Here is a 53335-nt window from a genome sequence, read left to right on the forward strand (position 1 = left end):
AGCGTAGCGAAGCAATCCAGGGCAGTTCGGCGCCGCTCTGGATTGCTTCGCTGCGCTCGCAATGACGCTTCAAGGTTTAGCTATCGTCAAAGCGTCCGGTCGAGGGTCGGGCTTTGCGCGGCCAGCGGCCCCAGCCTTCGCTGGGATGATGAGGTTTGTTTTGTGATGCTGGCCCTAATTCTTCCTGCGCATGAAAAAGGGCACGCGGGTCGCCCCGCGTGCCCTCTCAATCATGGCCTAGCCCGCCAGCAGGCTTGTCAGCCGTCGCCGGTGACGCCGTCGTCCTCATCCTCGACGCTGCTGACGAGGAGCTTGTCGATCTTGAGCCCGTCCATGTCGATGACTTCGAAACGCCAGCCCTGATCGGTGAAGTGCTCGCCCTCGCGTGGGACCTTGCGCAGTACGTGGAGCACCAGCCCTGCGAGGGTCGCGAAATCACGGTCCTCGGGCAGCGTGATGCCGAGGCGATCGGCCAGCGAATCGGCAGGCATGGCGCCGGAAACCAGCAGCGATCCGTCCTCGCGCTCGGTCACCATGGGCTCGTCGCCCTCGTCCTGGTGCGAGACGAAGTTGCCCGCCAGCGCCGCGAGAACGTCGGAGGGGGTCACCACGCCTTCGAGGTGGCCGTATTCGTCGTGGACCACAGCCATCGACACTTCGGCGGTCTGCAGCTTGCGCAGGGCATCCATGGCGTCGAGCTGGTCGGGGATGACCTCGGCCTTGCGCATCATCGCGCGGACCTCGACCGTCCGGCCCTCGACCAGCGCGGCGAGCACTTCCTTGACCTTGAGGATGCCGACCACGTTGTCTGGTGCGCCTTCGCCCGCCACCACCGGCAGCAGCGAGTGCGGCGAGGCGGCGATCTTGGCGCGCAGCTGGGTCTCGTCGGCGTCGGCGTCGATCCAGTCGATCTGGTTGCGCGGGGTCATCAGTTCGCGCACGGGACGCTCGGCGAGACGCATCACCCCGGTCATCATCGCGCGCTCCTCCTCCTCGATAACGCCGGTGCGGGTGGCCTCGGCGAAGATCATGTGGAGTTCCTCGGCGGTGAGACGCTCGGTATCGCCGCTGCGGATCGAGAACAGGCGCAGGATCAGGCCCGAGGACTTGTCGAGCAGCCAGACGAACGGGCCCATCGCCGTCGCCAGGATGCTCATCGGGCGGGCCATGACCAGCGCAACCGGCTCGGCCATGCGCAGGGCCAGTTGCTTGGGCACCAGTTCGCCGACGACGACGCTGGCGTATGTCGTGGCAATGATCACCAGCGCGAAACCCAGCTCGCCTGCGAAACGGACCGGCACGCCGAGCGTGGCGAGGCGATCGCCGACCGGCTGGCCGAGACTCGCGCCCGAATAAGCGCCCGCGATGATGCCTATGAGGGTGATGCCGATCTGTACCGTCGAGAGGAAGCGGCCCGGGTCGGCTGCCAGTTCCATCGCGGTCAGGGCGGCCCGGCTGCCCTTGTCGGCGGACATCTTGAGGCGCGGCGTGCGCGCGGAGACGATGGCCAGTTCGGACATCGAGAACAGGCCGTTCAGCAGAATCAGCCCGATGATGATGAGGACGTCGGTCCAGGGAAAGGGTGTCACAGTGCTTTCACCGCTAGCAGAGATTGTGCGCCGCGCGAAGAACCCGTGTTGGCCAAACGCCGCATGGCAACGCTTTGCAATGCGTCAGGCAACCTGTCGCGGGCCCGGGAACCGTAGGTAATGCTGTGTGTTGAAGGGCGCACAAGCCATTCGCCGTTCATGTTCACTACCGCACAGATGTCCGGTATAAGGGCACATCAAGAGGAAGGGACACCCAAGAGATGAAAAAATCGCGCCTGATCACTTCGGCCGCCGCGGTCTTCGCGCTGGTTTCGGTTTCCGCCTGCGTCACCGACCCGAACACCGGTGAGCGCAAGGTTTCGCGCACGGCGATCGGCGGTGCCGGCGGCGCGGGCCTCGGTTACCTGCTGGGCAGCGTCATCGGCGGCAAGACCGCGCGCATCGTCGGTGCCGGCATCGGCGGCGTCGCGGGCGGCGTCGTCGGCTACCAGATGGACAAGCAGATCAAGGAACTGAAGGAACAGACCGCCGGTTCGGGCATCGACGTCACCCAGCAGGGCGACGGCATTCTGGTGAACCTGCCGGACGTGACGTTCGCGGTGAATTCCACCGTCGTCAGCCCTTCGTTCCAGACCTCGCTCGACAAGGTCGCGCAGTCGATGGTGCAGTATCCGAACAGCCTCGTCGACGTCTACGGCCACACCGATTCGACCGGCTCGGCCGCCTACAACATGGACCTGTCGAAGCGCCGTGCCGATTCGGTGGCGCGCTACCTGATCAGCCGAGGCGTCTCGTCCTCGCGCATTCAGACGCAGGGCATGGGCATGAACTACCCGGTCGCCGACAACAACACGCCGGAGGGCCGCGCGCTCAACCGCCGTGTCGAGATCAAGATCACGCCGGTCACCACCGACGACGCCAGCTCGGCGAAGTAAGACCTTCCGCAGGAAGCGGGATCGGGGAAGGGGCCGGCGCGGAAAACCGCACCGGCCCCTTCTTCGTAACCACGTGATTTCCATAGAGTAACTTGAAACGCCGCAATATCGGCGTAGTCTGGCCGCGAACAGGGTTCGGGGGGACTTGATGCGTTTCAGGATTGTGGCGGCGGCGCTGGCGGCGTGGCTCTCGGTTACGCCCGCGCAGGCGGCCTGGACCGAGGCGTCGAGCGAACACTTCGTCATCTACGCCAACGATTCCGACAAGGACATCACCCGCTTTGCGCAGCAGCTTGAGCGGTATCACGCGGGGATGGCCTATGTGCTGGGCTCCAAAGTCGCCAAGCCCAGCCCGTCGAACCGGGTCACCGTCTATGTCGTGAAGAACACCCGCGAAGTGCGTGAGCTTCACGGCGGCGACAACAAGTTCGTCGGCGGTTTCTACGTGCCGAGGGCAGGGGGCTCGCTGGCGATCGTGCCCGCCGTGCAGAGCGGCAGCGGGCAAGTGACCTGGTCGATGATCGTGTTGCTGCACGAATATGCCCACCACTTCCTGATTTCCAGCAACGTCTCGGCCATGCCACGCTGGCTGAGCGAAGGGTCGGCGGAGTTTTTCGCCTCGGCCAAGTTCGAGGCGGACGGCGGGCTCTGGCTCGGCCGCCCCGCCAGTCACCGCGCGGGGGAACTGCTTTATGCGCAGGACGTCAAGGCGGCGGACCTGCTCGACCCAACCGATTACGACAAGCGCAAGCACACCAGCTACGACGCCTTCTACGGCAAGAGCTGGCTGCTCTATCATTACCTGACCTTTGGCGGCGATCGCAAAGGCCAGTTCACCCGCTACACCGAGCTGCTTGCCAATGGACGCGGCCAGCGCGCCGCAGCGCTGGAAGCTTTCGGCGACTTCGACAAGCTGGAAAAGGATCTCGATCATTACTTGCGGCAGCGGCGGATGACGGCGCTGACGCTCAAGCCGGAACTGCTGACGATCGGCCCGGTGTCGCTGCGCACGCTCTCGGCGGGGGAGGCGGAGATCATGCCGGTGCGCATCCGCTCGCGGCGCGGCGTGTCGAGCGAGGAAGCCGCGACGCTGCTGGTCGAGGCGCGGGCGATCGCGGCGAAGTATCCCGATGATGCAGCGGTGCTCGCCGCGCTGGCTGAGTGCGAATATGACGCCGGGCACGACAAGGAGGCCGTCGCCGCCGCCGATACCGCGATCAAGCGTGATCCCTCGCAAGTCAACGCCTACGTCCAGAAGGGCTATGCGCTGTTCCGCGAGGCTGAGGACAACAAGGGCGACGACAAGGAGCGCGCTGCCGCGTACAAGACGGCGCGGGCTCCCTTCATCGCGCTCAACCGGCTGGAGAACGACCACCCGCTGCCGCTGATCTACTTCTACCGCAGCTTCGTCGAGCAGGGAGAGCAACCTCCGAAACTCGCGGTCGACGGGCTGATCCGGGCAGTGGAACTGGCGCCCTTCGATCTGGGCCTGCGCATGACGCTCGGTACGACGCTGCTGCGGCTGGGTCGTTCCCCGGAAGCCCGCATCGTGCTGGGGCCGGTGGCGAACAACCCGCACGGCGGTGGCATGAGCACCTTCGCGCACAACCTGATCGAGCGGATGGCGAACGATCCCGCCTGGAAGGGTGAGGATATGGGCGAGGAAATGCCCAAGGACTCCGAGGGTGAGGGCGCCGAAGGGTCCTGAGAGGGTGCCGCAGCCGTTCGGTCAGACCGAATAGCGCCGCGCGCGATCTGCGAGTCGCTCGACCGCGGCAGCATGGATGCCATTCGAGGAAACCAGAACGCCGAATGCGCGGGGATCGCGTTTGTTGTAGTTGAGCGGCTGGCCGAAGGCGTCGGTCACCGAGGCGCCCGCCTCGCGTGCGATCAGTGCGGCAGCGGCGATGTCCCACTCGTAGCCCCAGCGCAGGGTCGCCAGAAGATCGGCGTCTCCGGCTGCGATCATGGCCATGCGCAGGGCGATCGAATTGGGCTGCTCGACAAGGGTGAGGTCGGCGTCCTCGGGAGCCAGCTTGAGGGCGGGTACGCGCGATCCGCCCAGCACCTCGCGTTCGCTTGCGGTGAGCCGGGCGCCGTTCAGCCATGCGCCCTTGCCCGCTTCGGCCGACCAGAACTCGCCGCCGTTGTCGCGGTTACGCACGGGGGCGAAGAGGTAGCCCAGCAATGGCCGCCGCGTGTTCACCAGCGCCACCGAAATCGCCCAGCCCTTGCGACCATGAATGTAGTCTCGGGTGCCGTCGATCGGATCGACCAGCCAGACCAGTTCATGGTCCTGCCGATCCTGCGTGTCGGCCGTCTCTTCCGAAAGCCATCCTGCCGCAGGCAGCAATGCGCGCAGTTCGCGCTTGAGGTAGGCATCGACCGCGAGATCGGCGGTGCAGACCGGGCTTCCCGGCGTCTTTTCCCACGATTCGAGCGCGTGCCCATCGCCCGGCCATCCGGCAAGGGCGATGCGTCCGGCCTCCCGGACGATGGCTTCGAGTCGCTTTCTGTCGATCATCGGGCGCGCTCCCGCATCAATTGCTATTGAGAACTGATATCAAATAAGGTCGATGAAATTCGACGTGGCTATGCATTTGCGCAGGCGCCGGGCCTTTTCAAGGGCGCCGGGATGTGCTTAGGCGGACGCCGAACATATGGCTACGGCGCCTTCCCCGGGAACCTCCAGCAGAAAGCGATTTGAGCGATGAACATTCACGAATATCAGGGCAAGGAACTCCTCGCGAAGTATGGCGTGGGCATTCCCGCCGGCATCGCCGCCCTCACCGTCGAAGAGGCAGTCGCCGCTGCCAAGCAGCTTCCCGGACCGCTCTACGTCGTCAAGGCGCAGATCCACGCAGGCGGCCGCGGCAAGGGCAAGTTCAAGGAACTCCCCGCCGACGCCAAGGGCGGCGTGCGTCTTGCCAAGTCGATCGAGGAAGTCGAGGCTTTCGCCAAGGAAATGCTCGGCAACACCCTCGTCACCATCCAGACCGGTGAAGCAGGCAAGCAGGTCAACCGTCTCTACGTGACCGACGGCGTCGACATCGACAAGGAATACTACCTGTCGATGCTCGTGGACCGCAAGACCGGCCGCGTCGCCATGATCGTGTCGACCGAAGGCGGCATGGACATCGAGGAAGTCGCCCACAACACGCCCGAGAAGATCACCACGATCACCATCGATCCGGCCGAAGGCTTCCAGGCGCACCATGGCCGCGCCGTCGCTTTCGCGCTGAAGCTGTCGGGTGACCTCAACAAGCAGGCCCAGAAGCTCGCCAAGCAGCTCTACACCGCGTTCATCGCGATGGACTGCGACATGGTCGAGATCAACCCGCTGGTCGAATCGAAGGGCGGCGAACTGCTCGTCCTCGACACCAAGATGAGCTTCGATTCGAACGCTCTCGCCCGTCACCCCGACATCTTCGCCCTGCGCGACGAGACCGAGGAAGACCCGGCCGAGATCGAAGCCTCGAAGTACGACTTGGCTTACATCAAGCTCGACGGCGACATCGGCTGCATGGTCAACGGCGCCGGCCTCGCCATGGCGACGATGGACATCATCAAGCTGAACGGCATGTTCCCGGCCAACTTCCTCGACGTCGGCGGCGGCGCCAACAAGGAGAAGGTGACCGCGGCGTTCAAGATCATTCTCGCGGACCCCGCCGTGAAGGGTATCCTCGTGAACATCTTCGGCGGCATCATGAAGTGCGACATCATCGCCGAGGGCATCGTTGCCGCGGCGAAGGAAGTGAACCTGCAGGTTCCGCTCGTCGTCCGCCTCGAAGGCACCAACGTCCAGCAGGGCAAGGACATCCTGGCCAACTCGGGCCTCGCGATCGTCCCCGCCAACGACCTGGGCGATGCCGCCAAGAAGATCGTCGCCGAAGTCCAGGCCGTCGCCTGATCCTTTCGGTGATGCGCATCATGCGCACGATCATATAGCGAATATTGAGACGGCGGGGGTTTCGCGACCCCCGCCGTTTCTGCATGTATGCGTTGCGCGAAGTTTCTCTTTTCCCGTCGCAAGCTCTTAGCGCTTTAGCGAGGCTTGACGTCGAGGCAGAGGAACGCGATAGCTCGCACTAGAATTTAATCGTGCGGTTAAATTTGCCGTCCCAGCAGTGAGAGGACAGATCGCAATGAAGATCATCGTGCCCGTTAAGCGGGTCATCGATTACAACGTGAAGCCGCGGGTCAAGGCCGACGGCACGGGCGTTGACCTTGCCAACGTCAAGATGAGCATGAACCCCTTCGACGAGATCGCCGTCGAGGAAGCCATCCGCCTCAAGGAAGCGGGCAAGGCCGAAGAGATCATCGCCGTCTCGGTCGGACCGGCGAAGGCGCAGGAAACCCTGCGTACCGCGCTCGCCATGGGCGCCGACCGCGCGATCCTGATCGAGACCGACGCCGAAGTCGAACCGCTGGCCGTGGCCAAGATCCTCAAGGCCATCGTGGCCGAAGAGAACCCCGGCCTCGTGATCCTCGGCAAGCAGGCGATCGACGACGATTCGAACCAGACCGGCCAGATGCTCGCCGCGCTGACCGGCCGTCCGCAGGGCACCTTCGCCTCGAAGGTCGATGTTGCCGGCGACTCGGTCTCCGTGACCCGCGAAGTCGATGGCGGGCTCGAGACGGTGAAGCTTGCGCTTCCCGCCATCGTCACCACCGACCTGCGCCTCAACGAGCCGCGCTACGCTTCGCTGCCCAACATCATGAAGGCGAAGAAGAAGCAGCTCGATGTGAAGTCGCCTGCCGACTACGGCGTCGACATCGCGCCGCGTCTCAAGACCCTCAAGGTCTCAGAGCCGCCCGTGCGTTCGGCCGGCATCAAGGTTGCCGACGTCGACGGCCTCGTCGCCAAGCTCAAGGAACTGGGAGTCGCATAATGAAGACGCTCGTTTGGGTCGAACACGACAACGCCTCCGTCAAGGACGCTACCCTCTCCGCCGTCACCGCTGCTGCCAAGCTGGGTGAAGTCCACCTCCTCGTCGCCGGTTCCGGCGCGCGCGCCGTGGCTGACGCCGCCGCGCAGATCGCCGGCGTGGGCAAGGTCCACTTCGCCGACGACGCGGCCTACGAGCACGCGCTGGCCGAGAACATCGCGCCGCTGATCGTGGACCTGATGGGTCACCACGACGCCTTCGTCGCGCCGGCCACCACCACCGGCAAGAACGTCGCCCCGCGCGTTGCCGCGCTGCTCGACGTTGCGCAGATCTCGGACATCCTCTCGGTCGAGGGCGAGAAGACCTTCACCCGTCCGATCTACGCGGGCAACGCCATCGCCACCGTCGAATCGAGCGATCCGAAGCTCGTCATCACCGTGCGCGGCACCGCCTTCGCCAAGGCCGAGGCCACTGGCGGCTCGGGCGTGGTCGAGGACGTGACGGGCGCCGGTGATGCGGGCCTCTCCAGCTTCGTGGGCGCGGAAATCGCCAAGTCGGAGCGTCCGGAGCTGACCAGCGCCAAGATCATTGTCTCGGGTGGCCGCGCGCTGAAGGACTCGGAGACCTTCGAGGCCACGATCATGCCGCTCGCCGACAAGCTGGGCGCCGCCGTCGGCGCTTCGCGCGCTGCGGTCGATGCGGGCTATGTGCCCAACGACTACCAGGTCGGCCAGACTGGCAAGATCGTGGCACCGGAAGTCTACATCGCGGTCGGTATCTCGGGCGCGATCCAGCACCTTGCGGGCATGAAGGACTCCAAGACCATCATCGCCATCAACAAGGACGAGGATGCCCCGATCTTCCAGGTGGCCGACGTGGGCCTCGTGGCGGACCTGTTCAGCGCGGTGCCGGAGCTTACCGGCAAGCTTTGAAATCTGAAAATTCCCGTCTGTCACAAATGCTTAACCCCCGGATGCAAATCCGGGGGTTATTTGCTGGGTATCGTGTGGATGTCAGTGCCTACACGATGTGCATGGTCGGGGGACGTTGCAATCATGAGGCATCGGAATTTTTGGGCTCTTCTTGCGATGCTCTGCGGGTTGACCGTCGGAACCTGCTGCCACGCCAAACCCAAAATCACGATGTTGCCCGCGATTTCGCAATGGTTGGTAGATTACCAGAAGACGAGTTGCGTCATGGTTCGACGCTTCGGTACCAGTAAAAGACCGGTTTTGCTGAGCATGAGGACATACGGCCCCGGTCGCGATTTCGAAGTTACCGTTGCAGGCGAGATCGCTGCACGGCTGCAGCAGGCGCCGCAATTCGGAATCGCCTATGGCCTCCACGAGCTTTCGTTTCCCAGTCTGCATCACAACGCACGCGCGGGCGCATACGGTCCCGCGGTTCTGTTTTCGAGTGCATTGGCTACCAAGAAGCACCGGCAGGTGGGGGGCTTCGCAGCCGAGCCGATGCCGGATTCTGATTTCGAGGCCACGGTCGATCGGATCAGTCTGGCGACGTCGCATCAGACATTCGTTCTCGACACCGGCAGTGTTCTTCCGGTGCTTTCCGCGCTGCGGACTTGCACCGACGCGCTGGTGCGGAGTTGGGGCCTTGACCCAGCCGAGCAGGCCGAGCTTACGTGTCGCCCTAAAGTGGCGGACAAAAAAATGGATATCCGAGATACTCAAGGATTTCCCGTCTGAACTCGAATATCAGGGCAAGGATGGACGCCTGAACTTGCGCGTCATGGTGGACAAGGCCGGACAACCGACGCAGTGCGAAACGGTAAACGCCTTCAGGAACGCCAAATTCAATACTAAAGTTTGCGAAATAGTAATCGGCAAGGCCAGATTCGAGCCCGCGCTTGATAGCAACGGTCAGCCTGTCGCCTCGTTCTTTTCAGGCAGTATCGTATACGTTAACTGACGCCGTACTCAGCGGCCGCCAGGCAAGCGCTCGAACAGCATGAGCATCGTATCGTCGCTGACATCCGCGCCGTAGCGCGCGAAGCCGAGGGCCGCCGCGACGCGTTCCGACGCCGCATTGCCCTCCTCGATCATGCAGGCGATGCGTTTTGGACCATGCGCCCGGTCGAACCAGCCGAGCACGGCCTCCATCACTTCACCCGCCACGCGCTTGCCCCACCAGTCGCGGCGGACGATCCAGCCCGCCTCGGGAACGTCGTCCATGCCGACATCGTGGCCGAAGCCACGCCACGAATGGAAGACACCGCATGCAGCGATGATGCTGTCTGCGCCATGCGGACGCACCATGAAGGTGCCGTAGCCATAGAGCATCCACGACCCCGCATTCCGCATCAGGCGGTCGAACTGCGGCTGCCGTTCGGCTGAAGCAGGGCCGAGGTAGCGGCGGGTTTCCTCGTCGTCGATCAGGGCGCAGAGCTGGGGCAGATCGCTCGCCACCGGGCGCCACAAGTCGAAACGGTCGGTTGTCAGCAGTGGTCCATCGGTCATAGCAGCCGATCGATCGCATGGATGCATAGGCCGAACAAGCCACCCACCAGCGTGCCGTTGATGCGGATGAACTGCAGGTCGCGGCCGACTGCGCCTTCGAGGCGGTTGCTGATCGTGCGGGCGTCCCAGCGCTTCACGGTGCCCGAGACGAGGCCGACGATCTCCTCGCCATAGCGCGCGGTGACGCCCACCAGCGTGCGGCGCGCGAAGCGGTTGATCTGGGCCTGCAGGCGCGGATCGCCCTGCAGTGCGGTGCCCAGTTCGCCGAGCATGGTCGTCAGTTGCCCCGCCAGCGCCGCGTCGGGATTGCGGGCGGCGTCGATCAGCTTGCGGCGCAGGCGTTCCCAGACCGACTGCCACCACTGGCCGACGGCAGGATTGGCGATCAGTTCACGCTTGGCGTTCTCTACCCGCTCTCGCGTTTCCGGATCGTTGACGAGGCGGTCGGCGAGGCTTTCCAGCATCTGCTCGACCTTGAGCTTCAGCGGATGGTCCGGCTGGACGATCATCTCGGCGAGCAGCTTGTAGAGGCCGTCGAGCACCGAATTGGCGATGCGGGTGTCGAGGCCGGTCAGGCGCAGCAGGCTGTGGGCGCGCTCGCGGATCATGGCGCGTACCATCTCCTCGTTCGCCTCCAGAGCCTCGCCCACCCAGCGCACCGAGCCTTCGACGAGCGGCAGGTGGCGGCGGTCGGCGATCATCGCGCTCAGCATCTGGCCGAGCAGGGGGGCGACTTCCACCCGCTCCAACTGGCGTGCGAGCCCGGACCGGACCTGGTTGCCGAGCCGTTCGGGATCGAGCGATTCGAGCACGTCGGCGATCAGGTTCGCCGCGCCCGCGCGGATGCGCGATTGGCCGCCGCGTCCCGGGTCAGCAAGGAAAGTGCCGGCGGCGGCCGCGAAGTTGAAGGCGTTCACGCGCCGCGCGACGACTTGCGGGGTGAGGAAGTTGTTGCGCAGGAACGTCGCCATCGAATCGGCGATGCGGTCCTTGTTCTCCGGAATGATCGCCGTGTGCGGGATCGGCAGGCCGAGTGGACGGCGGAACAGCGCGGTTACCGCGAACCAGTCCGCGAGGCCGCCGACCATCGCCGCCTCGGTGAAGGCGATGGCGTACCCCCATGCCGGGTGCGTGCCTGCAACCTTGTGGAGCACGACGAAGGCGACACCCATCGCCAGCAGCAGCCCGGTCGCGAACAGGCGCATCCGGCGGCCTCGATCAATGCCGATGCCCGTCAGCGGTATACCGGCATTCCGGCGGCCCAATGGCAGCAAGCTGGCCCCTTCCTTACTCGGCCGGGTGCGCGTGAGTGGGCGTCCCGGCGTGGTGCTGATCGGGGTCGTAGGTCAGCAGCGACTTGCGCAGCTTCGGCCCGACCCGCTTCTCGAAACCATCGGCGAGGCTGAAGGCTGCAGGCACGATCACCAGCGTGAGCAGGGTGGAGAGCAGGAGCCCGCCGATCACCGTCACGCCCATCGGCGCACGGAATGCGCCGTCGCCCGAGATCGACAGCGCGGTCGGCACCATGCCCGCGGTCATCGCCACGGTGGTCATGACGATCGGCTGCGCGCGCTTGTGCCCGGCGTCCATGATGGCGGTGAGCTTGTCGACGCCCTTGCTCATCTCCTCGATCGCGAAGTCGATCAGCAGGATGGAGTTCTTGGCGACGATGCCCAGCAGCATCAGGATGCCGATGTAGACCGGCATCGAGATGGGCTGCCCGGCGACGGTCAGCGCCAGCATGCCGCCCAGCGGCGCCAGCAGTAGCGAGGCCATGTTCACCAGCGGCGAGACGAAGCGCTTGTAGAGCAGCACCAGCACCGCGAAGACCAGGAAGATGCCCGAGATGACGGCGGTGACGAAGTTGGTGATCATCTCCGCCTGCCACTTGTCCTCGCCGACGGGGGCGTTGGAGACGCCCATCGGCAGGTTCTTCATGATCGGCAGGTTCTGGATCTGCGTCATGATCGGCCCCTTGACCTGCCCTTCGCCGAGGTCGGCGCCGACGAAGATACGGCGCGACTGGTTGTAGCGCTGGATCTGCGTGGGGCCGGCGCCGAAGCGGATTTCCGCGACGCGCTTCAGGGGCACGGTGCCACCGCTGACGGTGGAGACCGGCAGGTTCTCGATCGTCGAGAAATCGCGGCGCGAGGTGCGGTCGAGGATCACGCGGATTGGCACCTGGCGGTCGCTCAGCGAGAACTTAGCGGCATTCTGGTCGATCTCGCCCAGCGTTGCGATGCGGATCGTCTGGCTGAGAGCGGACGTCGTAACGCCAAGCTGCGCGGCAAGGTCGGGGCGCGGCACGATCAGCAGTTCGGGGCGCTGCAGGTCGGCGGCGATGCGCGGGGCAACGACGCCGGGGATCGCGCGCATCTGCTCCACGAGGGTCTGCGCGGTCTTGTTGAGCAGTTCGGAATCGCTGCCCGACAGCATGATCGACAAGTCGCGGCCCGAACCGAACCCGCCCGACTGCGAGGCGAAGCTGACGCGCGCATCGGCGACGTCCTGCAGTTGCGGGGCCATGCGGCGCTCGAATTCGATGCTGGTCGCCTCGCGCTCCTTGGCGGGCTTGAGGGCGATGTAGAGCGTGCCGGAACCTTCGCCCGCGAACTGCAGCACGCGCTCGACCTCGGGCTGCTTTTCAAGCAGGCGCGAGACGCGGCCGCCGATTAACTCGGACTGTTCGAGCGTAGTGCCGGGCACCAGTTCGATCTTGACCTCGCTGGTGTCGTTGTTGGTGCTGGGCTGGAACTGCTGCGGCAGGCCCGCGAGCAGCGCGAACGTGACGACGAGGGCGTAGACCGATGCGCAGAAGGCATAGAAGCGGTGGTCGTGCATGCGCGCGATCACGCGGTCGGTGTAATAGCGATACCAGCGCCCAAGCGCCCCCATCGCGCTCGCCAGCAGCCGGAACAGTTTGCCCAGCAGCCAGATCGCCACGGGAATGGCGAGCGGGGAGAGGATTGCGGCGATCACGAAGGCGGCGCCCTTGAGGCCGATCTTGGTGATGCCGGTCTGCAGGGTCGTGAACAGCAGTCCGGATGCGGCGAGCCCGGCGGCGATCAGCAGGATGAACGCGATCGTGGCAACTACGGCGTAGGCGGGGTGGAAGGGCTGGCGCACCAGCGCGGCCTTGCGGCGATGCGCCTCGGTGCTGTCGAGCGTCCACGCGAGGATCTTCATGTAGACGTCCATCGCCTTGCCGCCGCCGTGCTCGGCATGGCCGTGCGCCTTGAGGAAGTAGGCCGCGACCATCGGCGTGATCACGCGCGCAACCGCAAGGCTCATCAGCACCGCGACCACGACGGTCAGGCCGAACGCCTTGAAGAACTGCCCCGGAATGCCCGGCATCAGGCCTACCGGCAGGAACACCGCGACGATCGAGAAGGTGGTCGCGACGACCGCGAGGCCGATCTCGTCGGCGGCGTCGATCGAGGCCTGGTAGGCGCTCTTGCCCATGCGCATGTGGCGCACGATGTTCTCGATCTCGACGATGGCGTCGTCGACCAGCACACCCGCGACAAGGCTGAGCGCGAGGAGCGAGAGGAAGTTCAGCGTGAAGCCCAGCAGGTCCATGAACCAGAAGGTCGGGATCGCCGAAAGCGGGATCGCCAGCGCCGAGATCATCGTCGCGCGCCAGTCGCGCAGGAACAGGAAGACGATGACGATGGCCAGCACCGCGCCTTCGACCAGCGCCTCCATCGAGGAGGTGTACTGGCCGCGCGTGTAGTCCACCTGCGAGAACAGGCGGGTCAGGTGGATGTCGGGGTGGGACTTCTGGATTTCCTTCAGCTTCTCCATCGCCGCGTCGTAGACGGCGACGTCGGAGGCGCCGCGCGCGCGCTCGAACCCGAAAGTGACGACTTCGCGGCCGTTGACGCGGGCGATGTCGGTCTGCTCGGAGAAGCCGTCATGGACGCTGGCGACGTCGGTGAGCTTCACCGAACGACCGTTGCCGAGGTTGATGCGCTTCTGCGAGAGGTCGTAGGCGGTCTGGGCATTGCCCAGCACGCGCACGGACTGGCGCGATCCGGCGATCTCCGCCTGACCGCCCGCGGCATCGACGTTGACCTGCCGCAGCACGTTGTTGAGCGCCTCGGCGCTGACGCCCAGCGCCTGCATGCGCTGGGGATCGACGACGACGCGGATCTCGCGGTTGACGCCGCCGTCGCGGCTGACGGTCGCCATGCCCTCTACCCCGAGCAGAGTCTTGGCGATGGTGTCGTCGACGAACCAGCTGAGTTGCTCGATCGTCATGTCGTCGGCGCGCACCGCGAAGTAGGCGAGCGAGCCGCCGCCGCCGGACTCGATCTTTTGGACCTGCGGTTCGAGAATGCCGTCGGGCAACTGGCCGCGTACCTGGTCGACCGCGTTCTTCACCTGCTGGGTCGCGACATCGACGTTGGTGCCGACGGAGAAGAACACCAGTGTGGTCGAGCGGCCTTCCGAGGCGGTTGACTGGATTTCCTCGACACCAGGGATCGAACGGACCGAGCCTTCGACGATCTGGGTGATCTGCGTCTCGATCTCGGTCGGGGCGGCGCCGGGCTGCGAGACGCCGATGTGGACGCCCGGAAACTCGACGTCCGGCATGTTGTTCACGTCCATTCGGTTGAACGAGACGATGCCGGCGATCATCAGGCCGATGAAGAAGACGATCGGGATGATCGGATTGCGGATCGACCAGGCCGAGATGTTGCGCATGGGTTCGGCTCGCCCGTTACTTGCCGGAAACTGGGGTCGCAGCGGCGGGGCGCGGCTTGACCTTGTCCCCGTCGTTGAGGAAGCCGCCCGCGCGCATCACGATCTTCTCGTCGCCATTGAGGCCCGAGGTGACGGTGATGCCCGTCGCGGTGACGAGGCCGGTCTTCACCGCCTGCCGGTGGACGCGATCGTCCTTGCCGACGACATAGACGAACGCGCCCTTGGCATCGTTCTGGATCGCGGATTCGGGCAGCATCGGTGCGACGACCGTGCCGCTTTCGATCACGGCGGTGGCGAAGCCGCCCGGACGCAGCGCCGGGTCGTACTTGAGCGCGATGCGCGCGGTGCCCTGGCGGGTGGTGTTGTCGATGGTGGGCGCGAGCTGCCAGACCTGCCCGGTGAAGCTCCTGCCCGAGCCGACCGGCGTGACGTTGGCGGTGACGCCGACGTGCAGCTTGGCAAGGTCGTCCTCCGAGAGCAGCGCCAGCAGTTCCATCTCGCCGTCGCGGGCAAGGTTGAACAGCACGCCGCTGCCGCCGCTCACCACCTGGCCGACCTCGACGTTGCGTGCGAGCACGAGGCCCGAGGCGGGGGCGACGATGTTGAGCCGCGCATTCTGCGCCTGCAACTGGCCGAGCGTGGCGCGGGCCACGCCGACGCGGGCAGCCGCGGCATCGCGGGTCGCGGTCAGCTGGTCGATGTCGGCCTTGGAGATGAAGCCGCGATCGACGAGCTTGAGGCCGCGATCGAGGTTGGCCTGTGCGAGCCGGGCATCGGCCTCTGCCACGCGGACCTGCGCGGACTGGCTGGCGGCGGACTGGACCTGCACCGAACGGTCGATCACCGCGAGGACCTGGCCCTTTTCGACCCAGTCGCCCGCATCGACGCGCACTTCGCGCACTTCGCCGCCTTCGCCGACCGAACCCACCGGCATCGCGCGGCGTGCAGCGAGCGATCCGGTGCCGGTGATTTCCCCGGCAACGCTGGAGCGGCCCGGCACGACGACCGAGACGACGGGAACCTGCGTGGTATCTGCACCGGCGGCATCGGCCGCGTCGCCCTTGTGGAGCACGAACCACAGCGCGGCCGCCAGCAGCACGACGGTGACGATGACGAGCACGATCACCCGGCGCGAGCGACGGTCCAGGGCATCGTCCCTGTCGAGCGAGGTGCCCGTCGCGTCGAAGACGTGAGGTTCGTCTGCCTGCCCGCCGACCTGAGAGGGGCCGGCTTCAATCTTGCCATCGTAGTTCATCTGTTCACCGCACGCATGCACGCGCCCCCGGGCGGCGTGCTCTCCCGCCGCATCGTCCGCCCTTGTGCCTGTATTCAGGCGGGGCTGCCGATATGGCTTAAACCGCTGGATTCATATACTCGCGGGAACAGGGTGGCAACGCGAACCGGGTTTCACGTCGACAGGCATCGACGAACGACTTCATTGCGCCAGTCTGGCCAGGTAAATGCGTTTTATTGCGTCGGAACGTGAAAAGGCGACCGTGAAGATGCTCCACGGCCGCCTTTGGACTTGGTTGACGAAGTTAGAGAGTGCTCAGAACTTCTGCTGGCGCTCGTAGAGATCGCGATAGTGTTGGATTCGTGTCACACGCAGGCCCTGCATGCCCGAACGATCGACGGCGCGCTGCCACGAGGCGAATTCCTCGAGCGTGAGGCAATAGCGCTCGCAGACTTCGTCGATCGTCAGCAGGCCGCCGTTGACGGCGGCGACGACTTCGGCCTTGCGGCGCACGACCCAGCGCGTGGTGTTTGGGGGGGGGAGGTCGGCAACCGTCAGCGGCTCGCCGAGCGGGCCGATCACCTGTGCCGGACGGATTTTCTGGTTCTCGATCATCTTTACCCTCGTTCGCCGCTATCGTTCACATCGGCGACTGGAGAATCCTTGCCTCCAACGGGCTTGCCATTGCTTGAAGCATCAAGGTTAACGTTTCTTGAGCATTCTTCGTAAGCATTAAGAGCCGAGGCGGCGCACCCGTCGAAGCTGCCGCGCAGCCGAAGCCGCGTGGCTGCCGCGTCCTCTCCCAGCACACCGAGCCGGTCGTGCGTGGCGAAGAGGCGGGAGCGCAGCGCCTGCCAGTCGATCATTGCGGGATCGGCGGGGAGGTGCCCTTCGGAAAGCCCGTCGCAGCCCGGAACCGCAGGTATCCCTGCGGTGCGACCCGGAGCGTCCCCTGTATCGGGGGTCATGTGATGTGGTGCGACGTTCATGATGCAGGCCCTATAACCCGCAGGTGGTCAAGGGATCGTAAAAGCCGTTTTTACCCTTTCTTCACGATGGGAAAGGGGGCGAAAAAGGCGGAGGATAGGAATCCGGCGCGCTTGGCTGTATGTGCGCCCCCACCATGACCGCGTTTTCCGATCTTCTTTCCGGGCTCGACCCCGCCGAACTGTTCCAACTTGCCGAGCCTGTGTCCGCCCGCCGCATCGTCGTGGCCATGTCAGGGGGCGTGGACAGTTCGGTCGTCGCCGCTCTTGCCGCCGCGAGCGGGGCGGAAGTCATCGGCGTAACCCTTCAACTCTACGACTACGGCGCCGCGACCGGCCGCAAGGGCGCGTGCTGCGCCGGCGACGACATCCGCGACGCGCGCGCGGTCGCCGACCGCCTAGGCATCGCCCACTACGTCTTCGATCACGAGAGCGCCTTCCGCGAGGAAGTGGTCGAGCGCTTCGCCGACGACTACCTCGCCGGGCGCACGCCGATCCCCTGCATTCGCTGCAACATGGGACCGAAGTTCACCGACCTGCTGACGATGGCGCGCGAACTGGGGGCGGACTGCCTCGCCACCGGCCACTACGTGCGCCGGGTGATGGGCGCGGCGGGTTCGGAACTGCACCGCGCCCTCGATCCGGCGCGCGACCAGAGCTACTTCCTTTACGGCACCACCGAGAAGCAGCTGGATTTCCTGCGCTTTCCTCTCGGCGGCCTGCCCAAGACCGAGACGCGCCGTCTGGCCGAAGCGGCGGGCCTGCGCGTCGCCGCCAAGCCCGACAGCCAGGACATCTGCTTCGTGCCCGATGGCGACTACGCCAAGATCGTCCGCGCGGTCCGTCCCGAGGGCGAGGCACCGGGCGAGATCGTCCATGCCGAGACCGGCGCGGTGCTCGGCAGCCATCGCGGCGTCATCCACTACACCGTGGGCCAGCGCCGGGGCCTCGAGATCGGCGGCCAGCCCGAGCCGCTCTACGTCACCGGCATAGAGGCGGAAACCCGGCAGGTCCGCGTCGGCCCGCGCCGCCTGCTGGCGACCGCCTCGGCACGGCTGGTGGAGACCAATCGCATCGGCCCGATTCCCGATGCACCGCTGACCGCCAAGGTCCGCTCGCTGGCCAAGCCGGTGCCGATCGTGCTCGACGGCCCGCTGGGCGAGGGCGCGGACACGACGATCCGCTTCGCTGCGCCCGAATACGGCGTAGCGCCGGGTCAGGCGGCGGTTATCTATGCCGGGGAGCGGGTGATCGGCGGCGGCTGGATCGATTCTACCGAGAGTGCGGCGTAAAGGCCCCCCGCTGCGAGTAGGCGATAAATCGCCAACTCTCGCGGCCTCCCTCCTTCGACAAGCTCAGGATGAGCGGGAGCGTGAAACGCTGCGCTCTCATTCCCCTCCCGCTTGCGGGAGGGGGCAGGGGTGGGCAAACCCCCTCAGTCCTGCCACGGCTCCAACCGGCACCCGCGCGCGGGATCGAAATCCGCGCTCTGCTTCGCCAGCAGCGGCACCGAGGCCCTGACCGTGCGCGTATCGGCGTCCTCCGACAGCGATACCCAGCGCCCGGCGCCCGCGAGTCCCGCCACCTTGAGATCGCCCTCGCACAAGTCCATCGGCCGCTGCGATACGAACCGGCAGACGCAGCCGATCCGTGCGCCATAGGCGGCGCCGACCAGCGCTTCCTCACGCAAGCCGCGCCACATCCAGCCGAGCCCCAGTACGGCGGCCAGCAGCACGAGCAGGATCACGTTGCGCTTCCACCGCGAGGGCTGCCGCGTCGGGTAGGCCCCGCCTGCGGCCTTGTCCCCCGGTCCGGGTTGCCCGGATGTTGCCATTCTCAAACGCCTCGCACATGACCGGCGCGCCATGTCGGTGCGCCGTCCCCCCCTTATCGCCGCGATGCTGATGCTGCCAGCCCTGTGGGGCTGCGGCTCCGGCGCGCCCGAAGGACCGCCGCCGCCGAGCACCGAATCGCTCGCCGCGATCAAGGATGCTGGCGGCGCCCCGCGCGAATCGCTGGGGCGGACCATCGACCGCCTGTTCGACGACGAGGCGGTGGGCAAAACCGACGCCCTCGTCATTCTCAAGCGCGGCTCGGTCGTGGTCGAGCGCTACGGCGAGGGCGTTAAGCCCGATTCGCGCCTTCCCGGCTGGTCGGCTGGCCAGTGCGTGACCGCGCTGATGATCGGCCAACTGGTCAGCGACGGCCGCCTGCGCCTCAACGAATCGGCGCCTGTGCCTGAATGGCAGCGCCCGGGTGACCCACGCGGCGTCATCACCTTGCGCCAGCTCCTGCAGATGCGCTCGGGCCTGCGCCACGTTGAGACGACCAGCGCCGGAACCGGCCGAATCGAGGACGAATCGGACCGCATGCGCATGCTGTTCCTCGATGGCCGCGACGACATGGCCTCCTATGCCGAGGCGCAGCCGCTCGAGGCCCCGGCGGGCAAGATCTTCGTGCATTCCTCGGCCAGCGCGGTGATCCTTTCGGACCTCGCCGCACGCGTACTCTCGCCCGATCACGATGCGCTGCGGCGGCGGGCGGCGGTGAGCGACTACTTACGCAACCGCGTGCTGCAGCCGATCGGGCTGGGCTCGGCGATCGTCGGGTACGACCGGGCGGGTACGATGATCGGCTCGGGCATGATCGCCATGACCGCGCGCGACTGGGGCAATCTGGGCGAGTTCATCCGCCACACCGGCTCGGTCGGCGGCGCGCAGATCCTGCCGCGCCGCTGGATGCAGTTCATGCTGGAACCAAGCCCGCGCGAGCCGGGCTATGGTGCCGGCGTGTGGCTCAATCGCGGGGAGGCGAGCGACGGCGCCCGCCTTTGGCCCGGTGCGGCGGAGAAGGACGTCTTCGCGTGCCTGGGGGACTATGGGCAGTTCGTGATCGGCTCGCCCGGGCAATTGCTGACGGTCGTGCGCATCGGCCACAGCGACCCGGCGCAAGCGCGCGAGGTGCATGACCGGCTGGGCGCGTTGCTGGCACTGTTTCCGAAGAATTGAGGTGCGGGCGGGGTGCCCACCCCGCTGCGACTAAGGCCTGCGGCCTAAATCTCGCTGGCCCTCCCGCTTGCGGGAGGGGAAAGAGCGTCAGCCCTCCCGTTTGCGGGAGGGCCGGGAGGCTTGAGAGCGAAGCGAACTAGCCGGACGGGGTGGGGCCTGAAGGCCTCAGACCGTGAAACTCTCGCCGCAGCCGCACGCGCCCTTGGCATTCGGATTGTTGAACACGAACCCGGCGGTGAAATCGTCCTCCACCCAGTCCATCGTGCTACCCACGAGGTACAGCACCGAGGCGCCGTCGATGTAGAACAGGCCGCCGGGGGTCTCGATCTTCTCGTCGAACTTAGCTTCCTCGGTCACGTAGTCGACCGAGTAGGCGAGGCCCGAGCAGCCCCGGCGCGGGGTGGACAGCTTCACGCCGATCGCGCCTTCAGGGGCCTCGCCCATCAGCTTGGCGATGCGGGTTTCCGCGTTCGGCGTCAGGATGACGGCGGCGGGGCGGGCAGGGCGGGTCTTGGTGGTGGTGTCGGTCATGAGAGCCTCTTCTGCCAGAACAGCGCGTGTCCGGTTTCGGGGTCGAGCTGGTAGTCGCCGTAGCCCAGCGATGCGTAGAGTTCCTTGGCGCGCTGGTTCCCGCTCAGCACTTCGAGCGTGATCTTGCAGGCGCCGCGCGTACGGGCCTCGACCTCGATCGCGGCGAACAGGGCGCGGGCGATGCCCTTGCCGCGATGGCCGGGGGCGACGGCGATGTCGTGGATGTTGACCAAAGGGCGCGCCGCGAAGGTCGAGAAGCCGGTGAAGCAGTTGGCGATGCCCACGGCCTCACCGTCTAGCCGCGCGAGCAGCACGAAGGCGCCGGGCACTTGCGCCAGAGCCGGCACCAGCCGTTCGCGCACGTCGTCGGAAAGCGGTTCGCCACCACCCATCGGATCGCGCGCATAGACGTCGAGCATCGCCACGATCGCCGCCGCGTCGGCAGGATCGGCGAAGTCGGCGCGCGTGATCACAAGGTCAGGGGCGAGGGTATCGCTCACAGCATTCCCAGTTCCAGCTTGGCCTCGTCGGTCATCTTGGCCATGTCCCACGGCGGATCCCAGACGAGGTTCACTTCGCAGTCGCGCACGCCGGGTACGGCGGAAACGCGCAGTTCCACTTCGCCCGGCATCGATTCGGCAACCGGGCAGTGCGGGGTGGTGAGCGTCATGATGACCTGCACCGAGGCTTCAGGCGAAACCTCGACGCCGTAGATCAGTCCGAGGTCGTAGATGTTCACCGGGATCTCGGGGTCGAAGATCTCCTTCAGCGCATCGATCACGCCGTCGTAGATCGCACCGCCCGGGTCGGCCGGATCGATGGCCTGTGGCTTTTCGGCGAGGAACCCGTCGAGATAGTCGCGCTTGCGTTCCTCGGGCGGGGGCACGGCATCGTCCACGCGCGCACGCGGGGCGGGGGGAGCCGCATCGACTTCCTCTACGCTGAATGCAGGCTTCTGGTCACTCATCCGAAAATTCTCCTGGTGCGCTCGATCCCTTTCAGGAGCGCCTCGATATCGCTTTCATCGCTGTAGAGACCGAAGCTGGCCCGCGCCGTCGCGGGGACGCCAAGGTGTTCCATCAGCGGCTGGGCACAGTGGTGCCCGGCGCGGATCGCCACGCCTTCTTCGTCCAATATGGTGCCGAGGTCGTGCGGATGCACCCCGTCGAGCGCAAAACTGACGATGCCGAGCGAATCGTCCGGCCCGAACAGCGTCACATCGTTACGCTTGCGCAGTTCGCTGCGCAGCAGGACAGCAAGATCGCGCTCGTGCTTTTCGGCGCGGTTCAGGCCGATGGCGGCAAGCCAGTCCATCGCGGCGGCCATGCCGATGGCCTCGACGATGTTGGGTGTGCCCGCCTCGAACCGCTGCGGCGCGGGGGCGTAAGTGGTCTTCTCGAAGGTGACCTTGTCGATCATCGAGCCGCCGCCCTGCCAGGGCTGCATGCCGTCGAGAATCTCCTTGCGCGCCCAGAGCACGCCGATCCCGGTCGGGCCATAGAGCTTGTGCGCAGAGAAGGCGTAGAAGTCGCAGTCGAACGCCTTGACGTCGAGCGCGAGGCGAGGCGCGGCCTGGCAGCCGTCGATCAGCAGCTTCGCGCCGACCGCATGCGCCAGCTTCGCGGCGTGTTCCACGTGGAGCACCGAGCCCAGCACGTTCGACACGTGGGCGCAGGCGACCAGCTTGTGCGCGGGCGTCAGGATGCGCTCGGCGGCTTCGAGATCGATCCGTCCTTCGGCGTCGAGCGGGCAGACGTCGATCTCCACGCCGTTGCGCAGCAGCTGCCAGGGCACGATGTTGGAGTGGTGCTCCAGCATCGAGAGCAGGATGCGGTCGCCCGCCTTGAGATTGGCGGCGGCCCAGCTCTGCGCGACGAGGTTGATCGATTCGGTCGCGCCGCGCGTGAAGACGATCTCGTCTTCCTCGGCGTTCAGGAACGCGGCGGTGCGGCGGCGGGCCGCCTCGAACGCCAGCGTCATGTCGGCCGAGCGTGCGTAGACGCCGCGATGCACGGTCGCATAGTCGCGGCCCATCGCGGCGACGGTGGCGTCGATCACCGCTTGCGGCTTCTGCGCGGTGGCGGCGGTGTCGAGGTAGTGCCAGTCACCCGCCAGACCCGGGAACTGGCTCTTGAGCGCGAGTTCTGCGGTGTCGAGCCTCACAGGATCGCCTCCAGACGGGCGATCGCCGCTGCGCTCAGTTCCTCTTCGCCCGCCGCGCCGGTGAAGGCTTCAGCGATGAAGGCCTGCAGCATCAGGCGCTTGGCCTGCGGCGGGGTGAGGCCACGGCTCATCAGGTAGAACAGGCCCTGCGCGTCGAGTTCGCCCACCGCGCAGCCATGCGCGGCCTTGACGTCGTCGGCGTAGATTTCCAGTTCCGGGCGCGCATTGGCGGTCGCCGTACGCTCCAGCAGCATGGCGCGCACCGACTGCTCGGCATCGGTGCCGTCGGCGCCGCGCTCCACCGCGATGCGGCCGAGGTAGGTGCCGACCGACTTGCCTGCCAGCACCGTCCGCACGATCTGCTCGGAGGTGGCGTTGAGGCCCGCGTGGGTCACTTCGGTGACGATTTCCAGCGTCTCCTCAGCCGTAGCCAGCTGCGCCGCGCCCAGCGTGAAGTCGGCGCCTTCGGCCAGCCGTACGTCCACCGCGATGCGGCCATAGGCCGGCCCGGCGGTCAGCACGCGAAGATCGAACTTCGCGCCCTTGCCGAGCGTGATGGCGATGTGGCGGGCGACGGCTCCGGCACCGGTCTCGACGATCTGAAGCGTCTGCTCCGCGCCTTCGGCGACCACGATCTCCTCGGTCACGATCGGCCAGACAGTGCCCAGCGCCGCGATGTCGGAGTAGCGGAAGTCCTCGTGCCTGCGGGTGGGGAGGGCCAGTTCGACGTTCATGCCGCCTCCTGCACCACCGCCTCGTAGCCCTCTTCCTCAAGGCGCAGGGCGAGGTCGGGGCCGCCCGACTTGACGATGCGCCCGGCGGCGAGGACGTGGACGAAGTCCGGCTTCACGTAGTCCAGCAGGCGCTGGTAGTGGGTGATCAGCAGCACGGCCTTGTCGGGCGCGCGCATGATCGCATTGATGCCTTCGCCGCAGATGCGCAGCGCGTCGATGTCGAGGCCGGAGTCGGTCTCGTCGAGGATCGCCAGCTTCGGGTTCAGGATGCCCATCTGCACCATCTCGGCGCGCTTCTTCTCACCGCCTGAGAAGCCGACGTTCACAGGGCGCTTGAGCATGTCCATGTCCATGCGCAGCAGGCCCGCCTTTTCCTTGGCGAGCTTGAGGAATTCGCCGCCCGAAAGCGGTTCTTCGCCGCGCCCCTTGCGCTGGGCGTTGGCCGCCTCGCGCAGGAACTGGACGAAGGAGACGCCGGGAATCTCGACCGGGTACTGGAAGCCCAGGAACAGGCCGGCGGCAGCGCGCTCGTGCGGTTCGAGTTCGAGCAGGTCCTGGCCTGCGAAATCCACCGAACCACCGGTCACTTCATAGCCCGGACGGCCGCCCAGCGTGTAGCCCAGCGTCGACTTGCCCGCGCCGTTGGGGCCCATGATCGCGTGGATCTCGCCGGGATTGATGGTGAGCGACAGACCCTTGAGGATCGGCTTGTCGGCGACGTTTGCTGTCAGGTTATCGATCTTGAGCATGGCTTATCCTTCGTCGCTCACGAACGTCCCTGCCGGACGCGAGCCAGCCTTCTTGCGCGCGGAGCGCTTGTCGAAGGGCACGTTGAGTTCGGTGTTGATTTCGCGGACCACGGTATCGACCTGGCCGAGCACTTCCTCTTCCGAGAAGCGCAGCACGCGGATGCCGACTTCGGTGAGCTTGCGGTCCTGCAGTTCGTTGACGTCGGGATTGGAATCCTCGGCGCTCAGCTGGATCACGATCCAGCGCGAGGGGCAGGCGAAATCGACGATCGCCGAGCCGACGATCGACTGCCGCGTGAACTTCACCCCGCCCAGCTGCGAGCCGGACAGCTTCGCCCACAGCGCCTTCTGCGCCTCGCTGGGGTTGCGGCGCTGGTCCTTGGCGCGCTCCTTCAGCGTTTCGAGGCGCGTGCCGGTGACGGCGAAGCTGGCCTTGGCGTCTGCCTTCGGCCCGTTGGAGGCGAGGCTGATGCCCAAAGTCTTGCGGGCGGCGGTCATGGTTTCTGGTCCTTCGTTATTCATGTCGGGGGAGGGGGGTCAGCCCACGCTCCCCTCAAGGCTGATGCCCAGCAGCTTCTGCGCTTCCACCGCGAATTCCATCGGCAGCTGCTGCAGCACTTCCTTGGCGAAGCCGTTGACGATCAGTGCCACCGCCTGTTCGGTGTCGAGGCCGCGCTGCATGGCGTAGAACAGCTGGTCGTCGCTGATCTTGCTGGTGGTCGCCTCGTGCTCGATCTGGGCGCTGGGGTTGCGCACTTCGATATAGGGCACCGTATGCGCGCCGCACTCCTTGCCGAGCAGCAGCGAATCGCACTGGGTGAAGTTGCGCACATTGTCGGCGTTCGCACCTACGCGCACGAGGCCGCGATAAGTGTTGTTGCTCTTGCCTGCCGAGATGCCCTTGGAGATGATCGTCGAGCGGCTGCCTTTGCCGTTGTGGATCATCTTGGTGCCGGTATCGGCCTGCTGGTAGTTATTGGTGACGGCCACCGAGTAGAACTCGCCCACCGAATCCTCGCCGTTGAGGACGCAGCTGGGGTACTTCCACGTCACGGCAGAGCCGGTTTCCACCTGGGTCCAGCTGATCTTCGAACGCGCGCCCTGGCAAAGCCCGCGCTTGGTGACGAAGTTGTAGATGCCGCCCTTGCCGTTGGCATCACCCGGATACCAGTTCTGGACGGTGGAGTACTTGATCTCCGCATCCTCCATGGCGACCAGCTCGACCACGGCGGCGTGAAGCTGGTTTTCGTCGCGCATCGGGGCGGTGCAGCCTTCGAGGTACGAGACGTAGCTGCCCTTTTCGGCCACGATCAGGGTGCGCTCGAACTGGCCGGTGTTCTCCGCGTTGATGCGGAAATAGGTGCTCAGCTCCATTGGGCAGCGCACGCCCTCGGGGATGTAGACGAAGGTGCCGTCCGAAAAGACCGCGCAGTTCAGCGCCGCGAAGTAGTTGTCATGGACGGGCACGACGCGGCCCAGCCACTTCTTCACGAGTTCCGGGAATTCGCGGATCGCCTCGGAGATCGAGCGGAAGATGACACCCGCCTGTTCCAGCTCCTTGCGGAAGGTGGTGGCGACCGAGACCGAATCGAACACCGCGTCCACCGCGACCTTGCGTGCGCCTTCGACGCCGGCGAGCACTTTCTGCTCCTCCAGCGGAATGCCCAGCTTTTCGTAGACGCGCAGGATCTCGGGATCGACCTCGTCGAGGCTGGCCAGCGCATCTTTCTTCTTGGGCGCGGCCCAATAGTAAGATTCCTGGTAGTCGATCGGCGGAATATCGAGCTTCGCCCAGTCCGGCGGCGTCATTTCCAGCCACTTTGCGTAAGCCTTCAGGCGCCAGTCGAGCATCCACTCCGGCTCGTCCTTCTTGGCCGAGATGAAGCGGATGGTGTCTTCCGACAGTCCCTTGGGACCGTATTCCTGCTCGATGTCCGAGGACCAGCCATGCTCGTACTCGGCGACGCGGGCGGCGGCTTCGCGCGCGGCCTGATCGCGTTCTGGCGCGATGGGGAGGGTTTCTTCGGTCATCTCAAACTTCCTCGACGAGCTGGGTCAGCGCCACCTGGGCGAGCGCCCCGCGCACGGCCGCATTAACCTGCGGCCAGTGGCCTTTTACGTTGCAACAGGATTCCAGCGTGCAATCGCTTTTCGCGCGATCGATGCAGGCGGTGAGGGCGATCGGCCCTTCCACTGCCTCGACGATGTCCGCCAGCGAGATCGTGGCGGGAGGCCGTGCGAGTCGCAGACCCCCACCGACACCGCGCGACGAACGCATCAGTCCGGCTGCGGAGAGCTTGCTCACCAGCTTCTGGACGGTAGGAGCAGGCAGACCGGTTTCCTCCGCCAGCTGGGCGGCGGAAATGCGCGCACGCTTGCCGCCCGCCTGCTCGATGAGCGAACAGGTGCCGCAATGCCGCGCCGCAGCGGACATTATGACGACGGCATAGTCTGTCATACTCGACAGGCGCATGAACGGGCTTTCTGGTTCCTGTGTTTAAATCGGATCAATTCTTTCCGATTTGCACCTAGTGCAGCGCGCGGCGGGTTTCAATGGCCGTTTCGCACCTGCGAGCGGTTCGCACGGTTGATCGCTGCCGCGCCATAGCTCGTCGCAAAAGATACGCAAGCCATGGAAAAAGGCTTGCTTAACGGTCGATCTATGGGAGCTTGCCGTCAAGAAGCGCGAAAAAAGGCGGTTCCCGATCGAAATCGGAAACCGCCTTAAGTTATAAAGAACTCGAGCGCATCCCGCTACGAGCCCTTCGGGTCGCAGGACTCGTGTATGCTCCGGATGGGTCGATTTATTGTATAAACGCGACACGTTCGCAGGTCTGGATGGCTCGGGATGACCCCTAACGGGCTTTTTCATCTCGCACCGCAGCAGAAGAAGCGTTTGAGCAACACTCCCGGGGGCGTTATGCGCACGCTCGTGCTCTATTCCCTCATCCGACCCGCCCTTTTCCGAATCGAGGCCGAGAAGGCCCATGGTCTTGCGCTCAAGGCCCTGAAGCTGTCCGGACCCGGCAGTGCGCCGCGCACCGATCCGGCTTTGGCCAGCACCGTGGCGGGAATCGCCTTCCCCGGCCCGGTCGGCATGGCCGCCGGGTTCGACAAGGATGGCGAAGTGCCGGACGCGCTGCTCGGCCTGGGCTTCGGGTTTGCGGAAGTCGGTTCGATCACCCCGCTACCGCAGGCGGGCAACCCGCAGCCGCGTCTGTTCCGGCTGGTCGAGGACCGCGCGGTCATCAACCGGATGGGCTTCAACAATGGCGGCGCGCAGGACGCGGTCTACCGGCTGGAGGCGCGTGTGCGGCGTCCGGGCGTCGTCGGCATCAACATCGGCGCGAACAAGGATTCGACCGACCGCGTCAACGATTACGCGATCATGGCGCGGCTGATGGCGCCGCTGGCGGGCTATCTTGCGGTCAATATCTCCAGTCCGAACACGCCGGGTCTGCGTGCCCTGCAGGACGAATCGGCGCTGACCGGGCTGCTCGATGCGGTGATCGAGTCGCGCGACGAGGCTTGCGGCGCAGGGCACCGGCCTCCGGTCTTCCTCAAGGTCGCACCCGATCTCGAGCCCGCCGACATCGACGCCATCGCGCGAATCGCCATCGACAAGCAGTTGGGCGCGCTGATCGTGTCCAACACCACGATCTCACGGCCGCCGCTGGCCTCGCAGCACAAGGGAGAAACCGGCGGCCTCTCCGGCGCGCCGCTGCGTGATCTGGCGCAGCAGCGCCTGCGCGATTTCCGCAAGGCGACCGGCGGCGCGGTGTCGCTGGTCGGCGTGGGCGGCATCGCCAATGCGGCGGACGCCTGGGCGCGCATCCGGGCGGGGGCGAGCCTCGTCCAGCTTTACAGCGCCATGGTCTACGAAGGGCCGGGCATCGCCAAGGCCATCAACAAGGGCTTGCTCGAACTGATGCGCCGCGATGGCTTCGCATCGATTGCAGAGGCGGTTGGAACCGAATAAGCCTTTCTGCAATGTCCGGAAAGCTGATCCTGGGGCTGACTGCCTCGCTCGCCCTCTCTGGTTGTGCCGCGACGACGGCGACCATCCCTTCGCAACCCACTGCGAGCAGCCCTGCCGTAACCGGACCTGCCGTCTTCGACGCCGGTATGGTCAGCGCTGCCGATCCACGTGCGGCGGAGGCGGGGGCCTCGATTCTCCGCCGCGGCGGCAGCGCCACCGATGCGGCGATCGCGACGATGCTGGCGCTAACCGTGGTCGAGCCGCAAAGTTCGGGCATCGGCGGCGGCGGTTTCCTGATGCTCGGCAACGAGAAGGGCGAGGTCGAATCGTGGGACGGGCGCGAGACTGCGCCGAAGGCTGCGACCCCCGCGCGTTTCCTCGACGCCTCGGGCCAGCCTTTGCCGTTCCGCACCGCCGTGGTCGGCGGGCGCAGCGTCGGCGTGCCGGGCAACATCGCACTCGCGGCGAAGATTCACGCCGAGCATGGGCGCCTGCCATGGGCAGACCTGTTCCAGCCCGCGATCGACCTTGCACGCGAAGGCTTCACGCTGTCCCCGCGCGGTTTCCAGTCACTCTCGCGGCAGCCCGACACCGGCGCCCATGATGCGCAGGCGCGAGGCATCTACTACGGCGCGGATGGCAAGCCGCTTCCCGTCGGCACGACGATCCGCAACCCGGCGCTGGCGAGCACGCTGGAAATGCTCGCAGCCAAGGGGCCGGAAGGGTTCTACAAAGGGGACCTCGCGCGGGAGATCGCCGCCAAGGTCGCGGCCGAAACCCCTGCGGACGGCAGGATGACCGAGGCGGACATCGCCGCTTTCGCGGCGAAGGAGCGGCCGAGCACCTGCGCGAAGTACCGGGTCTACAAGATCTGCAGCATGGGGCCGCCGTCTTCGGGCGCGACCACGGTGCTGGCGACACTGATCCAGCTGGAGGGCTTCGACCTCGGCAAGCTCGGGCCGGACTCGCCGGTCGCCTGGCACCTCATCGCCGAATCCGAGCGGCTGGCTTATGCCGATCGCGACCTGTTCCTTGCCGATCCCGATTTCGTGAAGGTGCCGGTCGCGGCGCTGATCGATCCGGCTTACCTCAAGCGGCGCGGGGCGCTGATCTCCGCCGATCGGACGATGCCGACCGTGAGCGCCGGGCTGCCCGCGCCCAAGCTGGCTGTGGGTCGTCATTACGTCGAGCACGGCACCTCGCACTTCGTCGTCGTCGACAGGCAGGGGGACGTGGCCTCGTGGACATCGACGATCGAGAGCGCCTTCGGTTCGGGCATCATGGTTGGCGGGTTCTATCTGAACAACGAACTGACCGATTTCAGCTTCACGCCTGAAAAGGACGGCGCGGTCGTCGCCAACCGGGTCGAGGGCGGCAAGCGTCCGCGCAGTTCGATGGCGCCCACCATCGTCTATGGCCCCGACGGCAAGCTGCTGTTCGTCGTCGGCGCCGCAGGCGGGGCGACGATCCCGGTACAAGTCATCCGCGCGCTCGTCGGCGTGCTCGACTGGAAGCTGCCGGTGGACAAGGCACTGGCTCTGCCCGTGCTTTTCGCGCCGAGCGACACGATCAACGTCGAGAAGGGCTCGCCGCTGGAGGCGATGATACCGGCGCTACAGGCGCTCGGCCACACATCGGTCCGGGCGATGGAGATGCCGCTCAAGACCAACGGGGTGCTGGTGGTGGACGGCAAGCTGATGGGATCGGGCGATCCGCGTACCGAAGGTGTCGCCGTTTCGCAGTAAGCTTGTGGCAACCCGCCAGCCCACCTAGACGTTCGCCTACAATACAAGTTCGTAAGGATACACCGGGGGCCGCCATGAACATTGCCGATTTCGACAGCAGCGCCAACGTCGTGTCGCTGTTCCTCGCCCGCGCCGACGCGCTGGGCGAGGCGCCGATGCTCTGGGCAAAGCACGATGGTCAGTGGCGCTCGATCAGCTGGGCCGAGGCAGCGCGGCGCGTGTGCCTGATCGCCGCATCGCTGCGCCGGATGGGCCTGCAGGATGGCGAACGCGTGCTGATCGTCTCGGAGAACCGGCCCGAGTGGTGCCTTGCCGACCTTGCGATCATGGCGGCGGGCTGCGTGACAGTGCCGACTTACACCACCAACACGACGCGCGATCACATCCACATCCTGGAGAATTCCGGCGCCCGAGCGGCGATCGTCTCGACCGCGAAGCTGGGCAAGGCGCTGCTGCCGGCCGTGGTGCAGACCGACATGTGCCGCCAGGTCATCGGCCTGGAGCCGCTCGTGCCGATGCAGGGCGGGGCCTATGAAACGCATATCTGGGACGAACTGCTCGAAGGTGATGCCACCTCGGCGCGCGCCGAGGTCGATCGGCGGATCGCTGGCATCGGCCGTACGGACCTCGCCTGCATCATCTACACCAGCGGCACCGGCGGCGCGCCGCGCGGGGTGCGCCAGCATCACGGCATGCTGCTGTCTAACGTGGCGGGCGCCGCGCAGATCATCGAGCAGGACTTCGGCTGGGATCGGGGACCGGACAAGCGCGAGATTTTCCTTTCGTTCCTGCCGCTCAGCCACGCTTACGAGCATACCGGCGGCCAGTGGCTGCCGATCGGGCTGGGCGGGCAGATCTATTATTCGGAAGGCCTCGACAAGCTCGCCGCCAATATCGAGGAAGTGCGCCCGACCGTGATGGTCGTGGTGCCGCGCCTGTTCGAGGTGCTGCGCACCCGTATCATGAAGCAGATCGAGAAGCAGGGTGCGGTTGCCAATCGCCTCATGGACTGGGCGATCGGTGGGGGCATGCGCCGTCTGAACGGCAAGCGCGGGCTGCTCGACTATCCGCTCGACCTGGTGATCGAGCGGACCCTTCGGCCCAAGATCCGCGCCCGCTTCGGTGGGCGGATGAAGGCGCTGGTTTCGGGCGGGGCGCCGCTCAATCCGGAGATCGGCGTATTCTTCGACGCGATGGGGCTGACGCTGCTGCAGGGCTACGGCCAGACCGAGTCGGGGCCGATCATCAGTTGCAACCGTCCTGCTGCCGGCGTGAAGTTCGATACCGTCGGCCCGCCGATGCGCGGAGTCGAGGTGAAGATCGCCGCGGACGGCGAGATTCTCGTGCGCGGGGAACTCGTGATGTCGGGTTACTGGCAGAACGAGGCGGCGACGGCGAACGTGCTCAAGGACGGCTGGCTCCATACCGGCGACATCGGCCATATCGACGATCGCGGGCGCATTGCCATCACCGACCGCAAGAAGGACATGATCGTCAACGACAAGGGCGACAACGTCTCTCCGCAGAAGGTCGAATCGATGCTAACCCTGCAGCCGGAGATCGCGCAGGCGATGGTCTACGGTGACCGCAAGCCCTACATCGTCGGCCTGATCGTCCCGGACGCCGACTGGGCGCTGCAGTGGGCACGGGATAACGGCGAAACTTTCGATTTCCGCAAGTTGCAGGGGCTTCCGGCGTTCCGCACCGCGCTGCGCAATGCGATCGACCGGGTCAACGCCGACCTCTCGGTGATCGAGAAGGTGCGTCAATACGCCTTCGCCGACGAGCCGTTCTCGATCGAGAACGAGGAGATGACGCCGAGTCTCAAGATCCGGCGGCACAAGCTCAAGGAACGGTACGGCACTCGGTTGGACGCGCTTTATCGCGCGTAAGGAAACGGTGGCGCGCTTCCTGCGTTGACGGGGCAAACGTCAATTACAGCGAGTGCGCCATGCGTGCCTTCCCCTGCCCGAACTGCCGCCGCCTGAATCATTTCGAAGTCCGGGTTTGCCCCGGCTGCCAGGCCACCCTTGGCTACGATCCCGAAATCGACGGCTTCCGCTTCCTGGCCGACGGCGCGACCGTCTGGCGCGATGCCGAAGGTGAGGTGGCCGAAGTGGTCGTATGCGCCAACAACAACGATTACCGCATCTGCAACTGGCTGGTGGCGAGCGACGACACGACGCCGATGTGCCGCGCCTGCCGCCACAACCGCACCATTCCCGACTTGTCCGAACCCTCTGTCCCGTCCCGATGGGCCAGGATCGAGGCAGCGAAGCGGCGGCTGTTCCACACGCTGATGAGGCTGGGCCTCCCGCTGGAAACCAAGGCCGAGGAAGGTCCCGGAACACAGGGCCTCGCCTTCGATTTCCTCTACGATGCGGCGGCGGAGCAGGCGGGCAGTCCGCGAATCTTCACCGGTCACGACGGCGGCGTCATCACACTCAACCTGATCGAGGCCGACGATGCCGAGCGTGAGCGGATGCGCCATGCGATGGGCGAGCCCTATCGCACCCTGCTCGGCCATTTTCGGCATGAAGTGGGCCACCACTACTGGTCGCGGCTGGTCGAGACCGATCCGGCCGAACTGGAGGCTTTCCGTACGATATTCGGTGATGAGCGAATCGACTATCAACAGGCGCTGCAGGCGCACTACAATGACGATGGGTCGAAAGTGTGGACCGACGCTTTCGTCAGCTTCTACGCGACCTCCCACCCGTGGGAGGATTTTGCAGAGACCTTCGCGCATTACCTGCACATCGTCGACGTTCTGGCGACGGCGGGCGGTTTCGACCTGTCGCTGGCCCCCCTGCCGGGCGACGAGGTCGGGCTGGAAGTGGAGCTGGATTTCAATCCCTACACGGCTGACACCCGTGCGCTGACTGAAGCGATGGGGCCGCTCTCCTTCGCGATGAACGCGATCAACCGCTCGATGGGACAGCCGGATCTTTACCCCTTCCATCTGTCCGACGCGATCGTCGCCAAGCTGGACTACGTCCATAACCTGGCGGCGAAGGCACGGGCAGGGGGCTCTGTCGTCGAGCCGGTGCCGGCTTAAGCGGCTTCCTTCTCGATGAACTCGGGATAGAAGCTCGGCTCGCGGTCGGACCAGCCGGGCGCGGTGGCGGCGGCTTCGCTGATCGAGTGGAGCAGGGTGCGGCGGCGGTCAGGGCGGATCTGCGGCAGCGCGGCGGCTCCGCAGAAGGCCCCCGGCAGCCACGGCCGCGCCCAGCCGCCGAGCAGGCGCTCGTAGAGGAAGCGGAAGGCGGAGAAGCTCGTCAGGCGTTCCTGCGCGAGATCGAATGCGGCCATCCGGACCAGCTTGCCCATGAAGGCGTCGACGTCGTCGAAGCTGTAGTCGTCCGGCCGCATCGCGCGCAGGGCCTTGAGGTCCTGATAGGCGACGTACTGATTTCGGATCGAGGCCAGTTCCTCCTCGTCGCGCGCCCAGAGCTTGAAGGCATCCTGGCGGCCGAGGCCGATGTCGAGGCTGCGCCGGATGTAGCGCTGCTCGCTGGGGGAGAAGCTGGCGAATTCGCGCAGTTCGTTGATCGTCAGACTAGCCGTACCTGTGTGGGCCATCGTGATTGTCCCTGATGTGTCGGGAAGATCCCCGTCACGAGTCGGATTTAACCACGATCATCCTTTCTGGACGGTTTACGATGCAAAGGTTTGTATGCGCAGTTTGCCGTCGGAAACGGGAAAGGTGGGAAGCCCGTCCCGTTTCGGTACGGAGGCACTCAGATGAGGCCGGCAAGGGGGCTCGACGGATCGGCGTAGCGACGCTGGCCCATGCGGCCGGCGAGATAGGCATGGCGCCCGGCTTCGACCGCCAGCTTCATCGCGCGGGCCATGCGGACAGGCTCCTTCGCCTCGGCGATCGCGGTGTTCATCAGCACGCCGTCGCAGCCCAGTTCCATCGCCACGGCGGCTTCCGAAGCGGTGCCGACGCCTGCATCGACCAGCACCGGCACCTTCGCGCCCTCGACGATGAGGCGCACGGTCACCTTGTTCTGGATGCCGAGGCCCGAGCCGATCGGCGCGCCCAGCGGCATCACCGCGACGGCGCCCGCGTCTTCCAACTGCTTGGCGGCGATCGGATCGTCCACGCAGTAGACCATAGGCAGGAAGCCTTCGTTCGCGAGGATTTCGGTGGCCTTCAGCGTCTCGCGCATGTCGGGGTAAAGCGTGCGTGCCTCGCCCAGCACTTCGAGTTTCACCAGATCCCAGCCGCCCGCCTCGCGCGCCAGGCGCAGGGTGCGGATGGCGTCGTCGGCGGTGAAGCAGCCTGCGGTATTGGGCAGGTAGGTGATTTTTTTCGGGTCGATGAAGTCGGTCAGCATCGGCGCCTTGGGGTCCGACACGTTGACACGGCGCACCGCGACGGTGACGATTTCCGCGCCCGAGGCTTCCACGGCGGCGGCGTTCTGCGCGAAGTCCTTGTACTTGCCCGTGCCCACGATCAGGCGCGAGGTGAAAGTACGACCGGCAACGGTCCAAGTATCAGCGGGGAAATCGGTCACGAAGCGCGTCCTTTCGGGGAAGCGTGAATCAGGAAAAGCGGGGGCAGGGCGGCCCGATCAGCCGCCGCCGACGAAGTGGACGATCTCCAGCACGTCGCCTTCGGAAAGCGTCACGTCGGCGAGCGTCGAGCGCGGCGCGATCTCGGCATTGTGCTCGACCGCGACCTTCTTCGGGTCGAGGCCGATCTGCGCGACAAGGTCGGCGATGCTGGAACCGGCGGCAATGCGGCGCGGTTCGCCATTCACGGTAAGCAGGATTTCGGCAGCCATGGCTGCCGAATAGCGCTCAACAGGCGCCGTGCAAGTTCCGAATGTGCGCGAAGGCGACGAGGCTGACGCCTGCGATCGTCAGCACGGTCTCCTCGATCCCGTGATCGACGAGGAGGGCGATGCCCATCAACGTCAGGCCCGAAGCACCGATCGCTAGCGGCGCGACCCGCCCGTGGCGCAGCACGCCGAAGCCGAGCGAAATGATGCCCACGACCAGAGCCATCGCCAGTCCGATGCGGTGGATACTGGGCGAAAGAAGCGCTTCACCGCCCAGCCCCAGCACGCCGACAAGCACGACGCCCAGGATGCAATGCACCGCGCACAGCCCGCTCAGGATGATTCCGGCACGGTCGAGGCGGTTACGAATCGCAAGAAGGGCAGTACGCATGGGCAGCCATCTATGTAACGTTGTATCATTCCGCAAGGGCCGGACGCAAAATTTTCACGCAGGACTCGTCGAAAACACGTGCCGTCGAACGCCCTCTTGCGCAAATGCCCGCAAAATCGCAGGAATCGCCCGCATGACGGAAGAAGCAGACGCATGAGAGTAAACGACGGTCGCCCGATCATCGGGACAAGTGACGATATCGCCCCGATGGTGCGCTGGCTCCTGAGTGTTGCGGTGCTGGTGGTGCTGATCGTCGCGGTCGGCGGGATCACCCGGCTGACCGAATCGGGCCTTTCCATCACTCAGTGGAAGCCGCTGACCGGCGCAATCCCGCCGCTCACCGACGCCCAGTGGCAGGCCGAGTTCGCCCGCTACAAGCAGATCCCGCAGTATCTCGACGTCAACGGCCCGGCAGGCATGACGCTGGCGCAGTACAAGTTCATCTACTTCTGGGAATGGTTCCACCGTCTTCTGGCGCGCACGATCGGCCTCGTCTTCGCGGTTCCGCTGGCATGGTTCTGGTACAAGCGCACCATTCCCGGCGGCTACAAGCCGCGTTTGCTGGCGCTGTTGGCGCTGGGCGGCCTGCAGGGCGTCGTCGGCTGGTGGATGGTCTCCTCCGGCCTCAGCGCCGAGGCCCTCGACCGGGTGAGTCACTTCCGCCTCGCCGCGCATCTGCTGGTGGCGCTGTTCACGCTGGGTGGCCTCGTCTGGACTGCGCTGGACCTCAAGGCGATGGAGCGGGGAGAGCAGCGCTCGCGGCTGACCCGCTTCGGCGCCCTGGCGCTGGGCATGCTGGCGCTGCAACTGTTCATGGGCGCGATGGTGGCGGGCCTGCGTGCCGGCTATGTCGCCGGCGCCGGCTGGTGGAGCTGGGACGCCTGGCCGCTGATGCAGGGCAGCGTCTTCCCCGAAGGCGTCGATTGGGCGCGCGGGTTCTTCTCCTCGCTGGTCAACGATCCCTACCTCACGCACTTCATTCACCGCTGGTGGGCCTGGGCAATCGTCGCGGTGCTCGTCGTCATGGGCCGCAGGCTCAAGGCGAAGCACGAGCGGCTGGTCTCGGTCGCGGTGCACTGTGCGTTCGGGACGCAGGTGCTGCTGGGCATCTTCACGGTGTGGTCCGGCGTGACCTTGTGGATCGCCGTGGCGCACCAGCTTTGCGGTGCACTGCTGGTCGCCGCGACGGTGTGGGGCGCGCATGCGCTCGGACGTCGGGGGTAGGTTTCGGCCTGTCCATCGGCTACCCACTCCGTCCGGCTAGGCAGCAAGCTGCCAAGCCTCCCGGCCCTCCCTCCTTCGACAAGCTCAGGATGAGCGGGAGGGCGAAGCGGAAACCTCTCATTCCCCTCCCGCTCGCGGGAGGGGGCAGGGGTGGGCAACGTCCGGACACAAACCTCACGGTATTATTTTACCTCTCTGCAATCCCGCGCATTGCTTGACTTACGCAGCCATTTCGACGATTTGGCCGCCTTCCGCGCTATCAGGGGATTCGCTCCCGTGGCTGGCGCTCGAATTATAGGGAATGACCAGCCATGAAGGCGCTCACGAAGGTCACCCGGTCGATCAAGCCGGCCGAGGTGGAGAAGAAGTGGCATCTGATCGATGCCGAGAATCTGGTTGTAGGCCGTCTGGCCGTGATCATCGCCGACCTGCTGCGCGGCAAGCACAAGCCCAGCTTCACCCCTCACGTTGATTGCGGCGACCACGTCGTCATCATCAACGCGGAGAAGGTGCGCTTCACGGGCAACAAGCTCAAGCAGCAGACCTACTACAAGCACACCGGCTATGCCGGCGGCATCAAGGAAGTCACCGCGGACAAGGTCCTCGCCGGTCGCTTCCCCGAGCGCGTGCTTGAAAAGGCTGTCGAGCGCATGATTCCCCGTGGTCCGCTCGGCCGTGACCAGATGCGCGCCCTGCACGTCTACGCCGGCACCGAGCACCCGCACGGTGGCACCCAGCCCGAAGCGCTCGACGTCGCTTCGATGAACCGCAAGAACAAGGTGGGCGCATAATGTCCGACAACGAAACCGTGCAGAGCCTGTCCGACCTCGCGGACATCGCCGGCAACGTCACCGTCAGTGACGAGACCGTTGCAGCCGCTCCTGTCTCGAACGCTCCGCTGCGCGAGCAGCAGATCGACGCGCAGGGCCGCGCTTACGCCACCGGCCGCCGCAAGGACGCCGTTGCCCGCGTGTGGATCAAGCCCGGCTCGGGCAAGATCATCGTCAACGGCCGTGACCAGGAAGTCTACTTCGCACGTCCGACCCTGCGCCTCGTGATCAACCAGACCTTCCAGGTCGCTGGCCGCGAAGAGCAGTACGACGTCATCGCCACCGTCAAGGGTGGCGGTCTGTCGGGCCAGGCCGGCGCTGTGAAGCACGGCATCGCCCAGGCTCTCGCCAAGTACGAGCCGGCCCTGCGCTCGGCCGTCAAGGCAGCCGGCTTCCTCACCCGCGACAGCCGCGTGGTCGAGCGTAAGAAGTACGGCCGCGCCAAGGCACGCCGCAGCTTCCAGTTCTCGAAGCGTTAATCGCTTTCAGAGCTTCGGCTACAAAAAGGGGTCGCGGGAAACCGCGGCCCTTTTTCGTTATGCCCAATGTGGGATGCCGAGCGCAGACAAGGCGCCAAGACTTTGAATTTCCCGACTCGGCGTTGCGTTTTACGGCATCGGTCTGGTACGCGTTTCAGCCTGCTCGGCTGGAGTTGACCTGAGATGGAAACAACGGTTCCCTCGGAACTGCGCGACTTTCTGGCATCGCTGCCGATGGCGCTGGCTCTGGCATCTATCGAGGGGGATCATCCGCTTCTGTTCGTCAATGAGCGTTTCAGCGAACTGACCGGCTATTCCAGCGACGACGTGATCGGTCGCAACTGCCGCTTCCTGCAGGGCGATACACGGGATGGGCAAGCCCATGCGAAGTTCCGCGCTTTCCTGCACAACGACGACACCATGTCGGCCAGGGCGCCGATCATCAATTTCCGGCGAGACGGTTCGGCCTTCGTGAACCTGCTCTACCTGACACGGTTGCGGGCGGAGTCGGGCGAGACACGATATATCCTGGGCTCGCAGTTCGATGTGAGCCGAGTGGAGGTCGAGCGCTTGCAGGCGTACGACAGGGATCTGGCACGGGCGCTGACCGGCCTCGGCCCCCTGAGCGTGGGGTGCGGCATTGCCATCGATGATGCGCTTGCGGTCATCGGAGATTCGGTCAGCCTGATGACGCAGGCGCATTTACGGCTGCTCGACCCTTCGTCCAGCCTGAATTGACTGGGTCAGGTCACAAGGCGCCGGTCGTACTCCACCCGGGCTTTCTCCACGTCTTCCATGTTGGCGATCGTCCAGCCGTACAGCGCCTTGAACGGAGTCTGCAACGAGCGGCCCAGCGGAGTGATCTCATACTCCACCCCGATGGGGGATGCGGCGATGACCCGTCGCTCCAGCAGGCCGTTGCGCTCCAGCCGCCGCAGGCACTGGGTAAGCGCCTTTTGAGTCACGCCTTCCAGATGACGCTTGATGCCGTTGAAGCGCATCGGTCCAGCGTCGAGCACCGTCAGCACCATCATCGACCACTTGTCGGCGATCTGGTCGAACAGCAGGCGGCTGGGGCAATCGACGGAGAAATGCTCGCATTCGGGCATCAAGGTATCCCTGGATATACTTGCGCACCACAAGGTGCCTCATTGACGTCAAGTATCCAATATATACCTAAGTGGCTCCCCCAGCAAACCGGAGTTCCTCCGCAATGACCGCAAGTGCCACCGACGTTCTGTTCAAGCCGTTCCGCATCGGCTCGCTGGACCTTCCCAACCGCATCGTCATGGCGCCGATGACCCGGGCCTTCGCCGCCGAGGGTATCCCCGGCGAAGCGCAGGCCGCATACTACCGCCGCCGGGCCGAAGGCGGCGTCGGCCTGATCCTGTCGGAAGGTACGGTGATCGACCGTCCTGCCTCGCGCAACGATCCGGGCATCCCCTTCTTCCATGGCGAACCCGCGCTGGATGGATGGAAGCAGGTGATCGATGCCGTGCACGGTGCGGGCGGCCGCATGGGGCCGCAATTGTGGCACACCGGCGCAACGAAGAGCTTCATGACCGAGTGGGTGCCCGATGCGCCCGTCGAGAGCCCGTCGGGCTACGATGCGCCCGACGTCCCGCGCGGCGAGGCGATGAGCGAGGAAGCCATCGCCGACAGCGTGGCCGCGTTCGCTCGTGCTGCGGCCGATGCAAAGCGGCTTGGCTTCGACGTGGTCGAACTGCACGGTGCTCATGGCTACCTCATCGACCAGTTCTTCTGGTCGGGCAGCAACCTGCGCACCGACCGCTACGGCGGCGCGACCATTCGTGAGCGTTCGCGCTTTGCGGCCGAAGTCGTGGTGGCGGTGCGCGAGGCGGTGGGGCGGGGCTATCCCCTGATCCTGCGCCTGAGCCAGTGGAAGCAGCAGGACTATGCCGCGCGCCTTGCCGAGACTCCGGACCTCATGGCCGACTGGCTAGAGCCGCTGGTCGAAGCGGGCGTAGATGTCCTGCACTGTTCGCAGCGCCGTTTCTGGGAGCCCGAGTTCCCAGAGATCGACGGCAAGAACGGGTTGAACTTCGCCGGCTGGGCCAAGAAGCTCACCGGTGCCACCACCATCAGCGTCGGGTCAGTGGGACTTTCCGGCGATTTCATGGCTGCGTTCGGTGGCGAGGGCTCGTCGAGCGTTGGCCTCGATCGACTCGTGGAACGCATGGAACGCGATGAGTTCGACCTGATCGCCGTTGGCCGCGCGCTCATCACCGATCCCGACTGGGTCTCCAAGGTGCGTGATGGAAATGCGGGCGAATTGAAGGGCTTCGACGCGGCAGCGCTGGGCGAACTCGTCTGATGCTTGATGAGAACAAATATGGAACATGTAGGATTTTTCCTATAGGGTGATCAGCGGCGGCACTCCTGCCGTCGATCCCTTGGAGGAAAAGCCAGTGTCGTTTGCTGACTTGTGCCTCTTCCTTGGGGCCTTGTTCGCCTTTGCCACCCTCATCCTGAAGGTGGTGGAGGTGAAGGGCCGGAAGTAGGCAACGGGTGGGGGATGCGTTGCAGCGTGTCCCCCAGACGTTCGGTTCAGGGCGTTCTGCCCGAAAACGACTAAGCCCCCGCCGTTGCAGCGGCGAGGGCTTGATCCACATGGCCACAGGCCAGTGTCGTTTGCGGCGTTAACTCTACGCTTTTCGGGCGATGAGTTCAAGTTGCGCCTGTTGTTGCACCGCCGCGTTGCCTGCCACCATCAGTACATATGCTGTCCGCCGTTGATGCTCAGCGTCGATCCGGTGACGAACGCGGCGTTCTCCGAGCACAGGAAGGCGCAGCCGCGCGCAATCTCATAGGCGCTGCCGAGGCGGCCGACGGGGATCTTGGCGACGATCTTCTCCAGCACCGGCGGCGGCACGGCGGCGACCATGTCGGTGTCGATATAGCCCGGCGCGATCGCATTGACGGTCACGCCGTACTTGGCACCTTCCTGCGCCAGCGCCTTGGTGAACCCGTGGATACCGCTCTTGGCAGCGGCATAGTTCACTTGGCCGTACTGGCCGGCCTGTCCGTTGATCGAACCGATGTTGACGATGCGGCCCCAGCCACGCTCGCGCATGCCCGAGAAGGTCGCCTTGGCGGTGTTGAAGCAGCCGCCGAGGTTGACGCGCATGACGTCGTTCCAGTCATCGAAGCTCATCTTGTGGAGCACGCCGTCGCGGGTGATCCCTGCGTTGTTGATCACGATGTCGATCGGACCGATTTCGGACGCGATGCGCGCGCAGCTGTCCTGCGTCGCCTCGAAATCACCCACGTCCCACTTGTAGGAAGGGATACCGGTGCGCTCGGTGAAAGCGGCCGCCTTTTCTTCGTTGCCGGCGTAATTCGCGACGACGGTGTGACCGCGTTCTTTCAGTGCGAGCGACACAGCTTCGCCGATACCCCGGGTCCCGCCGGTTACAATTGCAACGCGCGCCATATGTTTAGCCTTTCGTTGTGAGCATCCACCGACGACAAGGCTATGGAAGGATTATGACGGCGGCAAGGCCGACCATTGACCTAAATGCAGCATTCTTGATTGCGGATTTTGCAATCAATATTGCTTGTATCAGAACTTGAACTGCGTTCCGACATAGACCGCCTGACTATCCTGTTTCCGGTCGGTAAGGGGGACGAGGCGTTCACGATCCTGCGAATAACGCACCCCGGCCGTCACATCGAGATTTTCGGTGACCCGATAGGCGCCGCCGAGATCGACTTCGCTGCCATCGATTGCGAATGTGCGCGGGGCCCGACCTGACGCCTTCTTCTCGTCGAGAGATATCCTCGGGCTGAAGCGCGGCTCGTCCTGCTTTGCCGTTCCCGGTGAAAGGCTGAACTTCTTGAGGTCCGGCAGTTCCGCCATTGGCCGGCTGGGCGCCTGCGGGACGAGGTTCTGCGCGAAGTTCTGGTATCCGCGCGACACGCCGAGATTGAAAGCGGTGGGCGCGATACGCAGTCGCGCGGGATCCTGGCTGATCTGCGCAAGCGGTGACCGGCCATGGACGATGATTGCCTGCGCCGCCTCGGGATCGACGCGGACGGCGACGGTCACTGCACGATCCGGGCGGTTGGGCGTGCCCGCCGGCGTAAATGGAAAAAGATCGCCTTTAGCCAGCGAACGCATTGCGATGGCCTGCGACAGGTTCTCCTGCGTCGTCTCGGGCGCCAGCGGATCGATCTGTCCCGAATTGGACGCGGTGTCGCCCTTGAAGTCGGTGGAGAAGGCGAGCACCGCGCTGGGCAGGGCCAGCAGGGTGACACAACCCGCCAGCAGCAGGCTTCCCTTCATGCCTCCCCGGGTAGCGCCTTCACCCTCGGTACTCATCAAACGCCCCTGTCTGCTTCTCTTTGCCCCGTGGCAGACTCGCCGTGACGGGGTCTGCAAATGATGACGCTTGCAGATTAACACGTCCTGAGCGCGGGGGTAAAGACGCAGCGCCTTCCGTTCAGGACGCGCTCATCCTTGCCCTGCTTGGGACTTGGCATCGGAAAGGCGCTCTTGCCGCTGGCCCACTGGCGGTTATAGAGGCGTTTTGACGACAGGCTCGGCGTGCGCCGCGTCTGCAGCCTCTGACACCGGATTTGGGAACGAACATGAAAGCCAGCACCGACAACGGCCTCTTCACCGTGCGCACGCTGACGACCGTGGGCATTTGCGCCGCGGCGGCGCTGGCACTGGCCGGTTGCGGCGGTGGCAGGAAGAAGGAGCAGGCCAAGCTCGCGCCTTCGCAGGTCACCACCATCGGCGTGAACAGCTACCTGTGGCGCGCCAGCCTCGATTCAGTGTCGTTCATGCCGCTGCTCCAGTCGGACAGCGCCGGCGGCGTGATCATCACCGATTGGTACGTCAATCCCAAGACTCCGACCGAGCGCGTGAAGGTGTCGATCGCGATCCTCGACCAGGACCTGCGCGCCGATGCGCTGCGTGTCACCGCCGTGCGCGAAGTGGCGCAGGGCGGTGGCTGGGTCGCCGCGCCGGTCCAGGCCGCGACGGTGCAGAAGCTCGAGGACATCATCCTCACCCGCGCCCGCGACCTGCGCCGCGATTCGATCGGCGGTTAAGAATTATCGGGCGGTCCTTGCGGCCGCCCCGTTCATTTGGCGGGCCGGTCCCGCAGGAGTTTAGACAAAGATGACCGAGCGGTTCGATCCCGCACAGGCGGACACGCGCTGGCAGGCTGCGTGGGACGAAGCGCAGAGCTTCCGCGCCGACGACACTTCCGCGAAGCCGCGCAGCTACGTGCTGGAGATGTTCCCGTATCCTTCGGGCCGCATCCATATCGGCCACGTCCGCAACTACACGATGGGCGACGTGCTGGCGCGCTACAAGCGGATGAAGGGCTTCGAGGTCCTGCACCCGATGGGCTGGGACGCCTTCGGCATGCCCGCCGAGAACGCGGCGATGGAAAAGGGCGTCCACCCCGGCGGCTGGACCCGCGAGAACATCGCCAACATGAAGGCGCAACTCAAGCGCCTCGGCTTCGCGCTCGACTGGAGCCGAGAGATCGCGACCTGCGAGCCGGAATATTACGGCCAGGAACAGGCGCTGTTCCTCGATCTGTACGAACACGGCCTGGTCTACCGCAAGGAATCCGCGGTGAACTGGGATCCGGTCGACCAGACCGTGCTGGCGAACGAACAGGTGATCGACGGGCGCGGCTGGCGCTCGGGCGCACTGGTCGAGAAGCGCAAGCTCTCCCAGTGGTTCCTCAAGATCACCGACTTCGCCGACGAACTGCTGGACGGCCTCTCCACGCTCGACAAATGGCCCGAAAAGGTCCGCACGATGCAGGAGAACTGGATCGGCAAGTCGCAGGGCCTGCAGTTCAGCTTCGACCTTTCGACCGGTGGAAGGGTGGAGGTCTACTCGACCCGCCCGGACACGATCTTCGGCGCCAGCTTCGTCGCCGTTGCCGCCGATCACCCGATCGCGCAAGGCGCGGCCGAAGGGCGACCCGAAGTTCAGGACTTCATCGCGCTGTGCAAGCAGGGCGGCACCACCGCCGCAGAGCTTGAAACGGCCGAGAAGCTGGGCTTCGATACCGGCATCACCGCGAGGCACCCGTTCACGGGCGCGCCGCTGCCGGTCTACATCGCTAACTTCGTGCTGATGGACTACGGCACCGGTGCGGTCATGGCCGTCCCCGGCCACGACCAGCGCGACTTCGAGTTCGCGACCAAGTACCAGCTTCCGATCGCGCGCGTCGTCGCGGCGAGCGCGGAGGAGGCCGACAAGCCTTTCGACGGCGAGTCCGAGGCCGGCGACGGCGTTCTGGTGAACTCCGACTTCCTCGATGGCCTGAGCGTTGCGGAGGCCAAGGCCGCCGTCATCGCCCGCGCCGAAGCCGAAGGCTGGGGTGAGGGCAAGACGGTTTGGCGCCTGCGCGACTGGGGCGTTTCGCGCCAGCGCTACTGGGGCACGCCGATCCCGTTCATCCATTGCGAGGTTTGCGGCGTGGTGCCGGTGCCCAAGAAGCACCTGCCCGTCGTGCTGCCCGAGGACGTCGATTTCCAGACGCCGGGCAACCCGCTGGTGCGCCACCCGACCTGGAAGCACGTCGACTGCCCGCAGTGCGGCCACCCGGCCCGCCGCGAGACCGACACGCTCGACACTTTCGTCGATTCCTCGTGGTACTTCCTGCGCTTCGCCAGCCAGCCTGACGACCGCCCGTTCGACCCGGCAAAAATTGCCGAGTGGCTTCCGGTGGAACAGTACATCGGCGGCATCGAGCATGCGATCCTGCACTTGCTCTACGCCCGCTTCTGGACCCGCGCGCTGGCCCGCATCGGCAAGATCGAGGTCAAGGAACCGTTCGGCAGCCTGTTCACGCAGGGCATGGTCACGCACGAGACGTATAGCCGCGTGAACGAAGCCAACGGCCAGCCGATCTACTTTGCCCCCAGTGAAGTGGACCGCACCTCCGAAGGCGCGACGCTCAAGGCCGATGGCGCCCCGATCGAGGTCGGCCGCGTCATCAAGATGTCGAAGTCGAAGAAGAACGTCGTCGATCCCGACGAGATCGTCGCGACCTACGGCGCCGACGCGATCCGCTGGTTCATGCTGTCCGACAGCCCGCCCGAGCGCGACCTGCCCTGGTCCGAAGCGGGCATCGAAGGCTGTGGCCGCTTCGTCCAGCGCCTGTGGCGCCTGTTCGCGCAGTATGACGCGGCGGCGACCGGCGAGGACAAGGCCATCGACCGCAAGGTTCACCAGACCGTGGACGCGGCGGCGCGTGACATCGAATCGCTCGGCTTCAACAAGACCGTGGCGCGCATCTACGAACTGACCGGCGCGGTGGAGAAGGCCCAGCCCTCCGCCAGCCGTTCCGCCGCGATCCGCACGCTGCTGCTGCTGGTGTCGCCGATGATGCCGCACCTTGCCGAAGAGGCGTGGTCTTCGATAGGCGAGGGCCTGATCGCCGACGCCGCATGGCCCGAAGTCGATCCGGCGCTGCTGGTGGATGACGAGGTAACCGTGGCGGTGCAGGTCAAGGGCAAGCTGCGCGATACCCTCACCGTCGCCAAGGGCACGTCGAAGGAAGACCTCGAGGCGCTTGCCCTCGCCAGCGAGAAGGTGCAGCGTGCACTCGATGGTGCGGAAATTCGCAAGGTGATCGTGGTGCCCGACCGACTGGTAAATCTCGTCGCGTGAAGGCTTTAATTGCCCTCACTGGAGCCGTGCTGCTCGCCGGGTGCGGGCTGCAGCCGATGTATGCGGGCGGCGGCAATGCCGCCGTCGCGCAGGGCCTTGCCGCTGTCGAAGTGTCCTCGATCCAGGGCAAGGCCGGCTGGCTGGTGCGCAATGCGCTGGTCGACGAGCTTGGCGTATCGGGCGCCAAGGGCGTCGCGCCAAAATACCGGCTCGATGTGCGTCTCGACGACAAGCTGGAGAGCTTCGCGCTACTGTCGGACGATACCGTGGGTCGCGAACGCCGCACCCTGCGCGCGCGCTACCAGTTGGTGGACGTGGGTAGCGGTGAAGTGGTCCTTGACCAGACCGCAGGCTCCGACGCGGGGATCGACGTCGTCTCCTCTGACTACGCGACCATTGCGGCCGAACAGACCGCGTTGGAGAACATGTCCAAGGACATCGCCACGCGCATCGTCACCAACATCGCGCTGCGTCTGCGCGGTGAAACCGCCCAGTAACAGGCCGTGAAGGCCACTCAGAAGGAATTCGCGGGCCTCGCCCAGCGTGCTGCCCGTGATGCCCGTGTCTTCTTCTTCTGCGGCCCCGACGAATCGGGAGCCTCGGATGCGGCGGCGAAGATTCTCTCGTTTCTCCCCGACATTGGCGAGTGTATCGAAATGTCGGGTGCAGAACTGCGCCGCGATCCGGTCCGTCTTGGCGACGAGGCCCGTTCCACTTCGCTGTTCGGCGGTGCGCGCCATATCTGGGTGCGCGCGCAGGGCGATGAGGCGCATGATGCCGTCCAGACCCTGCTGGAGAACGACGTGGAGGGTTGCCCGGTCCTGATCGTTGCCACCGGTGCCACCGACAAGTCGCGCACCGCCAAGTTGCTGGCTGCCCGGCCGGATGGCCTCGTGGCGATGTTCTATCCGCCTGACCTCGCTTCCGTAACCGCGTCGGTGAGGACGATGGCGAATGCTGCAGGGCTCAAACTGGGCAGCGAGATCGCCGAGCGCATTGCGCGAGGTGCTGGGCTCGATACGCGACTGGCGCGCTCGGAAGTCACCAAGCTGGCGCTCTACCTTGATGCTTCGCCCGAGACGCCCCGCCCGGTCGCCTCCGGAGACCTCGACGCGATCGGCGCATCGACCGAAGATGACGATTTTTCGCCGCTCGTGGATGCCGTGCTGGGCGGCAGGCGCGATGCCATCGGTCCCGAACTCAAGCGGATGCGCGATCAGGGCATGAACCCGGTCGGCCTTCTGCTCGCCTTCGAGCGCCGAACGGCACAGCTCGCCGGTCTGAATGCACGGCTGGGCGACAGCCGCGACGTTGGAGGGTTCCTCAAGGCCGAGGCCGGCGCGAGGCGGATATTCTGGAAGGACCAGCCGGCGCTGACTGCCCAGTTGCAACTCTGGCGCGGGTATCGGCTTGAGCGGCTCGTCGCTCGATTGGTAGCGCTGCACCAGATGCTGCTAGCTAACAGTCAGAATGCCGAGCTTTTATTGGCCGACGGTCTTTTGACAATTGCAAGGTCAGCGCGTCCTAATTCGAAACGACCGACAATTACCACGTCCTGACTGAATCCGCTTTTCGGGTTGCCTCGCCAGTACATACGGGCATATACCTATTGCGTCGCAGCATGATGTCCATGCGGCGCGCGCTGAGGTTCTGATGAGGGAGGCATTCAGCGTGAGTTCGCAAGCCCGGGTGCTGCCAGCATGAACGCCCCATTTGCCGCAGGTTCACTCGCCAAGGAGCGGGCCGATCTCGACGATCTTCTCGTTGCACCTTCGCTCGAACGTCGGCGCCTGCAGTGCTACCTCTCCCTCGTCGTCGGCGATATCGTTTCGATTTTCATCGGTTTTGCATCGACAGGTTATATTCTGGCAGGCGCGCAAGGACTTGGCGAGAGCTTGGTCCATGCCCAACTCATCCTCCCTATCTTCCTGACTCTGGCGCTTTACAACGGTGCTTATTCCACCGCCTCGCTGCAAGATGGCTGGAAGGGTGTGTTCAGGGCGCTGCTTGCGGTCGTGATCGCGATGGTTGTCGTGGTCTTCGTGCAGTTCCTGATTCGACCCGATGCCGATGTCTCGCGTTCCGGCTTCAATGGCGGCGCGCTGGCGGCAATGGCGGTGATCGCATGGATGCGGCTGCAACTGCGCAGCTTCGTGCGGTGGCGTTGCGGCGACAACATCATCAATGAACTCATAATCGACGATGGTGGACCGCAAGTGCAGGTGCGCGGCGCAATTCGCATCTCGGCGGCAGGAATGGGCCTGCGGCCCAACCTCAACGACCCTAATGCGTTGGACCGCATCGGGCTCGTCCTGCGCAATATCGACCGCGTAATCGTGAGTTGCCCTGCAGGACGCCGCGCCGAATGGGCGATGATGCTCAAGGGCGCCAACGTCGATGGCGAAGTCCTCGACGACGAGGTCGCGCGCCTCGGCGCGCAAGGTGCGCGTGTGGTTGGCAAGCACGGGTTGCTGATGGTGTCTGCGGGGCCGCTCGGGCTACGTGATCGTGCCGTCAAGCGCCTGTTCGACGTCGCCTTCGCGGGAGGTGCAATTCTCGCCTTGTCCCCGCTTCTGGTCGTGGTTGCGCTGGCGGTGAAGGTGCAGGACGGCGGGCCTGTGTTCTTCACACAGCGCCGCATGGGTCGGGGCAACCGCTTCTTCAACATGTACAAGTTTCGTTCGATGACGCAGGCCCTGTGCGACACGAACGGCAACGTTTCGGCCTCCAAGGACGATCAGCGGATCACCCGCATCGGTCGCTTCATCCGCCGCACCAGCATCGATGAACTGCCGCAGTTGTTCAACGTGCTGCTCGGCGACATGAGCCTGGTCGGCCCGCGTCCGCATGCGACGGGTTCTCTGGCGGGCGACAAGCTCTTCTGGGAAGTCGATCTGAGGTACTGGCAGCGTCACTCGCTCAAGCCGGGCTTGTCGGGACTTGCGCAAGTACGTGGTTTTCGCGGCGCCACGGATCACGAATCCGATCTCGTCAACCGCCTCCAGGCCGACCTTGAGTACCTGGAGGGGTGGACGATCATGCGTGATCTTCAGATCATCTTCCTGACCATGCGGGTGCTGGTGCACGATCGGGCTTTTTAAAGTTCGGTCCGATCCCGACGTTTACGACTGGACCATATTTATGGTCTGAGCTTCGGCGGTGCCGACGATGGGCACGGCATACAACGATAGCGATGGCATGCTGGAATTCACCGTGCATGTGAGCATGACGGTGCCGTTCGTTGCGCTGGTGGCAAACACCGGACTTCCCATGGTCCCTAGTTGTATCGCTGCCACCGGGCTTGAGGATACAACGGACGCGACGACCCCTGTTCCAGCCGTCTCGATCAACGAGATGTCAAGTCGACATGCTTGCGATTGTCGAACCACAGAGGACGCGTCTCGTCCGACAATCTGAATGAACAGGCTGGCTGCGGCTGCGGAATTTGTCGGCAATCCCGACAGTGTCATGAATGGGGTCGAGGCTCCCGGAGTTATGGCGGTCGTGTAATTCTTGTTCGCGATAGGAACCAGTGCCGACTTACCGGGCTGGGCGATCTTGATATATTCGGCTTCAAGCTGGGAGTATCCGGACGTGTTGGCGTAGAAACGTCCCTTGGTAACTCCACGACGCCTTACGGAATATCCAGACCCGCCCGCGCCATCTACGTAAGATGTCATTGCGGCGTTATCGGTATCGTGCTCGACACCCGCCGAAGTGTAATCGTAGGCACTGCCTGTCAAAGGAACGATGGTGTTGGGTGTCGTACCCGTTGCCATCAAATCTCCGAATAGTCGCATCGCTTGAGTTGTCGCTCCGCCGATCGCGGCTTTGCCCCACCTACAATTGTTGGTGCGGAACGGGCCTGTCAGGTTGATGCGCCCGTTCGAAGCCGCGATCAGGCCGTAACCAAGTTGTTCGACCCAACCGCCACCGATGGATACGTTTGAATTGGCAGCGAATATTCCACAGAACTGTGGCAACGGCGGGAATCGATCTCGTGTTTCGGCATAGTACTGACGCACATCTGCCGAGACGATATCTTGGAAATACAGGCCGATGCCGAAATATTCTGACTGGACGACTCCTGCCCAGATTGCCTTGCCGCGACGGATGGATACACCGCGGGTCATTCGGACGACGGCATACTGCCAATTCTCCCCGGCTGTTTTGCTGGCGGAGAATGTGTTGGCTGAAAGGCCGCCGCTCACCCAGTTTGGCGGGACATGCCAGCCGGTTCTGCCGTCGGCGGAACGCATGACGCACCAACCGTAGCGTGGAGGTGCATCGTTATTCCACGCAATGGTATCGTGCGTGGAATCTGGGGTTCCCGGAGTAATGACCACATCGCTGGCAACGATGCCATTCCCGGAAGGGCTTCCGTTGATGTTGATATTGTCCATCGTCCAGGCACTTTCGCCCGACGAGCCGGCACCGCTTGTGCCACCAAGGTTGATCCCGCCAGTTCTAAAGCCGACGCCAACGATTTGATTGTAATAGAGTCCCCAAGGATGATTCCAGGCTGTATCGAAGAATATGCCAATATCCGCATTGGCGACATAGACGCGCTCAATCCGGGCGATTCCCGCCGATGCGGCATCGGGGCTGCCAATCAGATAGCAGCCATCGAGATTGTTGCCATTGAGTTTTACGTCGCGGATATCATAGGACGCCTTTGGTCTCAGCATCCAGCCCTTGAATCCGGGGGCAGCGTTCAGGACGCTTTGCTTGTCTCCCGTGTTGCGATGCCCGCTTATGACAAGGTCCGTGCCGTCAGGAGGCCTGATCTCGGCATTGATCTGGTAGATTGCTCCAGGCCGAAGCAGAACCGGCTTGCCAGAGTTCACTGCTTGTTGAAGCGCAGACGTATCAATCGAGGCATTGGCCACACTGCCGTCGCCGATGGCCCCGAATGATTCAGGTGTGACCCAGTTTATACGGTCTCGGACGGTTCCGCCGCTATCCATTCCGATCAGTGAGGCGCCTTTGCGCGGCGCTTTGGAAGCAAGGTTTTGGCGGTGGGCTGTGTTCGCACCGCGCGCAAGGATATCGATAGGCATGGATCGTCTCTCCTACGGAAAAGTTTGCGTCGGCTATTGCGCGACCCGATAGGTTAACGACCCCGAAGTCAGGGTAATCGCGAGGTAGAGAGCAGCACCGCTTTCGAATTCCTCCCACACCGGCTCACAAACATTTTGCGAGAAAGTGCCCCAGGCATCGCCCCCCAGCGTCAGGGGCTGCTGCGTCACTCCGCCATCGATAGAACGGAGCAGGGTGGCGGAACCTTGCCAGATCCCTGTCAGGGTAATGAATACCGGTCTTCCCGGCGCTGGAAGGAATGGCCCAGTCGATGTGCTGGTCGCCGTGGTGCCAGTCAGAGGTTCGGGGGTGGAAACCGACAGCGTCGTGACCGGCAGGGGGCGGCCGTTTTCCACTAAGGACAGACTGCTGCTTTCTCCATCGGTGAAACCGATAGCGAAGGCGGTCGCATAGCCCGAAGGCATCTGGATAGGGCTGGTGGGCATTGGGGCTCCTCGGTTGGAACGGAACCCTTATCCAGATACGCATCTCAAATTGTGTAGGAAAACGCCATTTAGGTTAAATATTCTTAATTGAGAGTAAGCCTTTGCAGGCTCAGTTCCCCTTCTGCTTCGGCACCGAGAATGTGCCGGATACCCGACCATTCGGTCCGGCCGAGGCAGAGGAGACGCCGCTATTGAGGTCCACCACCAGTCGGCCGCCACGCAGCACGTCGCCGTTGCTGCGCTTGATCGTGGCATTGCCGGTCATGGTGATGATGCGCTGGTTGAAGTCGTAGACGCCGACATCACCCGTCGCGGTTTCGTCGGGGCGAGAGACGACAACGCCACCGCTCGCGGTGATGCGCTGGATCTGCATCGAGCCTTGATTGGTAAAGTTCACCACCGTGCGCGACGCGCGCAGGCGCAGTTCGGCCTGCTTCACGTCGACGTTGCCGGACAGGATTACGCGATCCTGCTTGTCCTGCAGTTCGATGCGGTCGGCGGCATAGTCCACCGGGGCGTTGGAGTTGTGACCGTTGAAGACCTGCGCGCCCAGTTGCTGCGACCCGGCAAGGGCGGCGAGGCCCAGCACCGGCAGGACCAGTGCGGTACGGTAGAGCATGCGGGGGGCGGCGATCATTGCGGTATCCTGAGTTTGCCCGGCGTCATGCGCAGGCGGGCGTTGCCTTCGAGGGTCACGGTGCGGTTCTCGAGGTCGGCTTTCATTGAGTCCGCACGAAAGGTGCCCGTCGGCACGGTGCCATCGACACCCCCTGTACCCACGGCGGTCTGTTGCTTCACATCGATGGCCACATTGCGCGTGGTCATCTTGTACCCGTCGGGAGCGGCGAAGTTGACCGGACCATCGACGGCGATCTGCTCGCTGTCGTAGTTGTAGGCGCCGCGCGGGGCGACGATTTCGGCCGGGCCGTCGTTGAGGTTCATCAGGGCCTTGAGGCCCAGCATCTCGACGATCGGCGTGGTCGCGCTCTTCTGCACGGCGGTTCCGGCATTGACCGTGAAGTCGCGGTTCTTGTTGTCCTTGCCGCGATAGGCGGCATCGTCCGCGCGCAGGCGTTCGCTGGTGATCGCAACCTTGTTGCGGTCGAGCAGGAAGCTGATCTCGCCGCGCGGGGACAGCGGAACGAGAATCATCACGGCGGCGACAAGGCCGATACCCGCCGGGAGCACCTTTGCCAGCAGCCCGACGAGCCGATCATGCGAGCCACCGGGCGCGGCGAAGTGCCGGCGGCGGTTCTGGATCTTGATAGCTTCGACGGACATGGCGTTTCAGGTAACTCCCGTGGACGGGTCAGGCTGCTTCGTGGCTGAAGATGTCGTGGTCCGGCCAGCCTGCAAGGTCCAGCCGGGCGCGCGCCGGAAGGAAATCGAAACAGGCCTGGGCGAGTTCGGTGCGGTTCTCCCGCGCCAGACGCACCACGAGGATTTCGTGCATCGCATGCAGGTAGCGCACGTCGGACGCGGCGTAGTCCTTCTGCGCCTCGGTCAGTTCGGGGGCGCCCCAGTCGCTCGACTGCTGCTGCTTGGACACTTCCTTGCCAAGCAGTTCGCGCACCAGGTCCTTCAGGCCGTGGCGGTCGGTGTAGGTGCGAACCATCTTGCTGGCGATCTTGGTGCAGAACACCGGCGCGGCGGTTACGCCGAGGTAGTGCTCGATCGCGGCGAGGTCGAAGCGGGCAAAGTGGTACAGCTTCAGGCGCGCCGGATCGGCCAGCACGGCCTTCAGGTTCGGGGCGGCGTAATCGCTGCCGGGCTTGAAGCGGACGAGGTGCTCGTCGCCCTTGCCATCCGAAATCTGCACGACGCAGAGCCGGTCACGGGCGGTGATGAGGCCCATGGTCTCGGTGTCGATAGCGACGGGACCCGGCGCGAGCACGCCTTCGGGGAGATCTTCTTCGTGGAGATGGACAGCCATGATCCGAAAATGCTTAGGGACTGGCTGGCGGTTTCGCAATGGCGCGCGCACTGCCGCGCGGGTTTTTCGGGAAGGTTGAGGGCATGTCGGCAACACAGGACGTCCAGGCCGTTCCGGAGAGCTGGGCTCCCGCACTGGGACCGGTGCTGGCGACGCCCGAGGCGCGCAGGCTGGGCGGCTGGCTCAAGGCCGAGGAAGCGGCGGGCAAGGTGATCTATCCGCCGCGCGGCACCCGGTTGCGGGCGCTGGAACTGACGCCGCTCGATCAGGTGCGCGTGGTCATCCTGGGGCAGGACCCCTACCACGGGCCGGGACAGGCGCATGGCCTGTCGTTCTCGGTGCAGGAGGGGGTGAAAGTGCCGCCCTCGCTGGTCAACATCTACAAGGAACTGGCGACCGACTGCGATGTCGCCGCGCCGGGGCACGGTAATCTGGAGCACTGGGCGCGGCAGGGCGTGCTGCTGCTCAACAACGCGCTGACGGTGGAGGCCGGGCAGGCCGGTTCGCACCAGAAGCGCGGCTGGGAAGCGATCACCGACGCGGCCGTTGAGGCAGTGGCGGCGAAGGCGGAGCCCTGCGTGTTCATGCTGTGGGGCAGCCATGCGAAGAAGAAGGCGCTGAGCGTGCCGCGGTTGATGGAAAGCCATCACCTGGTGCTGACGGCGCCGCATCCCAGTCCGCTGTCGGCCTATCAGGGGTTCTTCGGCTGCGGGCATTTCAGCCGGGCCAATGCGTTTCTCGCGGAGCATGGGCGCGGCACGATCGACTGGTGATTCCGGATTCGTGGGGGGGGGGGGGGGGGGGGGG

Annotated in this window: 54 protein-coding genes; 24 read left to right on the top strand and 30 right to left on the bottom strand. The window is 65.0% G+C overall.

All coding sequences use genetic code 11. The features are described from left to right. Window positions 1-257: 257 nt before the first annotated feature. On the bottom strand, window positions 258-1589 hold the full coding sequence (locus tag ACYPYD_RS15815) for a hemolysin family protein (protein ID WP_069708599.1): 1332 nt from the start codon (window positions 1587-1589) through the stop codon (window positions 258-260). A gap of 221 nt (window positions 1590-1810) precedes the next feature. On the opposite strand from ACYPYD_RS15815, the gene ACYPYD_RS15820 reads away from it, so the two are divergent. Together ACYPYD_RS15820 and ACYPYD_RS15825 are read left to right on the top strand one after the other, a co-directional pair. Then, window positions 1811-2485 (top strand): OmpA family protein, encoded by a 675-nt coding sequence (locus ACYPYD_RS15820; protein ID WP_008832505.1) that lies wholly within the window; start codon window positions 1811-1813, stop codon window positions 2483-2485. 148 nt (window positions 2486-2633) lie between these two features. Continuing rightward, complete coding sequence (locus ACYPYD_RS15825; protein WP_459664128.1) at window positions 2634-4193, top strand: DUF1570 domain-containing protein; 1560 nt, start codon at window positions 2634-2636, stop codon at window positions 4191-4193. Window positions 4194-4214: 21 nt separating this feature from the next. Here the strand turns inward: ACYPYD_RS15825 and ACYPYD_RS15830 are convergent, their stop codons facing one another. Then, a complete protein-coding gene (locus tag ACYPYD_RS15830; protein WP_008829362.1) occupies window positions 4215-5009 on the bottom strand; it encodes a 3'(2'),5'-bisphosphate nucleotidase CysQ in 795 nt (264 codons plus the stop codon). Between the two features lie 186 nt (window positions 5010-5195). Between ACYPYD_RS15830 and sucC the strand changes: the two genes are divergently transcribed. The 5 genes from sucC to ACYPYD_RS15855 all read left to right on the top strand — a co-directional run bounded on the left by sucC (window position 5196) and on the right by ACYPYD_RS15855 (window position 9303). Then, complete coding sequence (sucC, locus tag ACYPYD_RS15835; RefSeq protein ID WP_008829363.1) at window positions 5196-6395, top strand: ADP-forming succinate--CoA ligase subunit beta; 1200 nt, start codon at window positions 5196-5198, stop codon at window positions 6393-6395. A 235-nt stretch (window positions 6396-6630) separates the two neighbouring features. Beyond that, complete coding sequence (locus tag ACYPYD_RS15840) at window positions 6631-7377, top strand: electron transfer flavoprotein subunit beta/FixA family protein (protein WP_036525687.1); 747 nt, start codon at window positions 6631-6633, stop codon at window positions 7375-7377. Next, complete coding sequence (locus ACYPYD_RS15845; RefSeq protein ID WP_211150724.1) at window positions 7377-8306, top strand: electron transfer flavoprotein subunit alpha/FixB family protein; 930 nt, start codon at window positions 7377-7379, stop codon at window positions 8304-8306. The genes ACYPYD_RS15840 and ACYPYD_RS15845 overlap by 1 nt, the downstream gene beginning before the upstream one ends. Before the next feature lie 168 nt (window positions 8307-8474). Continuing rightward, complete coding sequence (locus ACYPYD_RS15850; RefSeq protein WP_459664129.1) at window positions 8475-9080, top strand: hypothetical protein; 606 nt, start codon at window positions 8475-8477, stop codon at window positions 9078-9080. A 43-nt stretch (window positions 9081-9123) separates the two neighbouring features. Then, entirely contained in the window at window positions 9124-9303 is a 180-nt protein-coding gene (locus tag ACYPYD_RS15855; protein WP_459664130.1) for a hypothetical protein, read from the top strand. A gap of 8 nt (window positions 9304-9311) precedes the next feature. Here ACYPYD_RS15855 and ACYPYD_RS15860 read toward each other — a convergent pair whose 3' ends face one another. From ACYPYD_RS15860 to ACYPYD_RS15885, 6 genes are all read right to left on the bottom strand, one after another. Beyond that, window positions 9312-9851 carry a GNAT family N-acetyltransferase gene (locus ACYPYD_RS15860; RefSeq protein ID WP_459664132.1) on the bottom strand — a complete coding sequence of 180 codons (540 nt, stop codon included), beginning with the start codon at window positions 9849-9851 and terminating at the stop codon, window positions 9312-9314. Next, window positions 9848-11056: a DUF445 domain-containing protein gene (locus tag ACYPYD_RS15865; protein WP_459664134.1), complete on the bottom strand. Its 1209-nt coding sequence runs from the start codon at window positions 11054-11056 to the stop codon at window positions 9848-9850. Before ACYPYD_RS15865 ends, ACYPYD_RS15860 begins: the two co-directional genes overlap by 4 nt. Window positions 11057-11138: 82 nt before the next feature. Next, window positions 11139-14558 carry an efflux RND transporter permease subunit gene (locus tag ACYPYD_RS15870; RefSeq protein WP_459664136.1) on the bottom strand — a complete coding sequence of 1140 codons (3420 nt, stop codon included), beginning with the start codon at window positions 14556-14558 and terminating at the stop codon, window positions 11139-11141. Between the two features lie 16 nt (window positions 14559-14574). Then, window positions 14575-15813, bottom strand: a complete 1239-nt coding sequence (locus tag ACYPYD_RS15875; RefSeq protein ID WP_211150721.1) for an efflux RND transporter periplasmic adaptor subunit — start codon at window positions 15811-15813, stop codon at window positions 14575-14577. 294 nt (window positions 15814-16107) lie between these two features. Continuing rightward, window positions 16108-16407: a CtrA inhibitor SciP gene (gene sciP, locus ACYPYD_RS15880; RefSeq protein ID WP_008829371.1), complete on the bottom strand. Its 300-nt coding sequence runs from the start codon at window positions 16405-16407 to the stop codon at window positions 16108-16110. Between the two features lie 2 nt (window positions 16408-16409). Then, window positions 16410-16658: a hypothetical protein gene (locus ACYPYD_RS15885; protein WP_008829372.1), complete on the bottom strand. Its 249-nt coding sequence runs from the start codon at window positions 16656-16658 to the stop codon at window positions 16410-16412. A 257-nt stretch (window positions 16659-16915) separates the two neighbouring features. Between ACYPYD_RS15885 and mnmA the strand changes: the two genes are divergently transcribed. Then, window positions 16916-18070, top strand: coding sequence for a tRNA 2-thiouridine(34) synthase MnmA (mnmA, locus tag ACYPYD_RS15890; RefSeq protein ID WP_211150720.1), 1155 nt, complete (start codon window positions 16916-16918; stop codon window positions 18068-18070). A gap of 143 nt (window positions 18071-18213) precedes the next feature. Here the strand turns inward: mnmA and ACYPYD_RS15895 are convergent, their stop codons facing one another. Then, window positions 18214-18612, bottom strand: coding sequence for a hypothetical protein (locus tag ACYPYD_RS15895; protein WP_008829374.1), 399 nt, complete (start codon window positions 18610-18612; stop codon window positions 18214-18216). A 31-nt stretch (window positions 18613-18643) separates the two neighbouring features. Here ACYPYD_RS15895 and ACYPYD_RS15900 point away from each other — a divergent pair, with 31 nt between their 5' ends. Beyond that, window positions 18644-19786: a serine hydrolase domain-containing protein gene (locus ACYPYD_RS15900; protein ID WP_008829375.1), complete on the top strand. Its 1143-nt coding sequence runs from the start codon at window positions 18644-18646 to the stop codon at window positions 19784-19786. A 165-nt stretch (window positions 19787-19951) separates the two neighbouring features. On the opposite strand, the gene ACYPYD_RS15905 is transcribed toward ACYPYD_RS15900, so the two are convergent. From ACYPYD_RS15905 to ACYPYD_RS15945, 9 genes are read right to left on the bottom strand one after another with little or no spacing between them, the layout of a single operon-like run. Further along, window positions 19952-20317 (bottom strand): HesB/IscA family protein, encoded by a 366-nt coding sequence (locus ACYPYD_RS15905; RefSeq protein WP_069708586.1) that lies wholly within the window; start codon window positions 20315-20317, stop codon window positions 19952-19954. Beyond that, the gene (locus ACYPYD_RS15910; protein WP_008829377.1) at window positions 20314-20817 is read right to left on the bottom strand and encodes a GNAT family N-acetyltransferase; all 504 of its coding nucleotides are present in this window, start codon (window positions 20815-20817) and stop codon (window positions 20314-20316) included. The genes ACYPYD_RS15905 and ACYPYD_RS15910 overlap by 4 nt, the downstream gene beginning before the upstream one ends. Then, a complete protein-coding gene (locus ACYPYD_RS15915) occupies window positions 20814-21284 on the bottom strand; it encodes an SUF system Fe-S cluster assembly protein (RefSeq protein ID WP_008829378.1) in 471 nt (156 codons plus the stop codon). The genes ACYPYD_RS15910 and ACYPYD_RS15915 overlap by 4 nt, the downstream gene beginning before the upstream one ends. Next, window positions 21281-22480 carry an aminotransferase class V-fold PLP-dependent enzyme gene (locus tag ACYPYD_RS15920; protein ID WP_459664137.1) on the bottom strand — a complete coding sequence of 400 codons (1200 nt, stop codon included), beginning with the start codon at window positions 22478-22480 and terminating at the stop codon, window positions 21281-21283. The genes ACYPYD_RS15915 and ACYPYD_RS15920 overlap by 4 nt, the downstream gene beginning before the upstream one ends. Further along, window positions 22477-23214: a SufD family Fe-S cluster assembly protein gene (locus ACYPYD_RS15925; RefSeq protein WP_069708583.1), complete on the bottom strand. Its 738-nt coding sequence runs from the start codon at window positions 23212-23214 to the stop codon at window positions 22477-22479. Before ACYPYD_RS15925 ends, ACYPYD_RS15920 begins: the two co-directional genes overlap by 4 nt. Continuing rightward, window positions 23211-23963 carry a Fe-S cluster assembly ATPase SufC gene (gene sufC / locus ACYPYD_RS15930; RefSeq protein ID WP_036525708.1) on the bottom strand — a complete coding sequence of 251 codons (753 nt, stop codon included), beginning with the start codon at window positions 23961-23963 and terminating at the stop codon, window positions 23211-23213. Before sufC ends, ACYPYD_RS15925 begins: the two co-directional genes overlap by 4 nt. Window positions 23964-23966: 3 nt before the next feature. Beyond that, window positions 23967-24461: an endonuclease domain-containing protein gene (locus ACYPYD_RS15935; RefSeq protein WP_069709257.1), complete on the bottom strand. Its 495-nt coding sequence runs from the start codon at window positions 24459-24461 to the stop codon at window positions 23967-23969. A gap of 39 nt (window positions 24462-24500) precedes the next feature. Next, on the bottom strand, window positions 24501-25994 hold the full coding sequence (gene sufB / locus ACYPYD_RS15940) for a Fe-S cluster assembly protein SufB (RefSeq protein WP_459664139.1): 1494 nt from the start codon (window positions 25992-25994) through the stop codon (window positions 24501-24503). 1 nt (window position 25995) lies between these two features. Further along, window positions 25996-26436 (bottom strand): SUF system Fe-S cluster assembly regulator, encoded by a 441-nt coding sequence (locus ACYPYD_RS15945; protein ID WP_008829384.1) that lies wholly within the window; start codon window positions 26434-26436, stop codon window positions 25996-25998. 447 nt (window positions 26437-26883) lie between these two features. Here ACYPYD_RS15945 and ACYPYD_RS15950 point away from each other — a divergent pair, with 447 nt between their 5' ends. From ACYPYD_RS15950 to ACYPYD_RS15965, 4 genes are all read left to right on the top strand, one after another. Beyond that, on the top strand, window positions 26884-27942 hold the full coding sequence (locus ACYPYD_RS15950; RefSeq protein ID WP_459664142.1) for a quinone-dependent dihydroorotate dehydrogenase: 1059 nt from the start codon (window positions 26884-26886) through the stop codon (window positions 27940-27942). A gap of 11 nt (window positions 27943-27953) precedes the next feature. Continuing rightward, window positions 27954-29687, top strand: a complete 1734-nt coding sequence (gene ggt / locus ACYPYD_RS15955) for a gamma-glutamyltransferase (RefSeq protein ID WP_459664144.1) — start codon at window positions 27954-27956, stop codon at window positions 29685-29687. A 74-nt stretch (window positions 29688-29761) separates the two neighbouring features. Next, window positions 29762-31579: an AMP-dependent synthetase/ligase gene (locus ACYPYD_RS15960; RefSeq protein ID WP_036525718.1), complete on the top strand. Its 1818-nt coding sequence runs from the start codon at window positions 29762-29764 to the stop codon at window positions 31577-31579. Window positions 31580-31638: 59 nt separating this feature from the next. Further along, entirely contained in the window at window positions 31639-32745 is a 1107-nt protein-coding gene (locus tag ACYPYD_RS15965) for a zinc-binding metallopeptidase family protein (RefSeq protein WP_036525720.1), read from the top strand. Here the strand turns inward: ACYPYD_RS15965 and ACYPYD_RS15970 are convergent. The 4 genes from ACYPYD_RS15970 to ACYPYD_RS15985 form a co-directional block, all read right to left on the bottom strand. After that, a complete protein-coding gene (locus tag ACYPYD_RS15970; protein WP_211150712.1) occupies window positions 32742-33269 on the bottom strand; it encodes a hypothetical protein in 528 nt (175 codons plus the stop codon). The two genes, ACYPYD_RS15965 and ACYPYD_RS15970, sit on opposite strands and share 4 nt — an antisense overlap. Before the next feature lie 158 nt (window positions 33270-33427). Then, entirely contained in the window at window positions 33428-34210 is a 783-nt protein-coding gene (locus tag ACYPYD_RS15975) for a bifunctional sulfur carrier protein/thiazole synthase protein (RefSeq protein WP_036525722.1), read from the bottom strand. Window positions 34211-34267: 57 nt separating this feature from the next. Beyond that, window positions 34268-34480 carry a sulfur carrier protein ThiS gene (gene thiS, locus ACYPYD_RS15980; RefSeq protein ID WP_008831265.1) on the bottom strand — a complete coding sequence of 71 codons (213 nt, stop codon included), beginning with the start codon at window positions 34478-34480 and terminating at the stop codon, window positions 34268-34270. 16 nt (window positions 34481-34496) lie between these two features. Then, a complete protein-coding gene (locus ACYPYD_RS15985) occupies window positions 34497-34868 on the bottom strand; it encodes a MerC domain-containing protein (protein WP_008831264.1) in 372 nt (123 codons plus the stop codon). A 153-nt stretch (window positions 34869-35021) separates the two neighbouring features. On the opposite strand from ACYPYD_RS15985, the gene ACYPYD_RS15990 reads away from it, so the two are divergent. The 4 genes from ACYPYD_RS15990 to ACYPYD_RS16005 all read left to right on the top strand — a co-directional run bounded on the left by ACYPYD_RS15990 (window position 35022) and on the right by ACYPYD_RS16005 (window position 38139). Continuing rightward, window positions 35022-36092 carry a COX15/CtaA family protein gene (locus ACYPYD_RS15990; protein ID WP_459664146.1) on the top strand — a complete coding sequence of 357 codons (1071 nt, stop codon included), beginning with the start codon at window positions 35022-35024 and terminating at the stop codon, window positions 36090-36092. A gap of 311 nt (window positions 36093-36403) precedes the next feature. Further along, window positions 36404-36883: a 50S ribosomal protein L13 gene (gene rplM, locus ACYPYD_RS15995; protein WP_008831262.1), complete on the top strand. Its 480-nt coding sequence runs from the start codon at window positions 36404-36406 to the stop codon at window positions 36881-36883. Further along, the gene (rpsI, locus tag ACYPYD_RS16000; protein ID WP_459664148.1) at window positions 36883-37401 is read left to right on the top strand and encodes a 30S ribosomal protein S9; all 519 of its coding nucleotides are present in this window, start codon (window positions 36883-36885) and stop codon (window positions 37399-37401) included. Before rplM ends, rpsI begins: the two co-directional genes overlap by 1 nt. 183 nt (window positions 37402-37584) lie before the next feature. Continuing rightward, window positions 37585-38139, top strand: coding sequence for a PAS domain-containing protein (locus ACYPYD_RS16005; protein WP_459664150.1), 555 nt, complete (start codon window positions 37585-37587; stop codon window positions 38137-38139). Between the two features lie 5 nt (window positions 38140-38144). On the opposite strand, the gene ACYPYD_RS16010 is transcribed toward ACYPYD_RS16005, so the two are convergent. After that, window positions 38145-38510, bottom strand: coding sequence for a winged helix-turn-helix transcriptional regulator (locus ACYPYD_RS16010; protein WP_459664152.1), 366 nt, complete (start codon window positions 38508-38510; stop codon window positions 38145-38147). Window positions 38511-38614: 104 nt separating this feature from the next. Between ACYPYD_RS16010 and ACYPYD_RS16015 the strand changes: the two genes are divergently transcribed. After that, a complete protein-coding gene (locus ACYPYD_RS16015; protein ID WP_459664154.1) occupies window positions 38615-39736 on the top strand; it encodes an NADH:flavin oxidoreductase in 1122 nt (373 codons plus the stop codon). A 396-nt stretch (window positions 39737-40132) separates the two neighbouring features. Here the strand turns inward: ACYPYD_RS16015 and phbB are convergent, their stop codons facing one another. Both phbB and ACYPYD_RS16025 read right to left on the bottom strand, forming a co-directional pair. Then, on the bottom strand, window positions 40133-40855 hold the full coding sequence (gene phbB / locus ACYPYD_RS16020) for an acetoacetyl-CoA reductase (RefSeq protein ID WP_008831527.1): 723 nt from the start codon (window positions 40853-40855) through the stop codon (window positions 40133-40135). Window positions 40856-40984: 129 nt separating this feature from the next. After that, window positions 40985-41743, bottom strand: coding sequence for a hypothetical protein (locus tag ACYPYD_RS16025; protein WP_036525727.1), 759 nt, complete (start codon window positions 41741-41743; stop codon window positions 40985-40987). Between the two features lie 269 nt (window positions 41744-42012). Between ACYPYD_RS16025 and ACYPYD_RS16030 the strand changes: the two genes are divergently transcribed. The 5 genes from ACYPYD_RS16030 (at window position 42013) to ACYPYD_RS16050 (ending at window position 48171) form a co-directional block, all read left to right on the top strand. Next, complete coding sequence (locus ACYPYD_RS16030) at window positions 42013-42480, top strand: DUF3576 domain-containing protein (RefSeq protein WP_008831529.1); 468 nt, start codon at window positions 42013-42015, stop codon at window positions 42478-42480. Window positions 42481-42550: 70 nt separating this feature from the next. Then, on the top strand, window positions 42551-45070 hold the full coding sequence (gene leuS, locus ACYPYD_RS16035) for a leucine--tRNA ligase (protein WP_459664157.1): 2520 nt from the start codon (window positions 42551-42553) through the stop codon (window positions 45068-45070). Further along, complete coding sequence (gene lptE, locus ACYPYD_RS16040) at window positions 45067-45567, top strand: LPS assembly lipoprotein LptE (RefSeq protein ID WP_036525729.1); 501 nt, start codon at window positions 45067-45069, stop codon at window positions 45565-45567. Before leuS ends, lptE begins: the two co-directional genes overlap by 4 nt. Window positions 45568-45573: 6 nt before the next feature. Then, on the top strand, window positions 45574-46629 hold the full coding sequence (locus ACYPYD_RS16045; RefSeq protein ID WP_459664159.1) for a DNA polymerase III subunit delta: 1056 nt from the start codon (window positions 45574-45576) through the stop codon (window positions 46627-46629). Window positions 46630-46770: 141 nt separating this feature from the next. Then, a complete protein-coding gene (locus tag ACYPYD_RS16050) occupies window positions 46771-48171 on the top strand; it encodes a sugar transferase (RefSeq protein ID WP_008831533.1) in 1401 nt (466 codons plus the stop codon). A gap of 21 nt (window positions 48172-48192) precedes the next feature. Here the strand turns inward: ACYPYD_RS16050 and ACYPYD_RS16055 are convergent, their stop codons facing one another. The 5 genes from ACYPYD_RS16055 to ACYPYD_RS16075 all read right to left on the bottom strand — a co-directional run bounded on the left by ACYPYD_RS16055 (window position 48193) and on the right by ACYPYD_RS16075 (window position 52528). Continuing rightward, window positions 48193-50130: a hypothetical protein gene (locus ACYPYD_RS16055; RefSeq protein ID WP_459664161.1), complete on the bottom strand. Its 1938-nt coding sequence runs from the start codon at window positions 50128-50130 to the stop codon at window positions 48193-48195. Between the two features lie 33 nt (window positions 50131-50163). Further along, the gene (locus ACYPYD_RS16060) at window positions 50164-50595 is read right to left on the bottom strand and encodes a hypothetical protein (RefSeq protein ID WP_008832484.1); all 432 of its coding nucleotides are present in this window, start codon (window positions 50593-50595) and stop codon (window positions 50164-50166) included. 109 nt (window positions 50596-50704) lie between these two features. Then, the gene (locus ACYPYD_RS16065; RefSeq protein WP_008832483.1) at window positions 50705-51232 is read right to left on the bottom strand and encodes an LptA/OstA family protein; all 528 of its coding nucleotides are present in this window, start codon (window positions 51230-51232) and stop codon (window positions 50705-50707) included. Next, window positions 51229-51876 (bottom strand): LPS export ABC transporter periplasmic protein LptC, encoded by a 648-nt coding sequence (lptC, locus tag ACYPYD_RS16070; RefSeq protein ID WP_069708569.1) that lies wholly within the window; start codon window positions 51874-51876, stop codon window positions 51229-51231. Before lptC ends, ACYPYD_RS16065 begins: the two co-directional genes overlap by 4 nt. Window positions 51877-51904: 28 nt before the next feature. Continuing rightward, window positions 51905-52528 (bottom strand): ribonuclease D, encoded by a 624-nt coding sequence (locus ACYPYD_RS16075; RefSeq protein WP_008832481.1) that lies wholly within the window; start codon window positions 52526-52528, stop codon window positions 51905-51907. An 83-nt stretch (window positions 52529-52611) separates the two neighbouring features. Here ACYPYD_RS16075 and ung point away from each other — a divergent pair, with 83 nt between their 5' ends. Next, a complete protein-coding gene (gene ung / locus ACYPYD_RS16080; protein WP_459664163.1) occupies window positions 52612-53301 on the top strand; it encodes a uracil-DNA glycosylase in 690 nt (229 codons plus the stop codon). The last annotated feature ends 34 nt before the right edge of the window (window positions 53302-53335 follow it).

This window comes from Novosphingobium sp. 11B, from assembly GCF_054589055.1.

What these genes read in the sequence shown, in the direction of transcription:
- ACYPYD_RS15845 (WP_211150724.1), top strand. Translation starts at nt 7,377, where the DNA reads ATGAAGACGCTCGTTTGGGTCGAACACGACAACGCCTCCGTCAAGGAC.
- ACYPYD_RS15945 (WP_008829384.1), bottom strand. Translation starts at nt 26,436, where the DNA reads ATGCGCCTGTCGAGTATGACAGACTATGCCGTCGTCATAATGTCCGCT.
- ACYPYD_RS15830 (WP_008829362.1), bottom strand. Translation starts at nt 5,009, where the DNA reads ATGATCGACAGAAAGCGACTCGAAGCCATCGTCCGGGAGGCCGGACGC.
- sufC (WP_036525708.1), bottom strand. Translation starts at nt 23,963, where the DNA reads ATGCTCAAGATCGATAACCTGACAGCAAACGTCGCCGACAAGCCGATC.
- ACYPYD_RS15900 (WP_008829375.1), top strand. Translation starts at nt 18,644, where the DNA reads ATGTCGGTGCGCCGTCCCCCCCTTATCGCCGCGATGCTGATGCTGCCA.
- ACYPYD_RS15875 (WP_211150721.1), bottom strand. Translation starts at nt 15,813, where the DNA reads ATGAACTACGATGGCAAGATTGAAGCCGGCCCCTCTCAGGTCGGCGGG.
- ACYPYD_RS15820 (WP_008832505.1), top strand. Translation starts at nt 1,811, where the DNA reads ATGAAAAAATCGCGCCTGATCACTTCGGCCGCCGCGGTCTTCGCGCTG.
- rpsI (WP_459664148.1), top strand. Translation starts at nt 36,883, where the DNA reads ATGTCCGACAACGAAACCGTGCAGAGCCTGTCCGACCTCGCGGACATC.
- ACYPYD_RS15925 (WP_069708583.1), bottom strand. Translation starts at nt 23,214, where the DNA reads ATGAACGTCGAACTGGCCCTCCCCACCCGCAGGCACGAGGACTTCCGC.
- ACYPYD_RS15990 (WP_459664146.1), top strand. Translation starts at nt 35,022, where the DNA reads ATGAGAGTAAACGACGGTCGCCCGATCATCGGGACAAGTGACGATATC.
- ACYPYD_RS15905 (WP_069708586.1), bottom strand. Translation starts at nt 20,317, where the DNA reads ATGACCGACACCACCACCAAGACCCGCCCTGCCCGCCCCGCCGCCGTC.
- ACYPYD_RS16065 (WP_008832483.1), bottom strand. Translation starts at nt 51,232, where the DNA reads ATGATCGCCGCCCCCCGCATGCTCTACCGTACCGCACTGGTCCTGCCG.
- ACYPYD_RS16075 (WP_008832481.1), bottom strand. Translation starts at nt 52,528, where the DNA reads ATGGCTGTCCATCTCCACGAAGAAGATCTCCCCGAAGGCGTGCTCGCG.
- ACYPYD_RS15860 (WP_459664132.1), bottom strand. Translation starts at nt 9,851, where the DNA reads ATGACCGATGGACCACTGCTGACAACCGACCGTTTCGACTTGTGGCGC.
- sufB (WP_459664139.1), bottom strand. Translation starts at nt 25,994, where the DNA reads ATGACCGAAGAAACCCTCCCCATCGCGCCAGAACGCGATCAGGCCGCG.
- ACYPYD_RS16005 (WP_459664150.1), top strand. Translation starts at nt 37,585, where the DNA reads ATGGAAACAACGGTTCCCTCGGAACTGCGCGACTTTCTGGCATCGCTG.
- ACYPYD_RS16050 (WP_008831533.1), top strand. Translation starts at nt 46,771, where the DNA reads ATGAACGCCCCATTTGCCGCAGGTTCACTCGCCAAGGAGCGGGCCGAT.
- ACYPYD_RS15970 (WP_211150712.1), bottom strand. Translation starts at nt 33,269, where the DNA reads ATGGCCCACACAGGTACGGCTAGTCTGACGATCAACGAACTGCGCGAA.
- ACYPYD_RS15840 (WP_036525687.1), top strand. Translation starts at nt 6,631, where the DNA reads ATGAAGATCATCGTGCCCGTTAAGCGGGTCATCGATTACAACGTGAAG.
- ACYPYD_RS16055 (WP_459664161.1), bottom strand. Translation starts at nt 50,130, where the DNA reads ATGCCTATCGATATCCTTGCGCGCGGTGCGAACACAGCCCACCGCCAA.
- rplM (WP_008831262.1), top strand. Translation starts at nt 36,404, where the DNA reads ATGAAGGCGCTCACGAAGGTCACCCGGTCGATCAAGCCGGCCGAGGTG.
- lptC (WP_069708569.1), bottom strand. Translation starts at nt 51,876, where the DNA reads ATGTCCGTCGAAGCTATCAAGATCCAGAACCGCCGCCGGCACTTCGCC.
- ACYPYD_RS15895 (WP_008829374.1), bottom strand. Translation starts at nt 18,612, where the DNA reads ATGGCAACATCCGGGCAACCCGGACCGGGGGACAAGGCCGCAGGCGGG.
- thiS (WP_008831265.1), bottom strand. Translation starts at nt 34,480, where the DNA reads ATGGCTGCCGAAATCCTGCTTACCGTGAATGGCGAACCGCGCCGCATT.
- ACYPYD_RS16015 (WP_459664154.1), top strand. Translation starts at nt 38,615, where the DNA reads ATGACCGCAAGTGCCACCGACGTTCTGTTCAAGCCGTTCCGCATCGGC.
- ACYPYD_RS15985 (WP_008831264.1), bottom strand. Translation starts at nt 34,868, where the DNA reads ATGCGTACTGCCCTTCTTGCGATTCGTAACCGCCTCGACCGTGCCGGA.
- ACYPYD_RS15825 (WP_459664128.1), top strand. Translation starts at nt 2,634, where the DNA reads ATGCGTTTCAGGATTGTGGCGGCGGCGCTGGCGGCGTGGCTCTCGGTT.
- ACYPYD_RS15965 (WP_036525720.1), top strand. Translation starts at nt 31,639, where the DNA reads ATGCGTGCCTTCCCCTGCCCGAACTGCCGCCGCCTGAATCATTTCGAA.
- ACYPYD_RS15915 (WP_008829378.1), bottom strand. Translation starts at nt 21,284, where the DNA reads ATGAGTGACCAGAAGCCTGCATTCAGCGTAGAGGAAGTCGATGCGGCT.
- ACYPYD_RS15885 (WP_008829372.1), bottom strand. Translation starts at nt 16,658, where the DNA reads ATGATCGACTGGCAGGCGCTGCGCTCCCGCCTCTTCGCCACGCACGAC.
- ACYPYD_RS16010 (WP_459664152.1), bottom strand. Translation starts at nt 38,510, where the DNA reads ATGCCCGAATGCGAGCATTTCTCCGTCGATTGCCCCAGCCGCCTGCTG.
- ACYPYD_RS15870 (WP_459664136.1), bottom strand. Translation starts at nt 14,558, where the DNA reads ATGCGCAACATCTCGGCCTGGTCGATCCGCAATCCGATCATCCCGATC.
- ACYPYD_RS15960 (WP_036525718.1), top strand. Translation starts at nt 29,762, where the DNA reads ATGAACATTGCCGATTTCGACAGCAGCGCCAACGTCGTGTCGCTGTTC.
- ACYPYD_RS15950 (WP_459664142.1), top strand. Translation starts at nt 26,884, where the DNA reads ATGCGCACGCTCGTGCTCTATTCCCTCATCCGACCCGCCCTTTTCCGA.
- ACYPYD_RS16025 (WP_036525727.1), bottom strand. Translation starts at nt 41,743, where the DNA reads ATGAGTACCGAGGGTGAAGGCGCTACCCGGGGAGGCATGAAGGGAAGC.
- ung (WP_459664163.1), top strand. Translation starts at nt 52,612, where the DNA reads ATGTCGGCAACACAGGACGTCCAGGCCGTTCCGGAGAGCTGGGCTCCC.
- leuS (WP_459664157.1), top strand. Translation starts at nt 42,551, where the DNA reads ATGACCGAGCGGTTCGATCCCGCACAGGCGGACACGCGCTGGCAGGCT.
- ACYPYD_RS16060 (WP_008832484.1), bottom strand. Translation starts at nt 50,595, where the DNA reads ATGCCCACCAGCCCTATCCAGATGCCTTCGGGCTATGCGACCGCCTTC.
- ACYPYD_RS15935 (WP_069709257.1), bottom strand. Translation starts at nt 24,461, where the DNA reads ATGACCGCCGCCCGCAAGACTTTGGGCATCAGCCTCGCCTCCAACGGG.
- sucC (WP_008829363.1), top strand. Translation starts at nt 5,196, where the DNA reads ATGAACATTCACGAATATCAGGGCAAGGAACTCCTCGCGAAGTATGGC.
- ACYPYD_RS15865 (WP_459664134.1), bottom strand. Translation starts at nt 11,056, where the DNA reads ATGCGCCTGTTCGCGACCGGGCTGCTGCTGGCGATGGGTGTCGCCTTC.
- ggt (WP_459664144.1), top strand. Translation starts at nt 27,954, where the DNA reads ATGTCCGGAAAGCTGATCCTGGGGCTGACTGCCTCGCTCGCCCTCTCT.
- sciP (WP_008829371.1), bottom strand. Translation starts at nt 16,407, where the DNA reads ATGATCGAGAACCAGAAAATCCGTCCGGCACAGGTGATCGGCCCGCTC.
- mnmA (WP_211150720.1), top strand. Translation starts at nt 16,916, where the DNA reads ATGACCGCGTTTTCCGATCTTCTTTCCGGGCTCGACCCCGCCGAACTG.
- phbB (WP_008831527.1), bottom strand. Translation starts at nt 40,855, where the DNA reads ATGGCGCGCGTTGCAATTGTAACCGGCGGGACCCGGGGTATCGGCGAA.
- ACYPYD_RS16030 (WP_008831529.1), top strand. Translation starts at nt 42,013, where the DNA reads ATGAAAGCCAGCACCGACAACGGCCTCTTCACCGTGCGCACGCTGACG.
- ACYPYD_RS15855 (WP_459664130.1), top strand. Translation starts at nt 9,124, where the DNA reads ATGGTGGACAAGGCCGGACAACCGACGCAGTGCGAAACGGTAAACGCC.